The sequence below is a fragment of the Cellulomonas wangsupingiae genome (genome assembly GCF_024508275.1).
GTDB classification, from domain to species: domain Bacteria; phylum Actinomycetota; class Actinomycetes; order Actinomycetales; family Cellulomonadaceae; genus Cellulomonas; species Cellulomonas wangsupingiae.
Genome location: NZ_CP101989.1, coordinates 2,122,677 through 2,179,055, shown reverse-complemented (window position 1 = coordinate 2,179,055; position 56,379 = coordinate 2,122,677). Strand labels below are relative to the sequence as shown.

Below are 56,379 nucleotides of genomic sequence, written 5' to 3'. Positions count from 1 at the left end.
GCCAGCAGGTTCTGGACCGTCTCCTTGCCGAGGTAGTGGTCGATCCGGAAGATGTCGTCGGGGTTGAAGACCTGGGACACGATGTCGTTGAGCTCGCGCGCCGACTCCAGGTCGTGGCCGAACGGCTTCTCGATGACGACGCGACGCCAGGTGCCCTCCTTCGGCTGCGACAGGCCCGACCGGGCGAGCTGCTCGCAGACCACGGGGAAGGAGCTGGGCGGCACGGACAGGTAGAACGCGTGGTTCCCGCCGGTCCCGCGCGTGACGTCGAGCTCCTCGACCGTCTTGCTGAGGCGGTCGAACGCGTCGTCGTCGTCGAACGTGCCCTGGACGAAGCGGATCCCCTCGGAAAGCTGCCGCCAGGTCGCCTCACGGAACGGCGTGCGTGCGTACTCCTTGACCGAGTCCCGGACGACCTGCTCGAAGTCCTGGGTCTCCCAGTCGCGGCGTGCGAAGCCCGTCAGCGCGAAGCCGGGCGGCAGCAGGCCGCGGTTCGTCAGGTCGTACACGGCCGGCATGAGCTTCTTGCGCGCCAGGTCCCCGGTGACACCGAAGATGACGAGACCGCAGGGCCCCGCGATGCGCGGCAGGCGCCGGTCGCGCGCGTCGCGCAGCGGGTTGAGGTCCGGCCCGACCTTGGCGGGGCTCACCGGGCCGTCCCGGTCGCACCCGCGGCGCGGGCGAGGCCGGTCTCGACCGTCTCGAGCAGCTCGGCCCAGGACGCCTCGAACTTGCGCAGGCCCTCGACCTCGAGCGTCTCGGTCACGTCGTCGACGGAGATGCCGAGCGCCTCGATGCGGTCGAGCAGGACGGCGGACGCGTCCTGCGTCCCCGTGACGGTGTCACCCCGCACGTCCCCGTGGTCGGCGACGGCGTCCAGCGTCTTCTCGGGCATCGTGTTCACGGTGCCCGCCACCACCAGCTCGTCGACGTAGCGCGTGTCCGGGTAGGCGGGGTCCTTCACGCCGGTCGACGCCCACAGCGGGCGCTGCGGCCGCGCGCCCGCCGCGGCCAGCGCCTGCCACCGCTCACCCGTGACGACGTCCTGGTACACGCCCCAGGCGAGGCGGGCGTTCGCGATCGCGGCGGTGCCGCGCAGCGCCTTGGCCTCGTCGGAGCCGATCTCGTCGAGCCGCGGGTCGATGGCGGCGTCGACGCGCGAGACGAAGAACGACGCGACGGACGCGATCGGTGCCAGGTCCAGGCCGGCGGCACGCGCCTGCTCGAGCCCTTCGACGAACGCGTCGAGCACGGCGCGGTAGCGCTGCAGCGAGAAGATCAGCGTGACGTTGACGCTGATGCCCTGGGCCAGGGCCGCCGTGATGGCCGGCAGGCCCTCCACCGTCGCGGGGATCTTGACGAAGAGGTTCGGCCGTTCGATCTCGGACCAGATGGTCTCGGCGGACGCGATCGTGGCGGCCGTGTCGCGGGCGAGCCGCGGGTCCACCTCGATCGAGACGCGCCCGTCGACGCCGTCGGTCGCGTCGTACACGGGGCGCAGGACGTCGCAGGCGTCGCGCACGTCGTCGGTCGTGATCCGCAGGACGGCCTCCTCGACCGCCGCGCCGTCCGCCGCGAGCGTGCGCAGCTGGGCGTCGTACGCGTCGCCGTCCGCGAGGGCGGAGGCGAAGATCGTCGGGTTGGTGGTGACGCCGACGACGCCGCGACGGACCAGGTCGGCGAGGCCGCCGGACGCGATGCGCTGCCGGGACAGGTCGTCGAGCCACACTGCGACGCCGGCGTCTGCCAGCGCCTGCAGGGGGGTGGTGCTGGAGGTCATCGTCGTTCCCCTTCGTCCCACGAGTGCATCCACGTCCTGCTCGTCGGCGGGGCCGGCCGCAGCCGGCCCCGCCGACGTCTGCTGCGTCAGGCCGGCAGGTCGCCGGTGCCGGACTGCGCGGACGCGTCCGGACGGTCGGACGGGGCGTGCGCCCCGCGTGCGGCACCGATCGAGTCGTGCGCCGCGGCCACCACGGCGTCGGCCGTGATGCCGAACTCGCGGTACAGCGTCTGGTAGTCCGCCGACGCGCCGTAGTGCTCGAGCGAGACGGCACGGCCGGCGTCGCCGAGGATCTTGTGCCACGACAGCGAGATGCCGGCCTCGACCGACACCCGTGCGCGCACCGAGGACGGGAGGACCGACTCGCGGTACTCGTCGTCCTGCTCGGCGAACCACTCGAGGCACGGGGCCGACACGACGCGCGTCGCGACGCCCGACGCCTCGAGGGTCTCGCGCGCCTCGACGGCGAGCTGGACCTCCGAGCCGGTGGCGATCAGCACGACGTCGGGCGTGCCCGACGACGCCTCGAGGAGCACGTACGCACCCTTGGCGACACCGTCCGTGGTGGCGAACCCGTCCTCGCCCCGCGGGAACGTGGGCACGTTCTGGCGGGTCAGGACGAGGGCGACCGGACCGTCGGTGCGCTCGAGCGTCGCCCGCCAGGCGGCGGCCGTCTCGTTGGCGTCCGCGGGCCGCACGACGGCGAGCCCGGGGATGGCGCGCACCGCCGCGAGGTGCTCGACCGGCTGGTGCGTCGGGCCGTCCTCGCCGAGGCCGATCGAGTCGTGCGTCCAGACGTACGTCACGTTGACGCCCATGAGCGCCGCCAGGCGCACGGCGCCGCGCATGTAGTCGGAGAACGTGAAGAACGTGCCGCCGTAGGGGCGGGTCAGCCCGTGCAGGCGGATGCCCGACAGGATCGAGCCCATGGCGTGCTCGCGGATGCCGAAGTGCAGGGTGCGGCCGAACTCGTCACCGGCGAACTCGTGCGACGAGCGGTGCGCCGGCAGGAACGACGGCTCACCCTTCATCGTCGTGTTGTTCGACCCCGCGAGGTCGGCGGAGCCGCCCCACAGCTCGGGCAGCACCGGGGCGAGCGCGGAGAGCACCTCGCCCGACGCGGCGCGCGTCGCGACGGCCTTGCCGGCGGGGAACGTCGGCAGCGCGTCGGTCCAGCCCTCGGGCAGGGCGTCGGCGCGCAGGCGGTCGAGCAGGGCCTTGCGGTCCGGGTTCGCGCTCGCCCACGCGTCGAACTTCTGCTGCCAGGCGGCGCGCTCGGTCGCGGCGCGGTCGGCCAGCGACCGGGTGTGCGCGAGGACCTCGGGGGCCACCTCGAAGGACTTCTCGGGGTCGAAGCCGAGGATCTCCTTCAGCCCGCGGATCGCGTCGCCGCCCAGCTTCGAGCCGTGCGACGAGTGGTCGTCCGTCTTGCCCGGCGTCGGCCACGCGATGAGCGTGCGCAGGCCGATGAACGACGGCTTGTCGGTGACGGCCTTGGCCGCCTCGATCGCCGCGTGCAGGGCGTCGACGTCCTCGCGGTACTCGCCGCCGACGGTCCAGTCGACGTACTGCACGTGCCAGCCGTAGGACTCGTAGCGCTTGAGGACGTCCTCGGTGAAGGCGATCTGCGTGTCGCCCTCGATCGAGATGTGGTTGTCGTCCCACAGCACGACGAGGTTGCCGAGCTCCTGGGTGCCCGCCAGCGAGGAGGCCTCGCTGGTCACGCCCTCCTGCAGGTCGCCGTCGGAGGCGATGACGTAGACGTGGTGGTCGAACGGGCTCGTGCCGGGCGCCGCCTCGGGGTCCAGCAGGCCGCGCTCGCGGCGCGAGGCCATCGCGAAGCCGACGGCCGAGGCCAGGCCCTGGCCGAGCGGTCCGGTCGTGATCTCCACGCCCGCGGTGTGGCGGTACTCGGGGTGCCCCGGGGTCTTGGAGCCCCACGTGCGCAGCGCCTCGAGGTCCTCGAGCTCGAGGCCGAAGCCGGCGAGGTAGAGCTGGATGTACTGCGTGAGGCTCGAGTGCCCCGCCGACAGCACGAAGCGGTCCCGCCCGAGCCAGTGCGGGTCGGTCGGGTCGTGCCGCATCACGTTCTGGTAGAGCAGGTAGGCCGCCGGGGCGAGGCTGATCGCCGTGCCGGGATGCCCGTTGCCGACCTTCTCGACCGCGTCCGCCGCGAGCACGCGGACGGTGTCCACCGCTCGCACGTCCAGGTCGGACCAGCCGACTGTGGTGGCCAGGGGAGCCTTCGCGTTCACCGCACCTCATTCCCGTCCCGCACGCGCGGGGCGTCGTTCCGAGTCTCCGGGTGGCGACCGCCAAGAGCGGCGCGCCCGGTCTGGGCCCCGTCGCGTCGTCGGACGGGGAGGTCTGCTGGTGGCGAGCCTATAGCGCGCGTCGAGCGGGCCGCTCGCCCGTTCCATCCCCGTAGCAAACGTTTGCCAGGCCCGATCGGACCCCCGGCACCGCGGCGACCCGCCCGGATGCGACGGAACTCACGTGTGCGCACGACCCCGTCACAGTGCGGCCTCCTGCCGCCCGCGGGGCAGGGTGCGTACCATGTCAGGCGGGACCTCGGTCCCGGCCGCCCCCCCGCCGCGACGGGACGCCGGCAGCCCCCGCCCGACCTGCCGAACGGAAACCGAAGCGCGTGCGCCTCTCCACCCCCGCGTCCGTGGACGCGAGCCGACCGGACGCCCCCGCCGGTGCCCCGGTGGACGGCGGCGGGACCCCGGTCCCGACGCCCGCGCACGACGCGCACGACGACCGTGCCCACGGCTGGTCGGCGGCGCTCCGGACGGTCGCGGCCTACGTCGCCCTGACCAAGCCCCGCGTCATCGAGCTGCTCCTCATCACGACCATCCCGACGATGTTCCTCGCGGCAGGCGGCTTCCCCCCGCTCGGTCTCGTCGTGGCGACGCTCGTCGGAGGGGCCGGCGCGGCCGGTGCGGCGAACACCCTCAACCAGTACCTCGACCGCGACATCGACGAGGTGATGAACCGTACGCGCCGCCGGCCGATCGTCACGGGGCGCATCACGCCGCGGGCCGCCCTGGTGTTCGGCCTCGTGCTCGGTGCCGTCTCGCTCGCGTGGCTGTGGTTCGCCGTGAACCCCGCGTCGGCCGTGTTCACCGCGGCCGCGATCCTCATCTACGTGGTCGGCTACACGATGATCCTCAAGCGACGCACGCCGCAGAACATCGTGTGGGGCGGCGCGGCCGGCTGCATGCCGGTCGTCATCGGCTGGTCGGCCGTCACGGGCGGTGTCTCGTGGTCGGCGGTCCTGCTGTTCGGTGTGGTGTTCTTCTGGACGCCGCCGCACTACTGGCCGCTGTCGATGAAGTTCCGGCGCGACTACGCCGCGGCGGGCGTGCCCATGCTGCCGGTCGTCGCGGCCGACACGCGTGTCGCTCGGGAGATGATCGCCTACACGCTCGCGATGATCGCGTGCTCGCTGCTGCTGGTGCCCGTCGCCGGCATGACCTGGGTCTACGCGGCCGTCGCCGCGGCCCTGGGCGGGTGGTTCCTGTGGCTGTGCGTCGGGCTGCTGTGCCGGGCCCGTGACCCCCAGCACCCGCCGCTGCGCGCCATGACCGTGTTCCACGGGTCGATCACGTACCTCACGCTGCTGTCCGTCGCGATCGCGGTGGACGTCTTCCTCCCGCTGTGACGACGCGGACGTGCCCGACCGCCTGACCGCCGCGCTGGAGGGCTACCTGGCGCACCTCGCGGTCGAGCGCGGCCTGGCCGCCCACACGCTCGCGGCGTACCGCAGGGACCTGACGCGCTACGTCGAGCACCTGCGCGCGTCCGGCCGCACGGAGCCGGCGCAGATCACGGGGCGCGACGCCGAGGACTACGTGCTGGTGCTGCGCACGGGGTCGGACGGCCGCGCGGTGCTCTCGCCGTCCTCCGTGGCGCGCAGCGTCGTCGCGCTGCGCGGCTGGCACCGCTTCCTCGCCCTGGACGGGCTGGCGCCCACCGACGCCGCGGCGGACGTGCGCCCGCCGGCGCAGCCGCGACGCCTCCCCAAGGCGATCTCCGTCGACGACGTCGGCCGGCTGCTGGACGCCGCGGGCGTGGGCGACGGCCCGGTGCCGCTGCGCGACCGCGCGCTGCTCGAGCTGGTCTACTCCACCGGCGCACGGATCTCCGAGGCCGTCGGCCTCGATGTCGACGACCTCGACCTGACCCCCGGGCGCGCGGCGGTGCGGCTCCTCGGCAAGGGCGGGAAGGAACGCGTCGTGCCCGTCGGGTCGTTCGCCGCCGAGGCGGTCGACGCGTACCTCGTGCGCGGTCGTCCGGTGCTCGCCGCGGCAGGGCGGGGCAACGCCGCGATCTTCCTCAACACGCGCGGCGCGCGGCTGAGCCGGCAGTCGGCCTGGGCCGTGCTGCACGCGGCCGCCGAGCGCGCCGGCCTCGACGCCGCGCACGTGTCCCCGCACACGCTGCGGCACTCGTTCGCGACGCACCTGCTCGCCGGCGGTGCCGACATCCGCGTGGTCCAGGAGCTGCTCGGTCACGCGTCGGTGACGACGACGCAGATCTACACGATGGTGACGCCCGACACGATGCGCGAGGTGTACGCCGCGAGCCACCCGCGTGCCCGGTGATGCGGATCGCGGTGCGCCCGGTCTGTCGTACCCGGTGCACCGGCCGCGCTCCGGTAGGTTGGCCCGCGAGGTGGGCCCGGACGGGCGACGGGGAGCAGATGGTGAGCCGATGAGCCAGGAGACGACCGAGCAGCAGCTCGACGCGGTGGGACGTCCCATGCCCGATTTCCCCGTGCCCGCGCCGCTGGCGTCGCACGGGCCGGCGCGGGTCATCGCGATGTGCAACCAGAAGGGTGGCGTCGGCAAGACGACGACGACCATCAACCTCGCCGCGGCGCTGGCCGAGTACGGTCGCCGCGTCCTCATCGTCGACTTCGACCCGCAGGGCGCCGCGTCGGTCGGGCTGGGCATCAGCCCGCACGAGCTCGACCGCACGGTCTACAACCTGCTCATGGAGCGCGACGCCGACATCCACGAGGTCGTGCGCCGGACCGCGGTCCCCGGTCTGGACCTGCTGCCCGCGAACATCGACCTGTCGGCCGCGGAGGTGCAGCTCGTCGGCGAGGTGGCCCGCGAGTCGGTCCTGTCGCGCGCGCTGCGCCCCGTCCTCGACGACTACGACCTCGTGCTCGTCGACTGCCAGCCGTCGCTCGGGCTGCTGACGGTCAACGCGCTGACGGCGTCCCACGGCGTCCTCATCCCGCTGGAGTGCGAGTTCTTCGCGCTGCGCGGCGTGGCCCTGCTCATCGAGACCATCGAGAAGGTCCGCGACCGCCTCAACCCGCGTCTCGAGGTCGACGGCATCCTGGCCACGATGTACGACTCGCGGACCCTGCACGCGCGCGAGGTCGTCACCCGCGTGCGCGAGGCCTTCGGCGACACGCTGCTGCACACGGTGATCGGGCGCACCGTGAAGTTCCCGGACGCGACCGTGGCCGCCGAGCCGATCACGCAGTACGCGCCGACGCACGCGGGTGCCGAGGCCTACCGCCGGCTCGCACGCGAGCTCGTGGCGCGTGGCGACGCCGCCTGACGGCGCGCCCGGCACCCAGGACGCGTCGCGCACGCACGTCGACGGACCGGACGCCACGTCGCCGCCCGACGCCGCGCCGCCGGGCGCAGCGGGCGACGGCGGTGCGCCGGGGGAGAGCGCACCGACCGGGTCCTCCGGCTTCGAGGTCCACCTCGACGTGTTCAGCGGGCCCTTCGACCTGCTGCTCGGGCTGATCGCGAAGCACAAGCTGGACATCACGGAGATCGCGCTGGCCAAGGTCACCGACGAGTTCATCGCGCACATCCGCGCCGCCGAGCGCGCGGCCCTGCAGGGCGGCAAGGACTGGGACCTGTCCCAGGCCAGCGAGTTCCTGCTCGTCGCCGCGACCCTGCTGGACCTCAAGGCCGCGCGGCTGCTGCCGTCGGCGCAGGTCGAGGACGCCGAGGACCTCGAGCTGCTGGAGGCCCGTGACCTGCTCTTCGTCCGGCTGCTGCAGTACCGCGCGTACAAGGTCGTCGCGGGGGACCTCGGCACGCTGCTCGAGGCCGGGTCGCGCCGGTACGGCCGCCAGGTGCCGCTCGAGCCGCACCTGGCCGCGCTCCTGCCGGAGCTGGTGTGGCAGATGGGTGCCGACCAGCTCGCGGAGCTCGCGGCCCGCGCCCTGACCCCGCCGGCGCCGCCGCCCGGGGTCGACATCAGCCACCTGCACGCGCCCGTCGTCAGTGTGCGTGACCAGGCGGCGGTCCTGGTGGACCGGCTGCGGCACCACGGGGCGACGACGTTCCGCGCGCTGACGGCGGACGCCGGCGAGCCCGTCGTGGTCGTCGTGCGCTTCCTGGCGCTCCTCGAGCTGTTCCGCGAGGGGGCCGTGGCCTTCGACCAGGTCGTGCCCCTCGGGGAGCTGACCGTGCGGTGGACCGGCAGCGACGACGGCGACGTGACCGTGTCGGACGACTTCGACCGTGACGCCGACGACGGGCCGCCGCCCGTCGTCGACGTCGCCGGACCCGCGCACGAGGAGGCGGTCAGATGAACGACCAGGTCGCACCCGCGACGACCGACGGGACCACCGAGGAGGCGGGGCCCGACGAGCTCGCGTTCGACGTCGAGTCGCTGCCCGGCGGCGCGCTGTCCGCGCTGGAGGCGGTCCTCATGGTCGTCGACGAGCCCGTCCCCGCCGTCCGGCTGGCCACCGCGCTCGCCCTGCCGACCGCGCGCGTCGAGGCGCTGCTCGAGCGGCTCGCGGCCGAGTACCGGGGCGAGCACGGGGGACGGCCGCGCGGCTTCGAGCTGCGCCGCGCCGGTGAGGGGTGGCGGATCTACTCCGCGGCCGCGTACGGCGACGTCGTGGGACGCTTCGTGGTGGACGGGCAGACCCAGCGGCTCACGCAGGCCGCGCTCGAGACGCTCGCGGTCGTCGCCTACCGCCAGCCCGTCAGCCGGGGCCAGGTCTCGGCCGTGCGCGGGGTCAGCGTCGACGGCGTCATGCGCACCCTGACGACGCGCGGTCTGGTCGCCGAGGTCGCGCACGACGCGGCCACCGGTGCGGTGCTCTACGGGACCACGGGATACTTCTTGGAGCGGATGGGCCTGTCGAGCCTCGACGAGCTGCCTCCGCTGGCGCCCTACCTGCCGGACATCGAGTCGCTGGGGGGCGTGGACACGACCGACGGACGAGAGGACGGACGATGAGCGGCACGGGAGCGCGTGGCCACCGGGGTGGCGGGCGCGCAGGAGGTGCGGGTCGCACGGGCGCAGCGGGCGGTGGACGCGGTCCGCGCGGCGCCGGACGCCCGGCGCGGCGTCCTGCCCAGGCCGCGGAGCCGATCGACGTGCACGACCCGGAGGGCGTCCGGCTGCAGAAGGTGCTGGCGTCGGCCGGCCTGGGCTCGCGTCGCGCCTGCGAGGAGCTGATCGCCGCGGGCCGGGTGACCGTCGACGGGCAGCCCGTCAGCGAGCTCGGCGTGCGCGTCGACCCCCTCACCGCCGTCATCCACGTGGACGGCATGCGGGTCCAGCTGGACTCCTCGGTCGTCACCCTCGCGCTGAACAAGCCGGTCGGCGTCGTGTCGACCATGCACGACCCGGAGGGTCGGCCCTCGCTCGCGCAGTACGTCGCGAACCGCGAGGAGCGGCTCTTCCACGTGGGGCGGCTCGACGCCGACTCCGAGGGCCTGCTGCTGCTGACGAACGACGGCGAGCTGGCCAACCGGCTCGCGCACCCCTCGCACGGCGTGCCCAAGACCTACCTCGTCGAGGTGCAGGGCCGCGTCCGCGAGGCGCTCGGCAAGCAGCTCCAGGCGGGCGTGGCGCTCGAGGACGGCACCGTCACGGTCGACTCGTTCAAGATCGTGCAGGTCGCCAGCCACGCGAGCCTCGTCGAGATCGTGCTGCACGAGGGGCGCAACCGCGTGGTGCGGCGCCTGTTCGACGAGGTCGGGCACCCCGTCGACCGGCTCGTGCGCACCCGCATCGGGCCCATCCGCCTCGGTGACCTGCGGCCCGGCCGCACCCGGGTGCTGTCGAAGACGGAGGTCGGCTCGCTCATGACGGCGGTGGGCATGTGAGCATCGCGACCGTGGGGCCGGTGCGCGTGGTCGGCACCGGCCTCCTCGGCACGTCCGTCGGCCTGGCGCTGACGCAGCACGGTGTCGACGTGCAGCTCGCGGACCCCTCGCGCACGGCGCTCGCGCTCGCGCGCGACGTCGGCGCCGGGACCCCGGTCGAGGCGTCGTCGCCGGCACCCGCGCTCGTCGTGGTCGCCGCACCCCCCGACGTGACGGCCGACGTCGTCGCCGCCGCGCTCGCGGACCACCCGGACGCGGTCGTCACCGACGTCGCCAGCGTCAAGGGCTACGTCCTGGCCGAGCTGCGCGCCGCCGGTGCCGACCTCACGCGGTACGTCGGGTCGCACCCCATGGCCGGGCGGGAGCGCTCGGGCCCCTCGGCGGCCGTGCCGGGGCTCTTCCTGGGCCGGCCGTGGGTCATCACCGACTCGGGTGCGTCGCGTGCCGACGCGCTGCTCGCCGTCCGTCACCTCGCGGTCGACGTGGGCGCCGTGCCGGTGGTGATGGACGCCGACGAGCACGACGCGGCCGTCGCGGTCGTCTCGCACGTGCCGCAGCTCGCGTCCTCGCTCGTCGCGGCCCGCCTGCGGGACGCGGACGACGCGGCACTCGGCCTGGCGGGGCAGGGGCTGCGGGACGTGACGCGCCTGGCCGCGTCGGACCCGGCGTTGTGGACGTCGATCCTCGCGGCGAACGCCGCGGCCGTCCGTGAGGTGCTCGCCGCCCTGCGCGCCGACCTCGACGTCGTCCTCGGGGCGCTCGACCTCGCCGCCGCGGCGACGGGGCCCGAGGACGTCGAGCTGGGCGCGCTGGCGACGATCGCGCGCACCATCGCCGACGGCGGCGCGGGGGCGGCGCGGATCCCCGGCAAGCACGGCGGTGCGCACGAGCGCTACGCCGTGCTGACGGTGCTCGTGCCCGACCAGCCGGGCGAGCTCGCCCGGCTGCTCGGTGACGTCGACGCCGCCGGCGTCGACCTGGAGGACCTGCGGCTCGAGCACGCGGCGGGCAGGGCGGTCGGCATGGCGTCGATCCACGTCCTGCCGGCGCGCGCCGAGCACCTGGAGACCGAGCTCACGGCTCGGGGTTGGAGGCTGGTGAGTTGAGCACCGTCGTGGCGGTCGACGGACCGTCGGGCTCGGGCAAGTCGAGCGTGTCGCGCGAGGTCGCGCGCAGGCTCGGCCTGGCCTACCTCGACACGGGCGCGATGTACCGGGCGGCCACGTGGTGGTGCCTCGACCAGGGCGTGCCGCTGACCGACGGCGCTGCGGTCGCTGCCGCCGTGCGCGAGCTGCCGCTCGTCGTGGGCGTCGACCCCGCGGCCCCCACGGTCGTCGTCGACGGCCGCGACGTGGGCGCGGCGATCCGGACGACCGAGGTCTCGTCGCAGGTCAGCGCGGTGGCGACCAACCTCGACGCGCGCGCCGAGCTCGGGCGGCGGCAGCGCGCGATCATCGACGCCGAGCGCACCGGTGGCTGGTCGGGCGGTCGGGGCGTCGTGGCCGAGGGGCGCGACATCACGACCGTCGTCGCACCCGACGCGGACGTGCGCGTGCTCCTGACCGCCGACGAGGCGGCGCGCCTGGCACGCCGCGCGCGCGAGCTGCACGGCACCGACGACGCGGCGGCCATCGCCGCGACGCACGACCAGGTCGTCCGGCGGGACGCCGACGACTCCACGGTCGTGGACTTCCGGGTCGCGGCCGACGGGGTCGTGACCGTCGACTCCTCGCACCTCGACCTGCCGCAGACCGTCGACGCCGTCCTCGGCGTCGTCGCGCGCACCGTCGCCCCGCCGGCATGAGCCGCGCGGCCTCGGCGGCCGGCGAGCCGCACGTCCCGTCCGCCCGCGGTCCGGCCTGGGCGCGGTGGGTGGGGTGGTTCCTCGCGCACGTGGTGTGGGACACGCGGGTGACGGGTGCCGAGCGCGTGCCGCGCGGCGGGCCCGTGGTGCTCGCCGCGAACCACCTCACGCTGATCGACGGGCCGCTGCTCGTGGGCGTCGCCCCGCGGGGCCTGCACGTGCTGGTCAAGAGCGAGTTGTTCCACGGCGTGGTCGGCGGGTTCCTGCGCGCCGCCGGCCAGATCCCGGTCGACCGCACGATGGCGCGTCCCGCGCTGCAGGCGGCGCTCGGGGTGCTGCGGCGTGGCGGCGCCGTCGGGATCTTCCCCGAGGGCACGCGCGGGCGGGGCACGGCCGAGCAGGTGCGCGCCGGTGCGGCGTGGCTCGCGGTCAACGGCGGTGCGCTCGTCGTGCCCGTGGCGATCCTCGGGACGCGCCGCACGGGGGAGTCGCCCCACGGGCTTCCCGGGCTGCGGCGCCGGGTGGTCGTGGAGTTCGGGGAGCCGATCGACGTCGCGTGCACCGGCGTGTCACGGCGCGAGGCCATCGACCGTGCCGCGGAGTCGATCCGCGCGGCCATGGGCGACCTCGTGGCGACCGCGCAGGAGCGGACCGGGGTGCGGCTGCCCGCGGACGACCCGCGCGCGACGGTCTGACGTCCACGCCGCCCGCCGGGCGGCGTGGCGGTACCGGGGCGCGCGACAGGGGACAATGGGCGTATGGAGCAGCCCGACCCCACGATGACGCGCACCCCGCACGACGACGCGAGCGACGGCGTCGAGCCGACGGCGCCGGTGCCCGCGGACCTCGCCGACAGCGCCGACGACGAGGCCCGTGAGCGTGCGCTGCGCGCCGGGCTGCAGGAGTACGACCTGGCGGACGAGGACCTCGCCCTGATCGACGGCGAGGGCCTCGACGGCGCCGAGCGCGAGATCGAGACCACGCTGCCGGTGCTCGCGGTCGTCGGGCGTCCGAACGTCGGCAAGTCGACCCTCGTCAACCGGATCATCGGCCGTCGCGAGGCCGTCGTCGAGGACAACCCGGGCGTGACGCGCGACCGCGTCAGCTACCCCGCGGAGTGGTCCGGCCGTCGGTTCACGCTGGTGGACACCGGTGGCTGGGAGGTCGACGTCGCCGGGATCCACAAGCGCGTCGCCCAGCAGGCGGAGGTCGCGATCGACCTCGCCGACGCCGTGCTGTTCGTCGTCGACGCCACGGTCGGGTCCACCGACACCGACGAGCAGGTCGTGCGCCTGCTGCGCCGGTCCGGCAAGCCCGTCGTGCTCGTCGCCAACAAGGTCGACGGCCCCGCGGTCGAGGCCGACGCCGCGGCGCTGTGGTCCCTCGGGCTGGGGCAGCCGCACCCGATCTCCGCGCTGCACGGGCGCGGCACCGGTGACCTGCTCGACGCGGCGATGGACGCCCTGCCCCGCGTCTCGGCGCACGCCGTGCCCCTGCCGGACGGCCCGCGTCGTGTGGCGCTCGTCGGGCGGCCCAACGTCGGCAAGTCGTCGCTGCTCAACAAGGTCGTCGGCTCCGAGCGGGTCGTCGTCGACGACGTCGCGGGGACCACGCGCGACCCGGTGGACGAGCTCGTGGCCCTCGGCGGCAAGCCGTGGGTGTTCGTCGACACCGCGGGCATCCGCCGGCGGGTGCACCAGACGTCGGGCGCGGACTTCTACGCCTCGCTGCGCACCCAGGCCGCGATCGAGAAGGCCGAGGTCGCCGTCGTGCTCGTCGACGCGTCGGAGTCGATGACCGAGCAGGACATCCGCATCGTCCAGCAGGTCATCGACGCCGGGCGCGCCCTGGTCATCGCGTACAACAAGTGGGACCTCATGGACGAGGACCGCCGCCCGTACCTCGAGCGCGAGATCGACCAGCAGCTCGTGCAGGTGCAGTGGGCGCCGCGCGTCAACGTGTCCGCGCGCACCGGCTGGCACACCGACCGCCTGGTTCCCGCGCTCGAGCGGTCCCTCGCCTCGTGGGACACCCGGATCTCGACCGGACGCCTCAACGCGTTCCTCGGCGAGCTCGTCTCCGCGCACCCGCACCCGCTGCGTGGCGGCAAGCAGCCGCGCATCCTGTTCGCCACGCAGGCGTCCACGCGGCCGCCGCGCTTCGTGATCTTCGCCAGCGGCTTCCTCGAGCCGCAGTACCGCCGCTTCATCGAGCGTCGCCTGCGCGAGACCTTCGGCTTCGAGGGGACCCCGATCTCGATCTCGGTGCGCGTGCGCGAGAAGCGCAAGCGGTGACGCGCGGGTGACGCCCCGGCAGGCCGACGCAGGCGCACGCAGGACCACGCACGTGCTGCTGCGCCTCGGCCTGCCGCGCGACCCCCGCGCGCCGCGGCACCTCGGGACGTTCCTCGTGGCCACCGCTGCGACGGTGCTGGTCACGCGGGCGCTCCTGGCGGCGACGGGGTACCCGCAGCTCGGCGGTGACGGCCTGCACATCGCTCACGTGCTGTGGGGCGGTCTGCTCATGGCCGTGGCGTTCCTGCTGCTCCTGTCGTTCGCGGGCCCGACGCTGCGCCCGCTCGGTGCCCTCGTCGGCGGGATCGGGTTCGGCCTCTTCGTCGACGAGGTCGGCAAGTTCGTCACGTCGGACAACGACTACTTCTACGAGCCGACGGCCGCGATCATCTACGCGACGGTCGTCGGGCTGGGCGTCGTCGCGGACACCCTGCACGGGCGGCGTCCGCGGGACCCGCGCGAGGCACTCGCCGGTGCGGTCGACGAGGCGGTCGCCGGCGTCGTCGGCGGGTTCACCCCCGCCGCCCGCCACCGGGCCGAGGCCCGCGTGGCCGATGCGGGTGACACGCCCGGCGCGCGCGAGACGCGGGCCCTGCTGCGCAGCATCGAGGAGGACCACGCCGAGCTGCCCGACCCCGTCGACGCGCTCGCGTCGGGTGTCGTGCGCGTGCTGCACACGCTCGTGCGCGCACGGTTCGTGCCGTGGCTGGCCGTCGCGGTGCTCGTCGGGACGTCGGCGATCACCGTGACGGCAGCCGTCGCGGGCTGGTGGGAGGGCGACGGGTCGCCCGGCTGGGTCGTCGCCGGCGCCCTGGTGGCCGGTGCCGCGAGCGTCGTCCTGTGCGGGGTGGGTCTGGCCCGCGTGCGGCACGACGTCGTCGAGGGCTACCGGTGGTTCCGTCGCGCCGTCCTGGTCAGCCTGCTGGTCACGCAGTTCTTCCTGTTCCGGATCTCGCAGTGGGACGCGTCATGGGGGCTGCTCGTGGACCTGCTGGTGCTCGGGGTCGTCAGTGCCGAGCTCGAGGTGCTGCGCCGACGGCGTGAGGAGCACGGCGCCGCCGCGTGAGGCGCGCCCCCGGCCCGGAAGGTGTCGGGGCCGGGGCGTCCGGTGCGGTAGGCTCTTCGAGGCTTCTTCGGGAGCCATCGGGCTGTGGCGCAGCTTGGTAGCGCACTTGACTGGGGGTCAAGGGGTCGCAGGTTCAAATCCTGTCAGCCCGACCATGAGAAGCGGTGGTTCGCAGATGCGGGCCACCGCTCATCTCTTTGCGGAGAGCAGCCGCGAGACCGCGTTTCCTCTGTCAGAGCGTCGGGGTGCGTGGCCGCGAGGTCGCGGCTAGCGGGTCCCGCGGGGGCGCCGCCGCGGCGCGAACGGGTCGGAGGCCGCCAGCTGCGCCGGTGTCTTGTCGGACTGGGCGCGCGCCGGCCGCAGGCCCAGGGCGGTGCGGACGCGCTCGACGCCGAGGTCGCCGCCTTCGACCGCGGCCACCTGCTCCGGGTGTCGGATCAGCTCTCCCAGGGCGTGGCTCAGGTGCTCGCGGTCGCGCTTGCTCGCCGAGCCGAGCTCGTCATCGGGTCGAACGAGGGTGGCCAGCACGACGAAGTCGGGGAGGTGCCGCAGGCGAGCGCGGTCCAGGACCACGCCGTACGCGGCGGCCTTGTACACCAGGGCCCCGAGCATCGAGGGGCGCCGCACCGTCCCCTCGTGTCCGTCGACGATCACGGCGACGTCCGACGTGCGGTCCAGCGCCTGCTGCGCCCTGGGCGCGGACAGCGTCGTGCCGCCGGACGCGCCTCTGCGCGAGTCCGCTCGCCGGCCGAGGCCGGGCGGCACGAGGACGTCGATGACCGCCTCGCCCTTGCGCCAGCGGTGCTGATGGCCCTCGGGCGTGAGCCACCTCGGAACCCGAGCGCCTGGAGGTCCCCTGTCACGACGTGGAGGATCGTCGGCTCGGCGCGCACGTCGAGCGCTGCGTCGGCGTCGTCGGTCGGCCGCGCTGGGGCGCCTCCGCGCTCGGCACAGAACAGGTGGACCATCTGGCCGCCGATCAGCGTCCAGCCTGTCGGCCTGAGCGCGTGCAGGTCGAGCAGCGCATGCCACGAGGACGTCTGCGCCGCCGTCATCGGCGGCATGGTGATGGTCACCGCGGGCAGCTGCCGAGCGGGTCGGGCTGCACGGCATCGCGCAAGGGATGGCGCACCGACGCCGACGCGGCGTTGCCGCGCCCGCAGGCCCACAGGCTCAGCAGCTCCTCGGCACGCTTGCGCTCGCGGGGACCGCCGCTGTCAGCCAGGTCGGTGATCACTACCAGCAGGGGCACGGGAGCGGACAGCGGCAGCGGGCTGACACGCAGCACCACGTCGGCCCGCGCCCGCGCAGCCGGGACCAGCAGGTGGTCGGCCACCAGCCCCTGCGCGTCGTCGCGGTGCACGTAGCCCTCGGCGAACGCGGCCGCCGAGATGCCCGCACGCGGGTCCGAGACACCGGAGACCACGAACCTGTCGTCCTCGCGGACCTGCGCGGGGTCCTGGGCGGACAGGTGCAGCACCTCACCGCGTGACGCGGCCCATGAGCGCAGCCGGTCGATCGGCTCGGGGTCCGAGCACAGGCGGTCGATCCGGCGGCGCAGGCGGTACGCCTCGTCGGCGCCGATCCAGTCGACGTCGTCGACCGCTCCGTCCGACGCCAGCATCGCCCAGACGATGCGCTGGCTCATCGGCCGGCCGGCATGACGCCGCTGCTGGGGCAGGGACGCGGCGTCGATCACCCAGTGCTGTCCGATGCGCTGGGCGTCCAGGTCCCCGGCATTGATCATGGCGTAGACGCGTCGCAGAGAGACGCCCATCTGCTGGGCCGCCTCCGGAGCGGAGAGCATCGCCATGGGCTCAATGGTACGAGCGCCAGAACCTTTGTGTCTACCGTGGCGATCAGCGGCTCGTTCTGGGAGACGTTTCTCCCGGGCGAAGTGGGCGCTGACGACGCTGAACGAGCGCAGGTGATCGAGCTAGGCGAGCGCGTCGAAGCCGTGCGCAGCCGCGGCGAATCCGTTCGTCAGGCCGCGGGACACGCGAGCGCGCTGGCTCGAGGAGCTCCAGAGCGATCCGCATGGACACGACTCGGAGCCCGTCGAGCACGCCGCGACCCGTCCTGTCAGGGAGCCTCGCGTGAGCCCTCGTGCCAGTCGTACCCGAGCCGCTCCCTCATGTTCCGCCTCGCCACGATGCGTTCGCACCAGAGGAGGGCGGCACCCATGACTGCGATGCCTGCTCCGACGAGGAACCCCGCCGGAATGAAGAACCCGAACATCGACACCACGCCGGAGAGCCACAGACTCAACGCACCGACGGTCCCGAGCACGCGCTCCGTGCGCGGGTGCTGTGCCACGTCCGAAGGATCGCACGCTGAGGCGGTGGTGGGTGCTCCTCCGACGCGGCTGGTTCACCCGGGGCGAGATCATCGGGATGCCAGCACCCGGTCCCGGCCGGGCGGTCGCCATCCACGTCGCCTGCATCAAGCCGGACAAAGGGTGACTCGTCAGTAGTTTCCAACGCGCATCGGTGCAGGTCACGCCGTGTATTCCGGGTTTCCCGGCCTCTATGCTGGACATGTGACCAATCGCATCGTCCGAGCACTCGTCCTCGCCGCCGCCGCCGCCGTCGTGGTCGTCCCGGCGACCGGCGCGTCGGCGGTCTCGACCGACGTCGACTGCGTCGACTTCACGTACCAGGAGGACGCGCAGGACCACCTGGACGGGCAGATCGGCGACCCGGACCGGCTCGACTCCGACGGTGACGGGATCGCGTGCGAGACGCTCCCGTACCGTCCCGTGTCGGCCGCGCCGGCCCTGGCGTCGACGCCGGTGTACCGGTTCTGGAGCCCGAGGTTCGACAACGCGCACTTCTTCACGACGAGCGCCGCCGAGGCGAGCACGATTCGCACGACGGACCGGAACTGGATCGACGAGGGCGTCGCGTTCTCGGCGTGGCTCCCCGTCGCGGGCGACTGCCTGGGCGCCACGCCGGTTCATCGCTTCTTCTCCGACCGGTTCAAGACCCACTTCTACACGGCGAGCGCTCAGGAGCAGCAGCACATCGCCGCGACGGACCGCAACTGGACGTACGAGGGGGTGTCCTACTGCGCGACGACGACGCCCGTGACCGGATCGGTGCCCGTGTACCGGTTCTGGAGCCCGGTCTTCTCGAAGCACTTCTTCACCGTGAGCCGTAGCGAGTCGCACCAGCTGCGCACCACGGACCGCAACTGGTCGTACGAGGGCATCGCGTTCTACGTCCTGCCCTGACTCGTCCGGCCTCGGGCGGATGCGCTCGCGGTACGCGGTGACGTGGCCACGGAGCTGGCACGCGAGCACGTGGCGGTGTTCGGGGTGGGTGTGAGGACGCCGCCGGGTGAGCGCACAGATGGCTCGACGAGTCGCGCCGCCGCGCTCAGGTGAGGTACGAGTAGACGCGCTCCACCCAGTCGAAGCGCCGCCACCCGAGCGCGTGCCCGGTCACACAGACGAGGGTCGCGATCGCGATCAGAACGATCGCGATGGCGAACCCACCCCAGAATCCTGCATCTTCGGGCTGGCCGATGAGCGGTGCGACCACGTAGCCGATCCCGCCGGCGACTGCCGCCCACGCGAGGTAGGCGACGCCGAGCGACCACCTGCGTGCGGCGTAGGAGAGGAACCCGACGAACGCGGGCCACGCGTCGGAGCGCGACGACGCACCGTCGTCGGCCTCGTGCCGTCCGGCGTGGGGACGCTCGCTCACCCCGGCATGGTCGCAGGCGGACGACCGGGTCTGCACTGACGGCGGCCAGGACGTCCCGCGCCGGCCCAGGCCGCTGCGGTTCAGGGCAGCGTCGCGGCCTTGAGTGCGTCGAACTCCGTCGGCGGGGTCGCGCCGGCGTCGAGGGGTATCTGCGAGGTGCGGGTGGATGAGCGAGCGGTACGCCCGGGCGCAACCGCCAGGCCGACCTGCGCCGACGGACTCAGGCCGCCCGTCCGACCAGCACGCTCGACGCGGCGGTGCGGAGCACGTCGTGGCTCACGGAGCCCAGCAGCATGCCGCGGAACGCGCCCAGCCCTCGGCACCCGACGACGACCAGGTCGCTGCCGACCGACCGGGCGGCGAGCGCGTGCGCGGGGCTGTCCTCGACCACCTCGACGTCGACCCGCAGGCCGGGGTGCTCCTCCCGGAGCTCCTCCGCCAGCCGGGACGCCGCGTGGTGCGCCGCGCCGGCCTCGTCCGGGGGCAGCGGGACGGGTGCGTCGTGGGTGCCGTACGGGTCGCCCACGGTCGGGCGCGCGTGCACCAGGACGAGCGCGACGTCGCGGGACAGCGCGGCGCGTGCCGCGGTCCGAGCGGCGGCGAGCGAGGCCGCGGACCCGTCGACCCCGACGACCACCGGACCCGCCGGTCCGTCACCGGCGGCGCGGCGGACCACCGCGACCGGGACGGGGGCGTGCGCGGCCACGTGGCCGGCCACGCTGCTCAGCCGGGAGCCGTCGGGCCGGCCGCTGGCCCCGATCACGAGCAGCTGCGCCCCCTCGGCGGCGGCGAGCAGGGCCGGGACCGGCGCGCCCTGGACGGCACGGGTGGCGATCCGCAGCCCGGGGTGAGCCGCCGTCGCACGCGCTCGCTCGGCATCGAGGTACGCCTGCGCGCCGCGGTCCAGGCCCAGGTCGACGAGGGGCGCGTACCACCCCAGGGGCGTGATCTCGTACGGCTCCTGCCACGCGTGGACGAGCAGCACGTCCGCGTCGCGCCGCTCGGCCTCCTCCAGTCCCCACCGCAGCGTGTGCGCGCTGTGCGCCCCACCGTCGAGAGCGATGACCACCGGTCCCTCCGCCACCATGACCCCCTCCTGCTCGAGTGGCCGACCTCGTGTCCTCCTCCAGGTTCCGCCCGTTGCCGCACCGGTCGTCGTGACCTAGGACCTATGGCGACAAACCGGTTGCTCAACGCGCCGGACCATCCCACCCTCGGAGACGTGGACACCGACGCCCGCGCCACGCTGCGCGTCCTGACCCTGAACGTCCTCGCGCCCGCGAACCCCGACTGGGAGGCGCGCGCGGCGCTCCTGCTGCGGACCGTGCCCGCCCTGCGGGTCGACGTCGCGGCGTTCCAGGAGGTGCCGGTCGGCGACGGGGGAGCGTTCCTGCGTGAGCTGGTGGGCCATGACGTCCACGTCGCGGTGCACGACGCCCCGGACGGGCGCGGCGTGGGCGCGGCCCTGGTCGCGCGCTGGCCGTTGCGGGACGTCGAGCAGGTGGACCAGGTCGTCACCAAGCGTCCCGATCTCCTGCCGTGGCTGGGCTCCGTGCTCGCCGACGTGGACACGCCGCTCGGCACGGTGACGTTCGCCCACCACAAGCCGACGTGGGAGCTGGACCGCGAGGGCGAGCGGCTGCAGCAGGCGGTGCGGCTGGTCGACGCGCTGGCCCGCCGTCCCGCAGCGAGCGCGACCGTCGTCCTCGGTGACTTCGACGCGACGCCGGACGCGGCGAGCATGCGGTTCCTGCGCGGGCGCGAGCCGGTGGGCGGCCGCAGCACGTACCACCAGGACTGTTGGGAGACGGTCCACGGCGACGAGCCGGGGCACACGTTCAGCCCTGCGAACCCGCTGGTCGCGGCGGGGCAGGTCGCCACGGCGCTGCCGCGGCGCATCGACCACGTCCTGGTCGCCGGGGGCGCGTTCGGTCCGGCGCTCGACGTGGTCGACTGCCGGCGGGTCCTCGACCGACCGGTGCAGGGGGTATGGGCTAGCGACCACTGCGGTGTGCTGGCCGACCTGGCGCTCCCGGGCCACGCCCCGGGTGCCTGGGCGCCGGGTGCGACGGCGGGCGAGGGCGCCGGGTCCCGGTAGTCCGCGGGTCAGGCTCGTTCCCCGCCACCAGATCGCACTGCGGAAACGGCAAGCCCTCAGGCGCGCTCGCCGGGCACGTCGGTGAAAGACACGCCTCGACGGCGAATCGCGACCCGCTGAGCCATTTCGGCGAAGATGGGGCGTTCCATTTGCGGGTCGACGAGGCGTGCGACCCGATGAAACCCGGCTTGCCGGATCCCGTTCCCGTCGATCACAACGGCGTCCTCGACGAGGTAGGCGAGGACGCGACGCAGATGAGCCTCCCGGGTCTTCAGTCGATGCCCTTCACGCACAGGCGTGGCGCGCAGTCCTGCGCTAGCGATGAAGTCAAGAGGCCCACCCCCCTCACAGCCAGTGGGGTAGCGAAATGGTCACCGTGAAGGCCAACCATGGCGGTCGCGACGGAGACGGGCAGCGTTCTGGCCGGGGGGTTGCGGGTGCCGGAGCTCCCCAGGTCCCGGCAGCGCGCGAGGCCGGCGCCACCCGAGCGATGAGTTCACCCACCGACACCGGTCAGACCTGGTGACCGTCGACGGACGCCGGCCTCCCACCCCGGCACGGACAGCCCCGCGGAGAGATCATGACGACCTTGAACGACGCACCCACCACCTCACGCCCTGGTCGCCCGCCCGTGGTCGACCAGGCGACCTGGCAGGCCGCGCGCGACGAGCTCCTCGTCCGCGAGAAGGCGCACACCCGAGCCGGCGACGCGCTCGCGGCCGACCGCCGACGGCTGCCGATGGTCGAGCTCGACCCGGACCTCGAGCTCGTCGGGCCCGAGGGGCCCGTCCCGTTCCGCGACCTGTTCCAGGGACGCGACGAGCTCGTCGTCTACAAGCACATGTGGCACGACGGCGCGCCGCCCCAGGGGCAGTGCGAGGGCTGCACCGTCACGGCGTGGCAGCAGAAGGACGCCGTCTACCTCAACGCCCGCGGGGTGTCGTTCGCGATCCTGACGACCGGCCCGTGGGACGAGGTCGCCCGGTACGTCGACTTCATGGGCTACACCCAGCCCTGGTACTCCGTGCGCGGCCTCGACGAGCCCGTCGGCGGCGAGATGGGCCACCTCACGTGCTTCCTGCGCGACGGGGACCAGGTCTACCTGACGTACGACACGACGGGTCGCGGCACCGAGGTCGCCGGTCCGTCGTTCGCCCTGCTCGACCTCACGCCCTACGGCCGCGGGGAGGCGTGGCAGGAGAACCCGGACGGCTGGCCCGAGGGCAACGGGCCCTGCTGGTACTGGAGGTCCGACGCCGACGGGAACGCGGGGTGGGGGCCCACGAGCCGGCCCGTGCCGCAGTGGACCCGTCCCGGCGCGACCGCGGTGGACACGCTCGGGCGGCACGGGCACCACCACTGACGTCCGACGGCGGCACGCGGGGGCGCCCCAAGATGCCGAACCCGACGAAGGGGAACAAGGTGGAGGCCCCACCGGACCACAGGAAGAGGCTCGCCATGTACCTGCACGTCCAGCGCCTGATCAACGAGATCGTCCCCGACGAGCCGGACCCGGCCGCCGCCAACGCGCTCCAGGAGGGGCTCGGCGGGCAGTTCGGCGAGATGCGGACGATGATGCAGTACCTGTTCCAGAGCATCAACTTCCGGGGCCCGTCCGGCAAGCCCTACCGCGACCTGCTGCAGGGCATCGGGACGGAGGAGATCAGCCACGTCGAGCTGATCGGGACGACCATCGCCCGGCTCCTGGACGGTTCGCCCCGGTACCAGGGCAAGAAGACCGACCCGCTCGACAAGCCCGGCGCCGACGGGGCCACGCCCCTGGGGATCGCGCTGGACGAGAGCAACATCCACCACTACCTCGTCGCGGCCCAGGGCGCGCTGCCGGTGGACGCGGCCGGCAACCCGTGGAGCGGGTCGTACGTCTACAACTCGGGCAACCTCGTGCTCGACCTGCTCTACAACCTCATGCTCGAGTCGACCGGCCGGCTGCAGAAGTGCCGGATCTACGAGATGACGGACAACAAGACCGCCAGGTCGACGATCTCGTACCTCATCGTCCGGGACCAGGCGCACGAGAACGCCTACGCCCGCGCGTTGGAGACCCTCGGCGTCGACTGGGGCAAGCTCCTGCCCATCCCCAAGACGAACGCGGAGAAGTTCCCCGAGGTCAAGAAGCTCCTGGACCTCGGGCTGCAGAGCAAGCAGTACTCCTTCGACCTCACCGCGGCGTCGGAGGCGGGCAGGATCTTCCAGGGCATGTCGCCGTCGAACGACGGCACCCAGCTCGACGCCAGCGAGCAGGCGCCGGCCGGTGTGCCGCTGACCATCGCCGAGGAGCGCTTCGAGGAGTTCGCGCCCGGCCTGGACCCCGAGCTCCTCGCGCTGATCCAGGCGACGGCCGACATCGAGATGGCCGAGGTCCAGCCGATCTACGGGCCGCTGCCCGCCTAGGGCACCCGGCACGCGGCACCCCCGGGTCGTCGGGTCCCGAGGACCCGGGGGAGCCGGCGACGGGCCCGAGACCGCCTGGCACGTCAGGTGCGGGCGCGTCGTCGCGGTGCTCGGCGGTGCGGCGTGGGGGAGTGGGTGCATGGCTGCGAGCGCGAGACCGTACGCGGACCGGGCCGCGGCGGGGCAGGACCTCGCGGGGCACCTGGCGCACCTCGCGGGCGAGCGCGTCGTCGTGCTCGCGCTGCCCCGCGGCGGGGTCCCGGTCGCCGCGCCCGTCGCGCAGGCGCTCGGTGCGCCGCTCGACGTCGTCGTCGTCCGCAAGCTCGGCCTGCCCGGCCACCCCGAGGTGGCGATGGGTGCGATCGCCGGTATCGGTGACGACGTCGAGCTCGTCCACGAGCACCGGATCGAGGCGCGCGGGCACGTCGGCGCCGAGGAGTTCCGCGCCGTGCACCGTGCCGAGCTCGTCGAGCTGCGGCGTCGGGAGATCGCCTACCGCGGCGGTCGTCGCCCGCCGGGTGTGACCGGGCGGGTGGTCGTCCTCGTCGACGACGGCATCGCCACGGGGGCGACCGTCCGTGCCGCTGTCGCCGCGGTCCGCCGCCACGGCCCGGCGCGCATCGTGGTCGCCGTCCCCGTCGGGCCCGCGCAGGCCGTGGCAGCAGTCGCCCGGACGGCCGACGACGTGGTCTGCGTGCGCCGGCCGCGGCGCTTCCGGGCCGTGGGGCACGAGTACGTGGACTTCGCGGCCCCTTCGGACGACCAGGTGCGCGCGCTGCTCGCCGGCGCCGGGCCGGCGCGTCCCCGGCACGACGGGTGACGGAACCGGAGGCCCGGCGCCGGTACGGGCGCTCGCGGGCGCCCGGCTACGCGTCCGGGGCCGTGCTGGGCGGTCCCGGGGCGGTCGCCACGTCCGCCTCGTCCGCGTCCGGCACGGTGCGCGTGGTCGCCGGCCCGCTGTGGTGGCGCGGCGGTGCGCCGAGGCGGAACGACATGTGCCCGCCCAGGTAGCCGCTGGCCGACACCACGCCTGTCGCGAGCAGGGACGCCACCACGCCGGCCGAGTGCGCTCCGCGGCGCCGCAGGGCCCAGGACCCCGCGTACAGGCCGAGCGCCACGGAGTTGAGGGCGGCGTGCGCGGTCCCGACGCGCTGCGTGCGGCGGCCGGACACGGCCCAGTCGGCCAGCCCGGTGAGGGAGGTCGGCAGGGCGGCCAGGACGCCGAGCCCGAGCAGCCGCTCGGCATGGGGCCGGGCCGAGTCGCCGCCCACGAGGTCCAGCGTGGTGGCGGACATCCACAGACCCAGCGGCAGGTCGGTCATCAGCGGGTGGAGCGCGTGCCCGAGGTCACGGCCGTGCAGCCGTGCGGCGAGCTCGGGTCGACGCTCCAGCGCGGCCGCGACGCGGGGCTGCCAGCGCTCGATGACGGCGTCGAACGCGTCCGAGCTCTCGAGGGAGCGCGCGGCTCGCAGCGCGGGGGAGGTGCGGTCGTCGGCGTGGCTCATCGGGGGGCCTCCGGGTGGGTGACGGGTCTGCTCCGGTGGTCGTCGAGCATCGCACGGGACGCCGCTGGCCGCCCGGGCAGCGGCGCCCCGGTGCGGTCAGGGTCCGGACCGGTCGGAACGGGCGATCCGCCCCAGGTGGCCCCATCGGGAGATAACGGAACCTGGCGCCGAGTGCCCCGACAGACAACGACGACAAACCCGCCCCGACGACGGGGGCGGCCCGACCGGCGGGGGACTCCTGTCCCACCTGGGCCGCGGCGGGGAATGGGAGTGTCGGGACGCTGGACGCCCGCACCCCCGTGGCGTCCGTCACACGGAGGTCAGCGGTGGCAGTCCCGATCAGCACGCGTCCCGAGCCCGATCGCGTCCCCGCCGTCGCGCGGCCCGCCACGAGCCCGCCGCCACGGCCGGCGACCTGGGTGCTCAAGGCGGTGATGGCCGTGACGGGGACGGTCTTCGCGCTCTTCGTCGTGGTGCACCTGGTCGGCAACCTCAAGGTGTTCCTCGGCCCCGCGGACTTCGACGGCTACGCGCACTGGCTGCACGAGGACCTGCTCGCACCGCTCGTGCCGCACGGCTGGTTCATCTGGATCTTCCGTGTGACGCTGCTCGTGTGCCTGGTGGCGCACGTCTGGGCCGCGGTGGTGCTGCGGCACCGGGCCCGCGTCGCACGCGGGCCCCACCGCCGGCAGGGGCTGCGCAGCTTCCGCAGCTTCCAGGCCCGCAGCATGCTCGTCACCGGCACGGCCCTGCTGTTCTTCGTGGTCTTCCACGTCCTCGACCTGACGACCGGCACGCAGCCCGCGGCCACCGCCGAGTTCGCGCGCGGCGAGGCGTACGCCAACCTCGTGCACTCCTTCCAGCGGCCCGTCGTCGCCGCGTTCTACCTGCTCGCGATCGGCACGCTGTTCCTGCATCTCGCCCACGGGCTGTGGAGCGTGGTCAACGACCTCGGCGCCACCGGTCGGCGGCTGCGGGCCACGGGGGCGGCGGTCGCCGGGATCGCGGGCCTGCTGGTGCTCGTGGGCAACATGCTCATCCCGGTCGCCGTGCTGACGGGACTGGTGGCATGAGCCCGCACGACCCGACGATCCACGAGGACGGCACCATGACCCCGACCGCACCGGCCACCGCCGCCCTTGCGCTGCAGCCCGACGACGTCCGCACGGTCGGCGCCCCGCTCGACGGCCACGTCCCCGACGTGCCGGCCGAGCGGGCCTGGGACGACCGGCGCCTGCACTACGACCTGGTCGCGCCGGCGAACCGCCGCAAGTTCACGGTGATCGTCGTCGGGACCGGCCTGGCAGGTTCGGGTGCCGCCGCGGCGCTGGGGGAGCTCGGCTACCAGGTGGAGTGCTTCACGATCCACGACGCCCCGCGGCGCGCGCACTCGGTCGCCGCCCAGGGCGGCATCAACGCCGCGCGGGCCCGCAAGGTCGACAACGACTCCGTCCACCGTTTCGTCAAGGACACCGTCAAGGGCGGCGACTTCCGGGGCCGGGAGGCGGACGCGTACCGCCTCGGCCAGGAGTCCGTGCGGGTCATCGACCACATGAACGCCATCGGTGCACCGTTCGCTCGCGAGTACGGCGGCGAGCTGGCGACCCGCTCCTTCGGCGGTGTGCAGGTGTCGCGGACGTACTACACGCGCGGTCAGACCGGTCAGCAGCTGCAGGTCGCGGGTGCCAACGCGCTCCTGCGTCAGGTGGCCCGGGGGACGGTCACGCTCCACACCCGCCAGGAGATGCTCGACCTGATCGTCGCCGACGGGCGCGCCCAGGGCATCGTCGTCCGGGACCTCGTCACGGGGGAGGTGCGTGCCGTCACCGCGCACGCGGTCGTCCTGGCGACCGGCGGCTACGGCAACATCTACTGCAAGTCGACGCTCGCGAAGAACTCGAACGCGACGGCGGCATGGCGGGCGCACCGACGCGGCGCGCACTTCGCGAACCCGTCGTTCATCCAGTTCCACCCCACGGCGCTGCCCCTCATGAGCGAGTGGCAGTCCAAGACGATCCTCATGTCCGAGTCGCTGCGCAACGACGGCCGCATCTGGGTGCCGCTGCGGGCGGACGACGACCGCGCACCGGCCGACATCCCTGAGGACGAGCGCGACTACTACCTGGAGCGTCGCTACCCGACGTTCGGCAACCTCACGCCCCGCGACGTCGCCTCGCGCGCGGCCCGTGAGCGCATCGACGCCGGCTTCGGCGTCGGGCCGCTGAAGAACGCGGTGTACCTCGACTTCGCGGACGCCGTCGCCCGGCTCGGCCGCGAGACGGTCGTGTCGCGCTACTCGAACCTCTTCCACATGTACGAGCAGGCCACGGGCGACGACCCGCTGACGACCCCGATGCGGATCGCGCCCGGTGCGCACTTCGCGATGGGCGGCCTGTGGTCGGACTACGACCTCATGACCTCGGTGCCCGGGCTGTTCGTCGGGGGAGAGGTCGGGTGGGGCTACCACGGCGCCAACCGCCTGGGAGCCAACTCGTTGCTCTCCGCGTGCGTCGACGGCTGGTTCACGCTGCCGTACGCCGTGCCGAGCTTCCTCGCACCGCTGCTCGGCACCCGGGTGCTCGCGCACGACGACGAGGCGGTGGTCGACGCCCTGGAGGCGGTGCGCGCCCGCACGCAGCGGCTGCTGAAGAACGACGGCACCCAGGGGCCGGACCGGTTCCACCGGCGGCTCGGGGAGATCCTCTACCGCTGCGCGGGCGTGACCCGCACGCCGGAGGGTCTCGCGCAGGGGATCAGCGAGATCCGTGCGCTGCGCGAGGAGTTCTGGCGCGACGTCCGGGTGCTGGGCGAGGGGGCCGCGCTCAACCAGGAGCTGGAGCGCGCCGGGCGTGTCGCCGACTACCTGGAGATGGCCGAGCTGCTGTGCGTCGACGGGCTCGACCGTGACGAGAGCTGCGGCGCGCACTTCCGCGCCGACCACCAGACGCCCGACGGCGAGGCCCTGCGCGACGACGCGGCGTGGTGCCGCGTCTCCGCGTGGGAGTCACCGCCGCCCGGTGCCGACGACGCACGGTTCGTGCGGCACGACGAACCACTCACCTTCCAGGCGGTACCGCTGCAGACGAGGAACTACGCATGAGGCTCACCCTGGACGTGTGGCGGCAGCCCGACGCGTCGTCGCCCGGCGCGTTCGAGACGTACGTCGTCACGGACGCGACGGCGGAGATGACGCTGCTGGAGCTGCTCGACCGGCTCAACGACCAGCTCGTCGCCGAGGGCCGCGAGCCGGTCGCGTTCGAGTCCGACTGCCGCGAGGGCATCTGCGGGTGCTGCGGCGTGAACGTCGACGGCCGGCCCCACGGGCCGCAGGCGAACACCCCGTCGTGCGAGCAGCACGTCCGGTCGTTCGCGGACGGGGACCGCATCGTGCTGGAGCCGCTGCGCTCGGCGGCGTTCCCGGTCCTCAAGGACCTGGTGGTGGACCGCTCGGCGCTCGACCGCGTCATCCAGGCCGGCGGGCACGTGGCGGTCGACGCCGGGACGGCACCGGACGCGGACACCACGCGCGTCGACCACGAGACCGCGGAGATGGCGCTGGACTTCGCGGCGTGCATCGGGTGCGGCGCCTGCGTCGCCGCGTGCCCCAACGGCTCCGCGTCCCTGTTCACGGGCGCCAAGCTCACGCACCTGGCGGCGCTCCCGCAGACGCGCCAGGAGCGCGGGCGGCGGGCGGTGGCGATGGTCGACCAGATGGAGCACGACTTCGGGCCGTGCTCCACGTACGGCGAGTGCGCGGTGGTGTGCCCTGCGGGCATCCCGTTGACCGCGATCGCCGCGGTCGGCAAGGAGCGCATGCGGGCGTTCCTGCGGGGCCGCGCGAGCTGACGCCCACCCGGCGACGCCCCGGGCTCCCGCGGTCGGTGCGTTAGCGTCGCGGCGTGACCACGCGTGACGACGGCACGACACCCCTGGCCGCCGGACGGCCCGGACCGACGGGCGCGTCCGTCGACGTCGACGGACTGCGCCGACGGACCCTCGCGGTCCTCGCGGCGGCGCAGGTGCTCGGGGGACTGGCCGCGGGGTCGGTCGTGTCGGTCGGGTCGCTGCTGGCCGTGGAGCTGTCCGGCGCCCGGGCCTGGGCCGGGTCCGTGACGACCGCCTCGACGCTCGGCGCCGCCCTGGGGTCCCTGGCGCTCGCACGCCTCGCCGTCGCGCACGGCCGCCGGCGCGCGCTGTCCACGGGTCTGGCGCTCGCCACGGCGGGCGCCGCCGGCATCGTGCTCGCCGCCGTGCTCGCGTTCTTCCCCCTCCTGCTCGTCGCCGGCGCCCTGCTGGGCGTCGGGGCATCGGTCGCGCTGCAGTCCCGCTTCGCCGCCACGGACCTGTCGACGCCGGCCACGCGCTCGCGCGACCTGTCGGTGGTCGTCTGGGCGAGCACCGTCGGCGCCGTCGTCGGGCCCAACCTCGTGAAGCTCGACGAGCCGGTGGCGCGGCTCACCGGCCTGCCGGCACTGACCGGCGTCTTCGTGTTCGTGGCCGCCGGTCTGCTCGGCGCGCTCGTGGTGGTCCAGGTGGGGCTGCGGCCGGACCCGCTGGACGTCGCGGGCCGCCTGAGCGGTGCCCCGGGGACGCGGCAGCACGTGCCGCTGCGCCGCGCGGTGGCGACGCTGCGGCGGCACCCTCGTGCAGCCGCGGCCGTGGTCGGCGTGCTGACCGCGCACGGTGTGATGGTCGCCGTGATGTCGGTGACCTCCGTGCACCTGGAGGACCACGGAGGGTCCCTCTCCGCGGTCGGCGTGACGATCAGCCTCCACCTGGGGGCGATGTTCGCCTTCGCCCCGCTCATGGGCCTGCTGGCCGACGCCGTCGGCCCGCGCCCGACGCTCGTCACGGGGCTCGTCGTCCTCGTGCTCGGTGCCGCCGTCTGCGGCGCGGCGGGCGGCGACCACGTCGTCGTGACGGTCGGGCTCGGCCTGGTCGGGCTCGGCTGGTCGGCCGCGACGGTCGCGGGCTCGAGCATCGTCAGCGGTGACGTGCCGCCGCCGGACCGGGTGGCGGTGCAAGGGCTGTCGGACGCGATGATGTCGCTCGCCGGGGCCGGCGGCGGGCTGCTCGCCGGTGTGGGGCTGCAGCTGGCGGGGTACTCCGGCATCGCGGCGACGTCGGCGGTCGTGGGTCTGCTCGGCGCGGCGGCCGTCGTCGTGGTCTCCCGGCGCGGTGGCCGCGAGGCCCCGACGGGCTGAAGACGACGCACGACCGCGGGCGTGAGGACGCCGTGCGCGGTGCAGCGCGCACCGCGCGCGGCACCGCGCGCGCGGCCGCTGCCGGCACGGCGAAAATGGCGCATGACCTCTCCCACGATCACCCTGAACAACGGCGTCGAGATCCCGCAGGTCGGCTTCGGGACCTTCCAGGTGAAGCCCGAGCAGACCCAGCAGACCGTCGAGGACGCGCTGGCGGCGGGGTACCGCCACATCGACACCGCGGCCGGCTACTACAACGAGGCGGGCGTCGGTGCCGCCGTCCGCGCGTGCGGCCTGCCCCGCGACGAGGTGTTCGTCACCACCAAGCTGCGCAACGGCGACCAGGGGTACGAGCAGGCGCTGCGGGCGTTCGAGGACAGCCGCGCGGCGCTCGGTCTCGACGTCGTCGACCTCTACCTCATCCACTGGCCCGTGCCCAGCAAGGACCTCTACGTCGAGACGTGGCGGGCGTTCGAGAAGCTGCTCGCCGACGGCGCGGTCCGGGCGATCGGCGTCTCGAACTTCCTGCCCGACCACCTCGAGCGCCTCGTGCGCGAGACGGACGTGGTCCCCGCCGTGAACCAGGTCGAGGTGCACCCGACCTTCCAGCAGCGCCCCACGCAGGACGCGTCGGCGCAGCACGGCATCGCGGTCGAGGCGTACTCGCCGCTGGGGCAGGGCAAGGACCTGGAGTCCGACGCCGTGACGTCGGTGGCCGAGCGGCTCGGCGTGACGACCGGTCAGGTCGTCCTGCGCTGGCACGTGCAGGCCGGGCGCGTCGTCATCCCCAAGTCCGTCACACCCGAGCGCATCCGCTCGAACCTCGACCTCTTCTCGTTCGAGCTGACCGACGACGACGTCGCCGCGATCGACGCCCTGGAGACGCACACCCGGATCGGGGCCGACCCGGCGACGGCCGCCTTCTCGCAGATGCGGTGACGCGGACGCTCACGCACCGTGCTCGGTGACCATGACCTCGTGCGTCACCAGCACGGTGCACAGCGCCGTGCGGACGACCTCGTTGCTCACCGAGCCCAGGAGCATGCCGGGGAACGCCCCGAGCCCGCGGGACCCGACGACCACGAGCTGGGCGTCGCCCGACGCGGTCACGAGCGCGTGGGCGGGGTCGTCGTCCACGACGACGACCTCCACGTCGACGCCCGGGTGCCGCTCCCGCAGCAGCGCGGCGAGCTCGTCGGCCGCCTGACGGGCGGGACCCGCGTCCGGCGGCTCGGGGGCGGCGAGCCCCGGGCCGTACGGCTCGGCCACGGTGGGACGGACGTGCACCACGGTCAGCTGTGCGCCCCGGGCACGCGCCGCGGCCGCGGCCAGGTGCGCCGCGCCGAGGGACGTCGCCGAGCCGTCGACGCCGACGACCACGCGCGGCGCACCGTCCGTGCCGTCGGGTGCGACCGGAGGCCGGACGACCGCGACGGGGCACTGCGCGTGCGCGGCCACGTGCGCGGCGACCCGCGAGACGCGGCCGCGTCCCCGGCCGCCGGCGCCGACGACGAGCAGCGAGGCGTCCTGCGACTCCGCCCGCAGCTCCGCGGCCGGCACGCCCTGCAGGATGGCCGTCGAGACCCGCAGATCGGGCCGGCGGCCCTGCTCGCGGTCCGCGACCCCGTCGAGGTACCCCTTGGCGGCGACCGCACCCGTCGCGTCGGGCACGGCGACGGCCCAGGCCCACATGGCGGCCTCGCGGGGGAGGTCCACCACGCCCACGAGGCGCACGGGCCGGTCCATGCGCACGGCCTCGGTGATGCCCCACGCGAGGGTGTCCTCGGTGTGCGGCGAGTGCGCCAGCGCGATCACCACAGGTCCGTCGGTCCGCATGTCGCCCCCTCGTGGTGGCGCTCCGCGTCGAGCACCACTTCCCACGCTGCGCCGTCCCGACCGGCCGGTCAAGTGCTGGCGCGGGCGCGCGCGCACCGGCACCTCACACCACGCGGCTGCGCGACGTCTGCACACTGTGGGGATGACCGGACCGTTCGAGGACGTCGTGCGCGAGCACGGCGGCACGGTGCTGCGGGTGTGCCGCGCCGTGCTCGGTGCACCCGACGCCGACGACGCCTGGTCCGAGACGTTCCTCTCGGCGCTGCGGGCCTGGCCCACGCTGCCCGCGGACGTGAACGTCGAGGCGTGGCTCGTGACCGTCGCACGCCGCAAGGTGGTCGACGAGCTGCGCCGGCGCGGTCGGCACGCCCTGCCCGTCGACGACCCCGGCACGGTCCACGGGGCTCCCCTCGTGGGCGCGGCGCCGGGTCCGGGGGAGCGTGACCTCGACCTCTGGCGGGCCGTGGGCGCCCTGCCCGACAAGCAGCGCCGGGCCGTCGTCCTGCACCACCTGGGCGGCCTGCCCTACCCCGAGGTCGCCGCGCTGCTCGGCGGCACGCACGCAGCGGCCAGGCGCGCGGGCGCGGACGGCGTCGCGGCGCTGCGGCTGACGTACGGCCGGACGCACCACGAGGAGGGGACGTCATGACGACCACGCACCGGACAGACGGAGCAGCGGCCGAGCACCTGGGCACCCTGCACGACCGCCTGGTCGCACGCGCCCAGGCCGACGGGCTGCTGGACGTCACCTACCGCGTCGTCGACTCGCCCGTCGGGCGCCTGCTGGTGGCCGCGGGGGAGTCCGGCGTGCTGCGCGTCGCGTTCGAGGTCCAGGGCCACGCCGACGCGCTGGCGGACCTCGCGGCGCGCGTGAGCCCGCGCGTCCTGGAGGGCGGCTCCCGGCTGGACCCGGTGCTGCGCGAGCTCGACGAGTACTTCACGGGCGCGCGTCGCGCGTTCGACGTGCCCGTCGACCTGCGCCTGACCAAGGGCTTCCGTCGTGCGGTCGTCGCGGCGCTGCCGCAGGTCGGCTACGGCGCGACGGCGTCGTACGCGCAGGTCGCGGCGGCGACGGGCCGGCCCACGGCGGTGCGGGCCGTCGGCACGGCGTGCGCCCTCAACCCCGTGCCGGTCCTCGTCCCCTGCCACCGCGTCGTGCGCTCGGACGGGACCCCGGGCCGCTACGCGGGCGGCGAGCACGCCAAGTGCCTGCTGCTCGACCTCGAGCGCACCACCCGACCCCTCGCCACGGGCGCGCGCCAGGCGTAGTTTCTCGTGGCATGTGCAGGAACATCACGACGCTGCGCGGCTTGGAGCCGCACGCCACCGACGACGAGATCGAGGCCGCCGCGCGCCAGTACGTGCGCAAGGTCACCGGGGTCCAGCAGCTGTCCGAGGCGACGCGTGAGCCGTTCGAGCGTGCGGTGGCGCAGATCGCCCACATCACGGCGCACCTGCTGGACGACCTGCCGGAGCGCCGTCGCCCCCCGGCGACGGTCCCGCCCCTGCGCCGTCCCGAGGTGCAGGAACGGATCGCGGCCCGCAGCGCAGGCTGACCTCAGGCCTGCGCGCCCGCCTCCGCAGGGCGAGCCACCAGGCGCGGGATGCCCTCGGGCGCGACGGCGGAGAGCGCGAGGTAGCGCGCCTCGGCGCGGTGCAGCCGGATGTGCTCGTCGAGGGACCAGCCGGGGCCGTTGGTCAGCGTCATGCCGCAGGCGCAGCCGATGGTGACGGCTCCGTCCGGGTCGACGACGACCTGGCCGACGGTGGTGTGGTCCGTGAACGCCCGCACCTTGGCGTGCCGCATGGGCGCGCTGACGGGCAGGGGCAGGTCCTCCGCGGTGGTCGGGTCGGGCGTCGTGTCGTCGTCGTGCACGAGGTCAGTGTCCGCCCGTGAGCGTCCCGTCGTCCACGAGCTGGTGGAGCTCCATCGCGGCGTCCCACTCGGCGCCCCCGAGGCTCGGCATCATCTGGTGCAGGCGCGGGCGCCAGGTCTCCGCGTGCTCCGGGAAGCAGCGGTCGAGCAGGTCGAGCATGGTGGCGACCGCGGTGGACGCACCCGGGGACGCCCCCAGCAGGCCCGCGATCGACCCGTCGGCGGAGGCGACGAGCTCGGTGCCGAACTCCAGGACGCCGCCACCCTTGCCACGCTTGATGACCTGGACGCGCTGACCGGCGGTGACGAGCTCCCAGTCGCGGGGGTGGGCCGAGGGCATGTACGCGCGCAGCGAGCGCAGGCGTGCCGTGTCCGACGCCGTCACCTCGCGCACCAGGTAGGTCAGCAGGTCGACGTTCCGCAGGCCCACGGCCAGCATCGGGACCAGGTTGCCGGGCCGCACCGACCGCAGCAGGTCGGTCCACGACCCGCGCTTGAGGAACTTCATCGACCAGCCGGCGTACGGACCGAACATCAGCGCGCGGCCACCGTCGACGACGCGCGCGTCGAGGTGCGGCACGGACATCGGCGGCGCACCGATCGCGGCCTTGCCGTACACCTTCGCGCGGTGCTGCTCGACGATCTCAGGACGCGTGGTCCGCAGGAACTGGCCGCTGATGGGGAAGCCGGCGTACCCGCGGATCTCCTTGATGCGCGCGCGCTGCAGCAGGTGCAGCGCACCGCCGCCGGCGCCGACGAACACGAAGCGCGCCGTCACGGTGCGCGGGGGGCCGCCGTTCCAGCGCCTGTCGGCCACGGTGACGCGCCACCGGCCGTCGCGCAGCCGCTTGAGGCGCGTGACCTCGCTGCTCGTGTGCAGGCGCGCGCCGCGGGTGGTGGCGTCCGTCAGCATCGCGCGGGTGAGCGAGCCGAAGTCCACGTCGGTGCCCCAGGTGGCGCGCGTGGCGGCGACCGGCTCGTCGTCCGTGCGCTGCGCCATGAGCAGGGGCGCCCACCGCTCGATGACCGCGGGGTCGGTCGTGAACTCCATCTCGGCGAAGAGCGGGTGCGCGCGCAGGGCCTCCCAGCGGCGGCGCAGGAACTCGACGTCGGCCGCACCCCGCACGAACGTCATGTGCGGTGTCGTGGAGACGGCGTCCGCCGCACCGGGCAGACGGCCGGCGGCTGCCAGGTGGTGCCACAGCTCGCGCGAGAGCTCGTACTGCTCGTTGATCCTCACGGCCTTGCTGACGTCGACGGTGCCGTCGGGCCGCTGCGGGGTGTAGTTGAGCTCGCACAGCGCCGCGTGCCCGGTGCCCGCGTTGTTCCACGGGTTCGAGCTCTCGAGGGCGACGGCGTCCAGGCGCTCGTGGATCTCGATGCGCCAGTCCGGCTCGAGGGACCCGAGCAGCGACGCGAGCGTCGCGCTCATGATGCCCCCGCCCACCAGGAGGACGTCGACGTCGGCCGCGGTGTCGTGCGTTCGGGGTGCCACGCGGCGATGCTAGGTCGGGCTCCGGGGCGGTCCCAGCCCAAGTCATGTGATGTTTGTCTCCTGGGACTTTCGTCACATGCGCGCCCGTGACCTGGTCCGATGCACGGTGCGTCGGCAGTGGCTCCCGTCCGGGCCGTCCTGCGCGGGGCCGGTCGCGTGTGTCCACGGCGGCGGGCGACACGCCCTCGCCGCGCGGGCGACACGCGGGTGAGGGGCGTCGAGCGGGTGCGGACGGAGCCCGTCCCGGGGTAGAACCGGTGCATGAGCCCCCACCGTTCGCGCGACCTGACGTCCGACCCCGCGGCGCACCGCCTCGCCGACCAGCCGCTGACCGACGCGGAGCTCGGGACGGCGGACGCCCGCGCGGGCGGTGACGCCGCGCGGGCGCCCCGCTCGCTGCGGGCGTCCGAGCTCGAGCCCGACGACGAGGCCATCGCGTCGAGCGACGAGTGGGACGACCCCGAGCGTCTCTGACACCGAGGCCTCAGGCCGTGAGGCCGGCCGCGCGCGCCTGGCGCAGGAGCTCCTCGCCGTCCGCTCCCAGCAGCACCTCGACGCCCGGGACGTCGTCCGCCCGGTCCTGCTGCTCCTCCTGCTCCGGCGTGGCCGTGGGCAGACCGTGCGAGAGCACGTGCTCGCCCGCGGTCAGCTGGCGGATGAGCACGGCCTCCACGCGGTCGCGGTGCCGCGCGACCGCGCCGGCGTAGATCTGCGGGTCGTGCTGGCCGTCGTCGCCGACGAGGATCCACCGCACCTGGGGCATCTCGGCGAACAGCCGACGCAGCTGCGCCACCTTGTGCCGCTGCCCGCTGCGGAACAGCCCGGTGTTGGTCGGTCCCCAGTCCGTCAGCAGCAGCGGCCCGGCGGGGTAGTCGTGCTGCCGCAGGAACCGCCCGATCGCCGGTGCCGCGTTCCACGCGCCCGTCGACAGGTACACGACGGGGGAGTCGGGCCGCGAGGCCTGCAGCTCGCGGTACAGGCGGGACATGCCCGGCACCGCCTCGCGGGCGCTCTCGTGCCGGACGAAGACGTTCCACGCCGCCACCAGGGGACGCGGCAGGCGCGTGACCATGACCGTGTCGTCGATGTCGCTGACGATGCCGACCGTCGGCTCGGGCCCGACCACGACGATCCGCGCCGTGGTGCGGGCGTCGTCCAGCGACGTCAGCTCGACGTCGTGCCATCCCGGGGGGAGGTCTGCCTCGACCATCGCGTCGACGTAGCCGCCACGATCCGCCGTCAGGCGGTGCGTGGTACCGGCGATCGTCACCTCGACGGTGGCACCCGCGACGGGTGCGGTGAAGAACGACCGCCACCCGCGCACCGGCGGCGCGAGGCGCTCACCCGTCTGGGCTCCGGCGCCCGCGTCGGGCAGGTCACGCTGACGGACGTTCGGGGAGGCCAGCAGCGTGCGCGCCAGGACACGCACGCGACCACCCGACCCGTACCCGGCGTAGCCGATGACCCGCACGGTCCAGCCGCGGCGACGAAGGACGCGCGCCACCGCGGCGTCGAACCGGTCCTCGAGGCGTGCGGCGACGTGCAGCTGCTGCACCGGGCTGCCGTCGGGGTTCTCGATGCGCGGCGACACCCGTCCCGCGCGCAGCCCGTCCTCGTCCGACGCGGACGCGCCGGAGGGCAGGGGGTGCGCGTCGGACGCCGCCGGGCCCTGGGGCGCGGTCACGGGGCCTTGCGCTCGGCGGAGGCGGCGGCCTTCGCCGCGGCCTTCTCCGTGGCGGCACCGGCGGTCGACAGCGCGCCGCCGGACGACTCGAGGTGCGCGCGGACGAACCAGTGGAAGAGCTCGAGCTCCGCCAGGTGTCCGACCAGCAGGTCGTTCGTGACGGTGTCGAGCTCCTCCGTCTCCGCGGCCGCCTTGCGGTGGTCGGTGATGACGCCGACGTAGACCTCGTCCAGCGCCCCGAGGTGCTCCGTGGTCGTGGCGCGCCCGATCGCGTAGTCGTCCCAGGTGCGGGCCGCGACGAGCGCACCCGGCGTGCCGACCGGTGCCGCACCGAGCGTCGCGATGCGCTCGGCGGTGGCGTCGACCATCAGCCGCACCGCGTCGACCTGGGGGTCGAGCATCTCGTGCACGGCGATGAAGTGCGGGCCGACGACGTTCCAGTGGATGTGCTTGAGGGTGAGCGCCAGGTCGTTCAGCGCGTTGAGCCGCTCCTGCAGGATCGCCGCCACCTTCGCGCCGTCCTCCGGGGTGAGCGACGGGACGGTGTACTTCGGCAGATCGCGTGCCATGACCACTCCTTCGCGTGCGTGCCGGGCCCGTCCGGCCCGGGTGGTCCTCCACGCTGCCAGCAGCCGCCGGGGGCCGCCATCCGAGGCGGGCCCGGCCGGTGGGATCGGCGTGCACCACGGGTCAGGAGTCGAAAGGGTCGCCGTCGCGTGCCAGACGGTCCGCCGCCTCGTCGGCCGTCAGCTGCCGCAGACCCGGCCCGATCTCGTCCCAGTGCCGCGGTGCGGCGACGGTCGGACGGTCGCGCCCTCGCAGCGACCAGGGCGTGATCGTCGTCTTCGCGGCGTGGTTCTGCGACCAGTCGACCAGGACCTTGCCGCCCCGCAGGTCCTTGCGCTGCTGGGCGACGACGAGGCGCGGGTGCTCGGCCGCGAGCGCGTGCGCGAGCACGCGCGCGTCCTCGCGGACGGTCGCGGCCGACCGTGGCCGCGGCAGCGGCGCGTACAGCTGCAGGCCCTTCGAGCCGGACGTCACGGGCACGGTGTGCGTCAGGCCGTCGTCGCGCAGGCGCTCGGCCACCAGGTGCGCGACGCGCGCGCACTCGTCCAGGCCCGCGCCGGGGCCGGGGTCGAGGTCCACGACGAGCCGGTCCGCGCCGCGCACGCCACCGCGCGGCCCCACCGTCCACTGCGGCGTGTGCAGCTCGAGTGCCCCCGAGTTCGCCGCCCACATCAGGCCGGCGAGGTCGTCGATGAACGGCAGGTCCAGGACCGTGCCCTCGTCGTCGGAGCCCGGCGACGCGGGCAGCTGCTGGTGCCGCAGCCAGGCCGGAGCACCGCGCGGCGTGTTCTTCTCGAAGAACTTCTCGCCGCCCACGCCCTCGGGCCAGCGGATCCGGGTGACGGGACGGTCGCGCAGCTGGCGCAGGACGGCCGGCTCCACGCGGACGAGGTAGTCCATGACCTCCGCCTTGGTCGTGCCCGTCGCGGGGTACAGGACCTTGTCCAGGTGGGTCAGGCGCACGGGGCGTCCACCGACGTCCACGGTCTGGCGCTCGGGGCTCATCCGGTCCTCTCCTCGTCGTGCGTCACGGCTGCTCCCACGGGTCGGCCGTCGTGTCGGTGCGCACACCGCGGACCACGGGCTGACGCAGCCGCCCGCTCGGCGTCCGCACCAGGTACAGCGTGTCGACCAGGACGACGGGGTCCACCCAGACCGTGCCACGCGCGTCCACGGCGGGCACGTCGTCGACGAACGGGCTGGCCGAGCGCCCGTGCTCCTCGAGGAGGTCGCGCATCGTGCGGGCGGCGGGGCCGCCGAGGCCCGAGCCCGCCCGTCCCAGGTAGCGCAGCCCGCCCGACGCGTCGGGCGCCCCCAGCAGCAGCGCCCCCAGGCGTCCGGTGCCGGTCGACTCCGGGCGCCACCCCCCGACGACCGCGGTGCGGCTGCGGCGGTGGGCCGACTTCACCCAGTCGGCCGAGCGCCGACCCGCCCGGTAGGGGGACTCCCGGCGCTTGGCGACGACCCCCTCCAGCCCGTGGGCCGCGGTCACCTGCCACAGGTCGTCGCCGTCGTCGTACAGCGGCGAGACCTGCACGTGCTCCGGCAGCACGAGCGTGTCGAGGGCGGCGCGGCGCTCCGCGAAGGGGCGACCCGTCAGGTCCTCGCCGTCGAGGCGCAGCACGTCGAACACCAGGTAGGTCACCGGACGGGCCGCGGCCAGCGCGCCGGCGCGGCGCGGGTCCCGGACGTGCATCCGCTCCGCGAGCGCCGCGAACGACGGCTTCCCGGCGTCCAGCAGGACCACCTCGCCGTCCAGGAGCACGTCCCCGAGGGCGGCCAGGCCGTCGAGCTCGGGGTACGCGGGTGTGACGTCCCGCTCGTTGCGGCTCGTCAGTCGCACGCGCCCGCCGTGCACGTCGGCCAGGACCCGGACGCCGTCCCACTTGACCTCGTACACCCATCCGGTCCCGCGCGGCAGCCGACCCGGTGCGGGCGCAGGGGTGGCGAGCATGGGCTCCACGGGTCCATCCTGCCCTGGACGGTGCAGCGGACCGCGCGGGCGGGCCCGGGGGGGGCGCGCGCCGCCACGACGAGGGAGGACGTGCCGTGCGGGCGATCTGGAAGGGCGCGGTGGCTTTCGGCCTGGTGAACGTGCCGGTGCGGCTCTACGCGGCGACGGGGGAGCACGAGGTGCGGCTGCACCAGGTGCACCGCGAGGACGGCGGGCGCATCCGCTACCGCAAGGTGTGCAGCGTCGACGGCGAGACCGTCGAGTGGTCGGACATCGCCAAGGGGTACGAGACGCAGGACGGCGAGCTCGTCGTGCTGACGGACGAGGACTTCGAGCAGCTGCCGCTGGCGACCGAGCGCGAGATCGAGGTCCTCGAGTTCGTCCCGGCCGACCAGGTCGACCCGATCATGCTGCAGAAGACGTACTACCTGGAGCCCGACAAGACCGCGGCCAAGCCGTACGCGCTGCTGCGCGGCGCCCTGGAGGAGACGGACCGCGTGGCCGTGGTGAAGGTCGCCATCCGCCAGCGCGAGTCGATGGCCGTGCTGCGCGTCCGGGACAAGGTCATCGTCCTGCAGACGCTGCTGTGGCCCGACGAGGTGCGCGAGGCCGACTTCCCCGTCCTCGACGACGACGTGACCGTGCGGCCGCAGGAGCTGACGATGGCGTCCTCGCTCGTCGAGTCCCTCGCCGGCGACTTCGACCCGTCCCAGTACGAGGACGCGTACGTCGCCGCCCTGGAGCAGCTCATCGAGGCGAAGGTGTCCGCCGGTGACACCCGGGCGCCCGCGGCGCCGCCCGCCGAGGAGGAGCCCGAGAGCGGCGGCGGCGAGGTCGTCGACCTGCTCGCGGCCCTGCAGCGGTCCGTCGAGAAGGCGCGGGCGGCACGCGGGGAGGACGAGGAGGAGGCGCCCGCGCCGGCGAAGCGGGCGACGAAGGCGAAGAAGCCCGCGGCGAAGAAGGCCGCGGACGACAAGCCGCCGGCCAGGAAGAAGCCGTCCGCCGGTGACGACGAGGCCGCCGAGGAGGCCACGAGCACGCGCCGCCGGGCCCGCACCAAGGCGTCGTGAGCGCGGAGGAGGACCAGGACCGCGCGGTCGCGACCCTGCGGCGCATCGCCTTCCTCCTCGAGCGTGCCCAGGCCACGAGCTACCGCAGCGAGGCCTACCGGGCGGCCGCGCGGACCGTCGAGCGCGAGGACGGCCGACGGCTGCGCACGCTGGCCGCCGCGGGCGCGCTGAGCGACCTGCCGGCCGTCGGGGCCAGGACCGCCGAGGTGGTGAGCCGCGCGCTCGCCGGCCGGCCGGTGCCCACCCTGGACGAGCTGGAGGACGAGGCGGCGGCGCAGGACGCGACGCTGTCACCGGCGGCGGCCGCGCTGCACGCCGCGCTGCGCGGCGACCTGCACAGCCACACCGACGCGAGCGACGGCGCGGCGCCGGTGCAGGAGATGGTGCTCGCCGAGCTCGAGCTGGGCCGGGACTACCTGGCGGTGACCGACCACTCGCCCCGCCTGACGGTGGCCCACGGGCTGTCCGCCGCGCGCCTGCGGGCCCAGCTCGACCAGCTGGCCGCGCTGGGGCCGGCGGTCGCCCCGTTCCGGGTCCTGTGCGGCATCGAGGTGGACATCCTGGAGGACGGCACCCTCGACCAGGACCCGGACCTGCTCGACCGGCTCGACGTCGTCGTGGCGTCGGTGCACTCCCAGCTGCGGATGGACCGGGCCGCGATGACGCGACGGATGGTCGCGGCCGTCCGGGACCCCGACACCGACGTCCTCGGCCACTGCACGGGCCGTCGGGTGCTCGGCAAGCAGCGGCCCGCGAGCGAGTTCGACGCGCGCGCCGTGTTCGACGCGTGCGCCGAGCACGGCGTGGCCGTCGAGATCAACTGCCGCCCGGACCGCCTGGACCCCCCGCACGACCTGCTCCAGGTCGCCGTCGACGCCGGGTGCGACTTCTCCATCGACTCGGACGCGCACGCGCCCGGGCAGCTCGACTGGCTGCGCACCGGGTGCGAGCGCGCGGCCGCCCACGGCATCGGGGCCGACCGGGTGCTCAACACGCGCCCTGCGTCGCAGGTAGCACGCCGTGGGAAGGGGTGAGAGGCGACACGGGGCGCGCCGACGCGCGGCCCAGCGGGTGGCGCGGTTAGTGTCGGTGGCCGTGCGCACGTCCGCCGTGCCGCACCGCCCCGGCTGTCCCCGGCCGGGGAGCGAACCGAGTACTGAGGAGCACACGCCGTGAGCGTCAACCGCACCGAGCTCGTCCAGGCCGTCGCCGCCAAGGCCGGGCTCACCAACGCCGACACCGACAAGGCCCTCAAGGCCCTGCAGGAGGTCGTCGTCGAGGAGCTCGCCGCCGGTGGCAGCGTGTCGATCCCCGGCTTCCTGGCCGTGGCGCGTGCCGACCGTGCCGCGCGGACCGGCGTCAACCCCCAGACGGGCGAGAAGCTGGAGATCCCCGCCGGCCACCGCGTGAAGATCACGGCGGGCAGCGCCCTCAAGCGCGCCGTCCAGGGCTGAGAACGTCCGACGGCCCCCCGTCGCGCCCGAGTGGCGCGGCGGGGGGCCGTCGTCGTCCCCGGGCCCTGCGCGTCAGGTCACGGCGCCCGGACCGTCGGGGTCCGCGCGTCGCGCGATCAGATGGGGGAGCACCACCCACGCCAGGACGATCACGGCCAGCAGCGCACCGCTCGCCACCCGCCCGGCCGTGCGGGACAGGACGACGTCGAACAGCAGCATCGTCGAGCCCGTCAGGACCAGTGCGAGCGCGGCCAGGCCGGCGCGGGCGAACCAGTGGCCGGCGTCGACCAGCTGGGGCTTCATGCGGCGTCGGAACAGCAGCCGGTGCAGGCTGACCGGCGCGACGATGAGCACCGTCGCCAGCGCGGCCATCAGCACCAGCACCAGGTAGACGTCGCGCTGGTACTCGTCGAGGTCCTCGAAGCGCGACTGGAACGGCAGCGTCAGCAGGAAGCCCGTGAGGATCTGCGCACCGGTCTGCGTGACCCGCAGCTCCTGCAGCAGCTCCTCCCAGTTGCGGTCCATCCGCTCGATGAACGTCTCGTCCCTGCCGTCGTCGGAGCTGTCGGCGGGCGGTCGTGCGGGCCGGGCGTCACCGCCGGTGCGGTCCATCGGGGGAGTCCTCCTGTCGGTCGGCTGCACGGATCATGCCCCCCGGCGCAGGTGCGTGCACGACGGGACGCCCGCAGGGTGCGCCCGGTCGGCGAGACTGGGGGCGTGACCGACCCGCAGCCCACCGCCGTCCGCCACTTCGCCTCCGACAACTACGCCGGCGTGCACCCCGAGGTGCTGGCCGCCGTCGCCGCGGCCAACGTGGGGCACGTGCCCGCGTACGGGGACGACCCGTGGACCGAACGCCTGCAGGAGGTCGTGCGCGACCAGCTCGGCGACGGTGCGACGGCGTACCCCGTCATCAACGGCACGGGTGCCAACGTGGTCGCCCTGCAGGCGATGCTCCCGCGCTGGGGAGCGGTGGTCTGCACCGACGTGGCGCACGTCAACACCGACGAGAACGGGGCCCCCGAGCGCGTCGGCGGGCTGAAGCTGCTGACCGTCCCGGCCCCCGACGGCCGGCTGACGCCCGAGCTCGTGGCGCGGCAGGCCCGGGGCTTCGGCGACGTCCACCGGGCCCAGCCCGGTGTCGTGTCCCTCACCCAGGCCACCGAGCTGGGGACCGTCTACACGCCGGACGCCGTGCGCGAGCTCTGCGACCAGGCGCACGCGCTCGGGATGCGCGTGCACATGGACGGGTCGCGGCTGGCCAACGCCGCCGCCCACCTGGACCTGCCGCTGCGTGCGCTGACGACCGACTGCGGGGTCGACGTGCTGTCGCTCGGCGGGACGAAGAACGGCCTGCTCCTCGGCGAGGCCGTGGTCGTCCTCGACCCCGCGGCCGTCGACGGGGTGGAGTACCTGCGCAAGGCCGACATGCAGCTCGCCTCGAAGATGCGGTTCGTCTCGGCGCAGCTCGTCGCGCTGTACGAGGGCGACCTGTGGCTGCGGTCGGCCCGGCGCGCGAACGCGATGGCAGCACGCCTGCGTGCCGGGCTGGACGCCCTCGGCCTGGACATCACCCTGCCGACCGAGGCGAACGGGGTGTTCGTCCGGCTGCCCCCGCAGGTGGCGGCCGAGCTGCGCCGGCGCTGGCGGTTCTACGACTGGGACGTCTCCGACGGCACCGTGCGCCTCATGTGCGCGTTCGACACCACCGAGCAGGACGTCGACGACCTGCTCGAGGCGCTGCGCACCGCCGGCGCCTGACCCCCGGCCGCCGCACCCACGGGGTGCGGCGGCCGGCCGGTCGGTCAGGCGGTCGCGCAGGACGTGCCACCGAGCGCGAAGCCCGTCGGCGTGCCCGGTGTCCCGCCGTGCGTCGCGTTGAACCCGATCTCCGCCGTGCCGCCCGCGGCCAGCGCGCCGTTCCACGCGGCGTTGGTCACCGTGACGGTCGTCCCGGACTGCGTCCACGTGCCGCCCCAGCCCTGCGTCACCTGGACTCCCGCGGGGAGCGTGAACGTCAGCTTCCAGCCGGTGAGCGCGCGGCCGGTGTTCGTCACGCGCACCGACCCCGACAGTCCCGAGCTCCACGTGCTCGCGGAGTACGCCACCGTGCAGGCGCCGGCCGGGGCGGTCGGGCTCGACGTGGGTGTCGGGGACGTCGTGGGCGAGACGCTCGGCGACGCGGTGGGGGAGGCCGCCGGCGTCGGGCTCGTCGTCGGTGTGGGGCTCGCGGACGGGGTCGGGCCGGGGCCCGCGCCGCGGGCCTGCGACAGGGAGATCCCCGTCGAGCTGCCCGCACCGCCGAGGGGGACGTCGTGGTCGAGGCCGACGAACTTGCCGTCCTGCTGCCACAGCGCCGGCTTCAGCAGCGCGTACTTCTCCTCGTCCCAGGTGGCCCAGTCGTAGCCGAGCAGGCCGCCCGTGTCCCCGGAGTTCGGGTTGAGGACCCAGAAGGTGTGGCTCAGGCGCCGGTCGACGATGAGGTCGCGCAGCGCGAGCATCCACTTCTCGTTCTTGCCGCCGTCCATGAACCCGCCCCACTCACCGATGAGCAGCGGGGCGATGTTCTCCTTGTGCAGGTACAGCCAGTTCGGGTCCCACACGTCGCGCTCGAGGCTCGCGCGGTCGAAGTCGCCCGTGAACCACGGCTGCTCGTAGACGAGCGGTCCGTAGTCGTGGGGGGAGTACACGAGCTGGTCCTGGTGCGCGCCCAGGTCGACGGGGAAGTCCCGCACGCCGCGCAGGTTGCCGCCCCACCAGGTGCCGTAGTAGTCCGTCAGCCCCTTCGAGGACCACGACACCCCGGGCTTGGGGTAGATCTCGATGCCCTCGACGAAGACGAGCCAGTCCGGGTTGATCGCGAGGATCTTGCGCGACGCCGTCTCGGCGAAGTGCTTGAAGTTGTCCTTGTCGGTCGAGCCGTCCCACTTGGCGCGCTCGGTGTCGCCCTGGGTGCCGTGCGGCTCGTTCTTGATGTCTGCACCGATGATCGTGTCGTCGGCCTTCCAGCGGGTCGCGGCCCACTCCCAGCCCTCGTAGACCTTCTCGGTGGTGATGTCGCCCTTCCACCACGTGGGGTAGACGTGGCCGGAGTTGTCGGCCTCGGCGCTGTGCACGTCGAGGAAGACCTTGATGCCGTACTCCTCGCACATGTCGAGCCACTTCTCGAACACCTGCAGGCTGTTGAGCCCGGCGAGCTCCGGGTTGGCGAACTCGTTGACGTTCGGCTTGGTGAACGTCCCGGCCTTCCACTCCAGCAGCAGCTGGGCGGAGATCGGCACGCGGACGACGTTGAGCCCACGTGCGGCGATGTCCTGGGTCAGGGTCCGCATGTTCGCCGACCACAGGCCGTGGAAGACGCGCTCGGTGGCGTTGAAGCCGAACCAGTTGACGCCCGTCAGCCAGACCTCCTTGCCGGATGCGTCGACGATCTGGTTGCCCTCGACGTGCAGCCAGTCGGAGGTCGGTGCGGCCTGCGCCGGTGCGGCGGACAGCACGAGGGGGAGGGTCAGGGCGCCGGCGGCGAGTGCGCTGCCGAGCAGGGTGCGCGCACGGCGCACACGTGAGCTGGACACGGTTCTCCTGAGGAGGACGTCGGGGTGGGGCAGGGTGCGGTGGGTCCCGCCGCAGCGAAGGGGCCCTCCCGGAGTCGTCCGGGAGGGCCCCTCCGTCACGTCAGGCGCGGGGCGCCCGGTTCGTTCAGCCCACGGTGCACGTGGCGCCGTTGAGCGTGAAGGACGTCGGCGCGGTGTTGGTGCCCGAGTGCGCACCGTTGAAGCCGATGTCCACCGAGCCGCCCGCGGCCAGCGAGCCGTTCCAGGCCGCGTTCGCGGCCGTCACGGTGCTGCCCGACTGCGACCAGGTCGCGCTCCAGCCCTGCTGGACCGTCTGGCCGTTCGCGAACGCGAACTTCAGCGACCAGCTGCTGAGCGCCGAGCTGCCGGTGTTGGTGACCTTCACCGAGGCGGTGAAGCCGGAGTTCCAGCTGTTCGCCGTGTACTTCACGGAGCAGGAGGCGCCGGGGTTCACCGTCGGGGTGGGGCTGACCGTCGGGGTCGGGCTGACGGTCGGCGTGGGGCTGACCGTCGGGGACGGGCTGACGGTCGGGGTCGGGCTGACGGTCGGGGTCGGGCTCACCGTCGGCGTCGGGGACGGGTTCGGGCCCGAGCCGATGACCGGGTACGCGTTCTTGACGAGCGTCACGAACTGGGCCTCGAACCACTGGCCGGCCAGCGGAGCGTCCGGCGTGGCGCCGGTCAGCTGGTTGGACAGCTTGGACGACACGTAGGTCGGGTCGCACATGCGGTCGAAGCTCTTGCCCTGATCGTTCGGGATCTCCTTGGACGCGCCGTCGGACTCGCCCGGCGGCTTGATCCAGACGTAGGCGTCGAGGTGCGACGCGGCAGGTGCGCCGGCCGGGGTCGCCTGGGGGAGCTCGCCGATGCCGGCTCCGAGCGGGTTGCACCAGGCGCCGCGGTGCACGCGACGGTCGATGCGCGACTCGTCGACGTAGGTGTCCAGGTTGGTGCTCGTGGAGACCGCCGTCGGACGGTTGGGGCCGCCCCAGCCGTTGCGGGACGTGTCGATCAGCATGCCGGTCGAGGCCGGGAAGCCCTCGGCGACGAGCAGGCTGTGCAGGTGCGCCGTCCAGGCCAGCTCACCGAAGTCCGGGTTCCACTCGTAGAACTTCGCGGAGCGGACCTGGCCGCTGCCGACCTGCTTGTTCGGGTCGGTGAGGAACGGCTCGGCCAGCGGCGTGCTGTTGGCCGTGTTGGTGACGAACCCGTCGATGGACGCGAACCCGAGCCGGGTGGTCTTGGCGACGTCGGCGAACAGCTTGGCGGCGGGGGCGGCGTTGCTGTCCCAGCCGAGCCAGCCGGAGTGGGCGGCGTCGATGTAGGTGTAGACGTTCGACATCGTCTTCAGCTCGTCGAGCGCGTACTTGACGCCCTCGCGGTAGTACGGCGCCGACTGCTGGCAGGCGGCCTCCGAGCTGTTGGTGATGAGGTTCGGCAGCGAGTCGGGCTCGATCGTCGCCGCGATCCGGATGTCCCCGTACTTGGGGTCGGAGAGCATGTCGACGATGGGGTCGATGTACTCGGTCTTGTAGCGGGCGAGGCCGGCGTCGGTCGCGGGGAGCTCGCCGTTGGACGCGAGGGCGTAGCAGTCGCGCCCGGGCAGGTTGTAGATGACGAGGTTGAAGACCAGCGGCGTGCTGCCGGTCTTCTGCTTGAGCGCCTCGTCCAGGTGGAACTTCAGGCCGTTGCCGTCGGCGTTGCCGGCGATCGCGCTGATGCGGTCCATCCACACCGCCGTCGGCTGCTGCGCGACGGTGCGCATCTGCGCGGCGAGGGCGGGGTCGCCGGCACGTGTGGCAGCGCTCTCAACCGTCGCTGCCCAGGTGGGGTTCACGTACTGCTTGGCGCCGGCGTAGGGGTTGTCGACGTGGGCCTCGGCCGCGGTCGCGGTCGTGCTGGTCAGCGTCAGCGGCACTGCGACGAGCGCCGTTGCCGTCGCGGCGGTCGCGACGGCGCGCCAGCGCCGTCCGGCCGTTCGATTGCCGTGTGTGGACACGGGGGTCCTCCGGGGGTCCGTCGGGTCGTACCCGGCCCTCGGCGGCGACGGGTACGAGTCGCCGCGGACATGTCCTCGACGACTGCTGCGGAATCCATCACGCGCGGGCGTCCGCCGAACGGTCGCAAATCGTTTAGGCAAGCCGCCGTTACCGAATCGTGACCTCACAGATCGCTACCGCGCGGCGTGAATGCGCAGGTCAGAGCGTAGTGAACGCACACAACGCACGCCTGTCGCATCAGCGCGACCGTGGCCCCGTGCTGCCCCGCACCGCCAGGCCACCCACCTCGATGTGGCGCACCGGCAAGGGCTGCGAGTCCAGCACCGCCAGGACCGCCTCGCCCACCGCCGTGCCCAGGTCGGTCTGGACGGAGGGGAGCGCCGTGATGGACGGCGTCGCCAGCCGGCACAGCGGCGAGTCGGACATCGCGACGATCGAGACGTCCCACGGCACGGCCAGGCCGGTACGGCGGGCGACGTCGAGGGCCGCGACCGCCATGTGGTCGGTGTCGAACACCACGGCCGACGGCGGGCGGTCTCCCGTCAGCAGCCGTCGGCAGGCGGCGGCGGCCTCCTCCGGCGAGCCGCCCGTCGGCTCGTGCACGAGCGTCGCCCCGCCGGCGTCCAGCGCGCGCTCGAGGCCCGCCGTCCGCGAGCGCGTGCGGTGCAGCGACGCCGGCCCGGTCACCGTGCCCACGTGGCGGTGGCCGAGCTCCATGAGGTAGCGCCCCACGCGTTCCGCCGCGAGCTCGTCCTCCACCCGGACGTTCGCGACCTCCCCGCCGACGTCCCCCGCCCCGACCACGACGGCCGGGATCCGCAGGCGCCGCAGCGCGTCGAGGCGCGGGTCCTCGGTCCGGACGTCCGTCACGACCATGACGTCGAACCGTCGCTCGGCCCACCACTCGCCGTACAGCGCGACCGCCGCCGGCAGGTCGTCGACGACCTGCAGCACGAGCGCCAGGCCGCGCGTGGCGAGCACGTCCTGCAGTGCGACGACGAACTCCAGGACGTGCGCGCCGTACCCGACGGCACCCGTCAGGGCCCGGTCGACCACGAGGCCGACGGCGCGTGGGCCGCTGCGCATCGAGCGCGCCGCGGCGCTCGGGCGCCAGCCGAACTCGTCGGCGACGCGCAGGACGCGTTCTCGCGTCGCCGCCGAGACGCCGGGGCGCCCGTTCAGCGCGTAGGACACGACGGCGATGGACACCCCCGCGGCCTTGGCGACGTCGGTGATCGTCGGTCGGCGGGCGCCAGGGCCGCCGAGAACGGGCTGTGCCCCAGTCGTCGGAGAGACAGCTTCTTTGCCGGTGTCATGTGCAGGAGTGACCACGATCACCTAGTGTTGCGCCCGATGTGGGTGAAAAGCATCAGCTCGACTCCGACGGTGTGGGCGAGGTGTGGAAGATGGTGACTGTCCGACGCGGGGTACCCGCCACGGTGCGTCGGACGATCGGCGTCCTGTCCCCGGTCGTCGGGGGCTTCTACTTCGGGGCCCTCATCGCCGGTGTGGCCCGCGCCGCACGGGGCGTCGGACACCGCGTGGTGGCCGTCCAGACCTACCCGGCCGGCCTCGACCGGGAGCGGTACCCCGAGGAGTCCGTGCTCGACACCCCCGTCGCCCTGGGTGCCGTCGACGGGCTCGTCGTGATCGGCAAGGCACTCAGCCCCGAGCGTCTGGCCGCCGTGCGCGAGTGGGGGGTGCCGGTCGTCCTCATCAGCGAGGACCCCGCCCACCCGGACGACCCGGTCGTCGTGCCCGACAACGTCGGAGGGGTGCGGGCCGCGGTCGAGCACCTGATCTGGCACGGGCACTCCGCGATCGGCTTCCTCGGGAACCTCGGGCAGCGCGACATGCGCGAACGCTTCGCCGCCTACCGCACGACGCTCGCCGAGCACGGCATCGATTCGGACGACTCGTGGTGGTACGAGGCCTCCGACAACCAGGAGCAGGGTGGCGTCGACGCCGCAGCGCGCCTGCTGCAGGCGGGCACGCCGACGACCGCCGTCATCGCGGCGACCGACCGCAACGCCGTGGGCTTCCAGCGTGCCCTGCGGTCGCACGGTCTCGTGCTGCCCCGCGACCAGGCGGTCGTGGCCTTCGACCACGCCGACTCCGGGGCCCGCGTCAGCCCGCGCCTGTCGACGGTCGACGCGCACTTCGGGCGGGTCGGGGAGCAGGCCGTCGGCCTGCTCCTGGCCCGGATGCGGGGGGACGACGTGGCCCCCGGCGAGCACCGCGTGCCGTCGTCGCTGGTCGTGCGCGAGTCGTGCGGGTGCACGGAGGTGACGTCGCCGCGCGCCGGGGACGACGACCCGGCCGGTTCGGACCTGCTGCGGCGCCTGGCGGAGTCCGCCTTCGCCGGCCCCGCGGGCTCCGCCGGCTCACGGCGCGCCGGGCCGGACGCACGCGAGGCCTGGTCGCGAGCGGTGGAGGAGCCCGTCGAGCTCGCCGTCGAGCGCGGCATCTCACCCGCCCCGGCAGCGCTCGGACGGCTCTCCGACCTCACGGCGGCGCTCCAGCCGCACCCCGAGGCGCTCGAGCAGATGGTCACCGTCCTGCGCGCCGTCGAGCAGCGCCGCGTCGCCGGGCTGGGGGAGGCGCGCGCCGGGCACGCGGCCGCGGTGGGCCGCGCCGTCACGGACGTCATGCTCGCGGTCACCAAGGGCTGCACCCGCGCGATGCTCGCGCGCAGCGGACAGCTCGAACGCACCATCGTCGACCAGTACGAGGTCGACATGGACCTGCTCCGGGGCGACGGCGCGAGCCCGCGGGCTCTCAGCTGGCTCCCGCGGGGGGTGCGTGGCCACGCGTGCCTGGGTCTCTGGGTCGGCAGCGACCGGGGCCCGGGCGACCGCGAGATGGAGATCGTCGGCGTGCACGACACCAGCGGGACGTTGTCCCGGCTCGTCGGCGTCCGCACCACCGCGAGCCAGTTCCCGCCCGCGGCCCTGACCCGCGCGGGCACGGTGGGGTCGAACGAGCTGACGTTCGTCGTGCCGGTGACCTTCGGTGGCAGCGACTGGGGCCTGCTCGCGATCGACGGGACGGTCGAGACGCGCGCCACGCAGCCGCGGGACCGGTTCAACCACTGGGCGGCGCTGCTCGCGGTGGCGCTGGACCAGGAGCGCCTGCTGGGCTCGCTGCGGGAGCAGCGCAAGGCGCTGGAGCAGGCCGCGGCGCGTGAGCGCGCCCTGGCGGACACGGTCCGGGAGAGCGAGGAGCGGTACGCGCTCGCGTCGATGGCCGCCCACGACGGCACGTGGGACTGGGACGTCTCGGCCGGCGCCGTGTACTACTCGCCCCGCTGGAAGCAGACGCTCGGCTACGCCGAGGACGTCATCGGTGACCAGCCGTCGGAGTGGCTGGAGCGCGTGCACCCGGCCGACCGTGACGAGCTGTCCGCGGCCATCGCCGCCCAGCTCGCGGGGTGCGGCACACCGCTCGAGCTCGAGCACCGCGTGCGGACGCAGTCGGGCGACTACCGCTGGATGATGTGCCGGGCGGTGACGGTGCTCGACGACGCCGGCTGCCCCGCGCGCCTCGTGGGCACGCTCGTCGACGTCACGGAGCGCAAGGAGGCGGAGATCGCCCTGCAGCGTGACGCGTTGCACGACCCGGAGACGGGCCTGGTCAACCGGCTGCTCTTCCTCGACCGGTTGGGTGCGGCGCTGCTGCGGTGCCGGCGGTCGTCCGCGTACGACTGCGCCATCGCGCTCGTGCGCGTGATCGACCCGGGAGCCGTGGCCCGTGACGACGCGGACCACGCACCGGACGTCCACCGCGAGGTCGTGCGCCAGCTCCGTCGCCCCCTGCGCGAGGGGGACACCACGGCGCGCACGGGCGAGGACGACTTCGCCATCCTCGTCGACGACGTCGGCGCCGGCGGGATGCCGGACCGGCTCACCGAGCTCCTGGAGCGGCTGCGACGCGAGATCGGGCCCCGGATCGCGATCGGGGTCCTCGGGTCGGTGCGCGGGATGCGCGACGTCAACGAGGTGCTGCGGGAGGCGGACATCGTGCTGCTCCGCGGTCAGACCCGCGTCGACCCGCGGAACACGGTGGTCCGCTGACGGCTGCACGACGAAGGGCGCCACCGTGAGGTGACGCCCTTCGTCGTGGCCGCGATCAGTGCGCGCGGTGCACGCGCTCGCCCCGCGAGGGGCCGCGCGACGCCTGCGGGCCGGTGTCGAGGCGGATGCGCAGCGGACGCCCGGCGACGCGGGTGCGACCCAGCCGGTCCACGACCTCCGCCGTGAGGCCCTCGGGGATGTCGACGAGCGCGAAGCTGCCGTAGATGTCGATCTTGCCGACGTCCTTGCCGGTCAGGCCGCCCTCACCGGTCAGCGCGCCCACGAGCGCACCCGGCTGCAGGCCGTCGCGCTCACCGACGGAGACGCGGTAGCGCGGGCGTCCGCTGGGTCCGGTCGTCCCGGGCCGACGGCGGTTGCCGGCGACCGGTCCGCCACGCGTCTCGTCGGCGCGGGTGTCCCGCGCGCGGCGCACGGCGTCGTCGAGGTCCTCGACGTCGGCACCCGGGCCCTCGTCGCCCACCGCGAGCGCGGCGACCGCCGTGAGCAGGTCCAGCGGGTCGAGCTCGGGGTGTGCGGCGAGGTGCTCGCGCACGGCCTCGCGGACCACGTCCAGCCGGCCCGCCGCCATGCGCTGCTCGGTGCGGTTCAGCAGGGCGGTCGCGCGGTGCGCGCTCACCTGCGCCGGGGTGGGGATCGTGATCTCGATGAGTGCGGTCCGCGTGGTGCGCTCGATCTGGCGCAGGCGCGGGCGCTCGCTGGGCGTCACGAACGTCAGGGCCTCGCCCGAGCGCCCGGCGCGGCCGGTGCGGCCGATGCGGTGCACGTAGGCCTCGGGCTCGCGCGGCAGGTCGAGGTTCACGACGAGGCCGATGCGCTCGACGTCGAGCCCGCGGGCGGCGACGTCGGTCGCGACGAGCACGTCGAGGGCACCCGAGCGCAGCCGCTCGACGATGCGCTCACGGTCGGACTGGGCGACGTCGCCGGAGATGTGCGTGGCGGCGATGCCGCGCTGCACGAGCGCGTTGCCGATCTCCTCGGCCGCCTCGCGGGTGCGGACGAACACGATGGCCGCGTCCGCGTCGCTGACGGCGAGGACCCGGGCGAGCGCGCCGGCCTTGTGGCGGTAGGGCACGACCGCGAAGGTCTGCCGCACGGAGTCGACCGTCGACGACTGGCGCGTCACCGAGACGGACACCGGGTTCACGAGGTGCTGGTCGGCGACCCGGCGGATCTGCGTGGGCATCGTCGCGGAGAACAGTGCGACCTGGCGGCCCGACGGCGTCCCGGACAGGACGCGGTCGACGTCCTCAGCGAAGCCCATCCGCAGCATCTCGTCGGCCTCGTCGAGGACGACGAACCGGACGTCCTCGAGGCGCAGCGTGCGTCGCTCGATGTGGTCGATGACGCGACCGGGGGTCCCGACGACGACCTGCGCACCGCGCGCCAGGGCGCGCTGCTGCGGCAGGTAGGGCGAGCCGCCGTACACGGGGACGACCTGCAGCCCGGGCATGTCGACGGCGAAGGACGAGATGGCGTCCGCGACCTGCATCGCGAGCTCGCGCGTCGGGGTCAGGACGATGACCTGCACGGCGGCGACGTCGGGGTCGACGGACTGCAGCAGCGGCAGGCCGAACGCGGCGGTCTTGCCGGTGCCGGTCTGGGCGACGCCCACGACGTCGCGGCCCGCGAGGAGGGCGGGGATGGTCTGCGTCTGCACCGGTGTCGGCGCCGCGAAGCCCAGGCGCTCGACGGCGCTGAGGATCCGGGAGGACAGGCCGAGGTCGGCGAACGTGGCCGGGGCGTCGGTCGTCGTGGGCAGGGCAGCAGACAGGGGGGTGCTCATGGATCACCGTTCGGTGGCAGTGGGGGAGAGCCGGGCGTCGTCAGGACGTCCCGGACGTCGCTCACCCCGAACCAGACCACGCACCGCTGTCAGCGGCGCACGCATGTGCACGAAGAGGGTGGTGGTGGCCGGCGGACCGGCTGCCCACCCCACGAGAGGGGATACGACACGACTCCAGATGTCTCCGACACCCTACCCGGTCCGACCGCGGCGCCGCCGTCGGAACCGGGTGACGCTGCGCACACGGTGCCGCGACGCGGTCATCCCAGGCCGCGGGCGCGACCCTCGATGGCGGGGCAGGTGTCCTGCACCACCACGAGGCCAGCCGCACGGGCACGCGCGACGGCGTCGTCGGCGTGCACGCCGAGCTGCAGCCACACGGCGCGGGCTCCCACCGCGACCGCCTCGTCGACCACGGCGGCGGCCCGCGAGCTGTTGACGAACACGTCGACGACGTCGGGGGGCGCGGGCAGGTCGGACAGGCGCCGGTACCCCGGTGCACCGTGGACGGTCTCGCCGCTGGGGTGGACGGGCACGACCGTGTGGCCGAGCTGCTGCAGGTAGGCGGCCACCGTGTACGCCGCGCGTGCACGGTTCGTGGACAGGCCGACCACCGCCCAGGTGCCGGGCTCGCGGAGCAGACGGTCGATCGTGGCGGCGTCGTCCATGCCCCGAGCCTGCCAGCACCGCTGCGGCCGCGCCCGGGAGCGCGCCTGCGGGTGACGCGCGGCGGTGTCCCGGGCGTGGCAGACGGGGCCCGCCACGGGGCGACATAGGATCGCGGCAGGACGACGGCTGACGGGGGAGAGCGTGACCAAGGAGGCACCGGTCAGTACACGTGTGCTCACGGTGCCCAACATGATCAGCCTCGTCCGGCTGCTCCTGGTCCCCGTGTTCGCGTGGCTGGTCGTCGAGGGGCATGACGCGTGGGCGCTCGCCGTGCTCCTGGTCTCGGGCGCCAGCGACTGGCTCGACGGCGTCCTCGCACGGCGCATGCAGCAGGTCACGCGCCTGGGCCAGATGCTCGACCCGGCGGCGGACCGGCTCTTCATCCTCGTCACCCTGCTCGGGCTGGCGTGGCGTGACGTCATCCCGGTGTGGCTCGTGGTCGTGCTCGTCGCCCGTGACGTCGTGCTCGCGATCATGCTCCTGCTGCTCGCCCGCGCGGGCTACCCGCCGCTGCGCGTGCACCTGGCCGGCAAGGCCGGCACGTTCGCGATCATGTACGCGTTCCCGCTGCTCCTGCTGTCCGAGTGGCCTGCGCCGGTCGGTCCGGCCGCCGGCGTGCTGGGCTGGGCGTGCGCGCTGTGGGGAGTCGCCCTGTACTGGTTCGCCGGTGCGCTGTACCTCACGCAGGCCGCCTCCGTGCTGCATCGCGACGCGCGGGCCGCGAGGACGCTGTGATCCGCCGGCACGCGGAGCCGGGGCCGTCGCGGGCGGCCGACGAGTCGATGACGCTCATCAACGAGGTCTACCGCCGCCCCCTCGACCCGGGGTACCAGGAGGCCGCCGACCGGCGGGCCGCCGGCGCCGCCCCGCGTCGCACGGTGGTCGGCGTGATCGCGCTGCTGGCTCTGGCGATCGCCCTCGGCAACTTCGCGACGGTGTCCGCCGTCGCCCTGCGCAGGCCCGCGCCGGCGGTGCTGCAGGCCCGGGAGCTGCTCGAGTCCGAGATCCGCGAGCGCACCACCCACGCCGACGAGGTGCGGCGGTCGAACGCCGCGCTCGCCGCCGAGATCGCCGAGCTGCAGAACGAGGCCGCGTCGACCGACGACCCGGAGCTGTTCGCCCAGCTGCAGCGCGACGCCGTCGCGGCGGGCGTGGTGGCCGTCGTGGGTCCGGGCCTGCGGGTCGTGCTCACCGACGGCGAGCCGAAGGAGGGCGACACCCAGGACGACGGGAGCTCGCTCGTCCTCGACCACGACCTGCAGACGCTCGTCAACGGGCTCTGGGCGGCAGGCGCGGAGGCCGTGGCCGTCAACGGTGAGCGCATCACGTCGACGACCGCCATCCGCAGCGCCGGTGCCGCGGTCCTCGTCGACAGCACGGCGTTGAGCAGCCCGTACACGGTGGAGGCGATCGGCGACGCGCCGACCATGCAGACCCGCCTGGCCCGGCTCCCGGCGGGGCAGTCGCTCGCCCAGCTGGCGCAGTACGGGATCGACGTGCAGATTTCGGCCCAGCGGCGGCTCGAGCTGCCCGGCCGCGGCCAGATCGCGCTGCGGTCGGCGCAGGTGCTCGACGCCGACGGGACGCCGAGCACGACCGCGGGGACGACCGGGATCGCGTCAGGCGCGCCCGGGGCACCGGCACCGGAGGCCGGGGCCCTTGGGACGGGGTCGTCCGATGTGGCAGGGTCGGGGCGTCACGACGGAGAGGAGACCCGGTGATCGCGGTGATCGGGCTGGTGCTCGGGGTGCTCGCCGGGCTCCTCATCGAGCCGACGGTCCCCGCCAACCTGCAGCCCTACCTGCCGATCGCGGTGGTCGCGGCGCTCGACGCCCTGTTCGGGGGCCTGCGCGCCTACCTCGACGGGATCTTCGACGAGCGCGTCTTCCTCACCTCGTTCTTGTCGAACGTGGTCGTCGCGGCGCTCATCGTCTTCCTGGGCGACCAGCTCGGTGTCGGGTCGCAGATGACCACCGCCGTGATCGTCGTGCTCGGGATCCGGATCTTCTCCAACGCCGCCTCGATCCGTCGGCACCTGTTCAAGGCATGACGAGCGCGGACCCGCCCCGTCCGGGGCCCGACGACCCGCCGGTGCCGAGCTCCCTGCCCGACGACGGGCCCGTCATCGACCCGCGCGACCCGTTGGGCCTGGGTGACCTGCCCGTGAGCGACGCGCAGGACGCCGGGGACGCTCCGGACGTGCCCGTGACGGACACCGCCGCGCACGACGTCACGGACCCCGGCGTGGATCCCGAGGGGCCGCGCGACGAGCACCCGGGCGGACCGGACGTCGTCGACGAGGCCGGTGCCGCGCCGTCGCCCGCGCCGGCCGAGGACCCGC

At 74.3% G+C, this 56,379-nt stretch carries 57 protein-coding genes and 1 tRNA gene (2 of these 58 running past the window's edge); 35 read left to right on the top strand and 23 right to left on the bottom strand.

Annotated features, from left to right (window positions below; all coding sequences use genetic code 11):
- The 3 genes from zwf to tkt form a co-directional block, all read right to left on the bottom strand.
- On the bottom strand, window positions 1-650 hold the start of the coding sequence (zwf, locus tag NP075_RS10130) for a glucose-6-phosphate dehydrogenase (RefSeq protein ID WP_227563069.1). Its footprint begins 892 nt before the window's first position; the window shows 650 of its 1,542 coding nt (coding positions 1-650); its start codon is at window positions 648-650; its stop codon lies beyond the left edge, outside the window.
- Entirely contained in the window at window positions 647-1,780 is a 1,134-nt protein-coding gene (gene tal, locus NP075_RS10125) for a transaldolase (RefSeq protein ID WP_227563068.1), read from the bottom strand. The genes zwf and tal overlap by 4 nt, the downstream gene beginning before the upstream one ends.
- Before the next feature lie 86 nt (window positions 1,781-1,866).
- Window positions 1,867-4,035: a transketolase gene (tkt, locus tag NP075_RS10120; RefSeq protein ID WP_227563067.1), complete on the bottom strand. Its 2,169-nt coding sequence runs from the start codon at window positions 4,033-4,035 to the stop codon at window positions 1,867-1,869.
- A gap of 416 nt (window positions 4,036-4,451) precedes the next feature.
- Here tkt and NP075_RS10115 point away from each other — a divergent pair, with 416 nt between their 5' ends.
- The 12 genes from NP075_RS10115 (at window position 4,452) to NP075_RS10060 (ending at window position 15,210) form a co-directional block, all read left to right on the top strand.
- Window positions 4,452-5,447: a heme o synthase gene (locus tag NP075_RS10115; RefSeq protein WP_227563066.1), complete on the top strand. Its 996-nt coding sequence runs from the start codon at window positions 4,452-4,454 to the stop codon at window positions 5,445-5,447.
- Window positions 5,448-5,457: 10 nt separating this feature from the next.
- Complete coding sequence (locus NP075_RS10110; RefSeq protein ID WP_227563065.1) at window positions 5,458-6,390, top strand: site-specific tyrosine recombinase XerD; 933 nt, start codon at window positions 5,458-5,460, stop codon at window positions 6,388-6,390.
- A 109-nt stretch (window positions 6,391-6,499) separates the two neighbouring features.
- Entirely contained in the window at window positions 6,500-7,363 is an 864-nt protein-coding gene (locus tag NP075_RS10105) for a ParA family protein (RefSeq protein ID WP_227563064.1), read from the top strand.
- Entirely contained in the window at window positions 7,347-8,357 is a 1,011-nt protein-coding gene (locus NP075_RS10100) for a segregation and condensation protein A (protein WP_372456673.1), read from the top strand. The genes NP075_RS10105 and NP075_RS10100 overlap by 17 nt, the downstream gene beginning before the upstream one ends.
- Window positions 8,354-9,016: an SMC-Scp complex subunit ScpB gene (gene scpB / locus NP075_RS10095; RefSeq protein WP_227563063.1), complete on the top strand. Its 663-nt coding sequence runs from the start codon at window positions 8,354-8,356 to the stop codon at window positions 9,014-9,016. The genes NP075_RS10100 and scpB overlap by 4 nt, the downstream gene beginning before the upstream one ends.
- The gene (locus tag NP075_RS10090) at window positions 9,013-9,891 is read left to right on the top strand and encodes a pseudouridine synthase (protein WP_227563062.1); all 879 of its coding nucleotides are present in this window, start codon (window positions 9,013-9,015) and stop codon (window positions 9,889-9,891) included. The genes scpB and NP075_RS10090 overlap by 4 nt, the downstream gene beginning before the upstream one ends.
- Window positions 9,888-10,997 carry a prephenate dehydrogenase gene (locus tag NP075_RS10085; protein WP_227563061.1) on the top strand — a complete coding sequence of 370 codons (1,110 nt, stop codon included), beginning with the start codon at window positions 9,888-9,890 and terminating at the stop codon, window positions 10,995-10,997. Before NP075_RS10090 ends, NP075_RS10085 begins: the two co-directional genes overlap by 4 nt.
- Window positions 10,994-11,695, top strand: coding sequence for a (d)CMP kinase (gene cmk / locus NP075_RS10080; protein WP_227563060.1), 702 nt, complete (start codon window positions 10,994-10,996; stop codon window positions 11,693-11,695). The genes NP075_RS10085 and cmk overlap by 4 nt, the downstream gene beginning before the upstream one ends.
- Window positions 11,692-12,390 carry a lysophospholipid acyltransferase family protein gene (locus NP075_RS10075; protein ID WP_227563059.1) on the top strand — a complete coding sequence of 233 codons (699 nt, stop codon included), beginning with the start codon at window positions 11,692-11,694 and terminating at the stop codon, window positions 12,388-12,390. Before cmk ends, NP075_RS10075 begins: the two co-directional genes overlap by 4 nt.
- Before the next feature lie 63 nt (window positions 12,391-12,453).
- Window positions 12,454-13,989, top strand: coding sequence for a ribosome biogenesis GTPase Der (der, locus tag NP075_RS10070; RefSeq protein ID WP_227563058.1), 1,536 nt, complete (start codon window positions 12,454-12,456; stop codon window positions 13,987-13,989).
- 7 nt (window positions 13,990-13,996) lie between these two features.
- Complete coding sequence (locus tag NP075_RS10065) at window positions 13,997-15,055, top strand: hypothetical protein (protein WP_227563057.1); 1,059 nt, start codon at window positions 13,997-13,999, stop codon at window positions 15,053-15,055.
- 78 nt (window positions 15,056-15,133) lie between these two features.
- Window positions 15,134-15,210 (top strand) — tRNA-Pro (locus NP075_RS10060).
- A 112-nt stretch (window positions 15,211-15,322) separates the two neighbouring features.
- Here the strand turns inward: NP075_RS10060 and NP075_RS10055 are convergent.
- The 3 genes from NP075_RS10055 to NP075_RS10045 form a co-directional block, all read right to left on the bottom strand.
- Window positions 15,323-15,709 (bottom strand): hypothetical protein, encoded by a 387-nt coding sequence (locus NP075_RS10055; RefSeq protein ID WP_227563056.1) that lies wholly within the window; start codon window positions 15,707-15,709, stop codon window positions 15,323-15,325.
- A 418-nt stretch (window positions 15,710-16,127) separates the two neighbouring features.
- Complete coding sequence (locus NP075_RS10050) at window positions 16,128-16,868, bottom strand: helix-turn-helix domain-containing protein (RefSeq protein ID WP_227563055.1); 741 nt, start codon at window positions 16,866-16,868, stop codon at window positions 16,128-16,130.
- Between the two features lie 269 nt (window positions 16,869-17,137).
- Window positions 17,138-17,371, bottom strand: coding sequence for a hypothetical protein (locus NP075_RS10045; protein WP_227563054.1), 234 nt, complete (start codon window positions 17,369-17,371; stop codon window positions 17,138-17,140).
- 223 nt (window positions 17,372-17,594) lie between these two features.
- On the opposite strand from NP075_RS10045, the gene NP075_RS10040 reads away from it, so the two are divergent.
- A complete protein-coding gene (locus NP075_RS10040; protein ID WP_227563053.1) occupies window positions 17,595-18,287 on the top strand; it encodes a hypothetical protein in 693 nt (230 codons plus the stop codon).
- Between the two features lie 145 nt (window positions 18,288-18,432).
- Here NP075_RS10040 and NP075_RS10035 read toward each other — a convergent pair whose 3' ends face one another.
- Both NP075_RS10035 and NP075_RS10030 read right to left on the bottom strand, forming a co-directional pair.
- On the bottom strand, window positions 18,433-18,762 hold the full coding sequence (locus NP075_RS10035) for a hypothetical protein (RefSeq protein ID WP_227563052.1): 330 nt from the start codon (window positions 18,760-18,762) through the stop codon (window positions 18,433-18,435).
- A gap of 220 nt (window positions 18,763-18,982) precedes the next feature.
- The gene (locus NP075_RS10030; protein WP_227563051.1) at window positions 18,983-19,849 is read right to left on the bottom strand and encodes a universal stress protein; all 867 of its coding nucleotides are present in this window, start codon (window positions 19,847-19,849) and stop codon (window positions 18,983-18,985) included.
- 135 nt (window positions 19,850-19,984) lie between these two features.
- On the opposite strand from NP075_RS10030, the gene NP075_RS10025 reads away from it, so the two are divergent.
- Window positions 19,985-20,860 carry an endonuclease/exonuclease/phosphatase family protein gene (locus NP075_RS10025; RefSeq protein WP_227563050.1) on the top strand — a complete coding sequence of 292 codons (876 nt, stop codon included), beginning with the start codon at window positions 19,985-19,987 and terminating at the stop codon, window positions 20,858-20,860.
- A 56-nt stretch (window positions 20,861-20,916) separates the two neighbouring features.
- Here the strand turns inward: NP075_RS10025 and NP075_RS10020 are convergent, their stop codons facing one another.
- Window positions 20,917-21,075, bottom strand: coding sequence for a hypothetical protein (locus tag NP075_RS10020; protein ID WP_227563049.1), 159 nt, complete (start codon window positions 21,073-21,075; stop codon window positions 20,917-20,919).
- Window positions 21,076-21,440: 365 nt separating this feature from the next.
- On the opposite strand from NP075_RS10020, the gene NP075_RS10015 reads away from it, so the two are divergent.
- The 3 genes from NP075_RS10015 to NP075_RS10005 all read left to right on the top strand — a co-directional run bounded on the left by NP075_RS10015 (window position 21,441) and on the right by NP075_RS10005 (window position 24,092).
- Window positions 21,441-22,223, top strand: a complete 783-nt coding sequence (locus tag NP075_RS10015) for a DUF899 family protein (RefSeq protein ID WP_227563048.1) — start codon at window positions 21,441-21,443, stop codon at window positions 22,221-22,223.
- A gap of 95 nt (window positions 22,224-22,318) precedes the next feature.
- The gene (locus tag NP075_RS10010) at window positions 22,319-23,272 is read left to right on the top strand and encodes a manganese catalase family protein (protein WP_227563047.1); all 954 of its coding nucleotides are present in this window, start codon (window positions 22,319-22,321) and stop codon (window positions 23,270-23,272) included.
- A 139-nt stretch (window positions 23,273-23,411) separates the two neighbouring features.
- Window positions 23,412-24,092 carry a phosphoribosyltransferase gene (locus NP075_RS10005; protein ID WP_227563046.1) on the top strand — a complete coding sequence of 227 codons (681 nt, stop codon included), beginning with the start codon at window positions 23,412-23,414 and terminating at the stop codon, window positions 24,090-24,092.
- Between the two features lie 46 nt (window positions 24,093-24,138).
- Here NP075_RS10005 and NP075_RS10000 read toward each other — a convergent pair whose 3' ends face one another.
- A complete protein-coding gene (locus tag NP075_RS10000) occupies window positions 24,139-24,777 on the bottom strand; it encodes a DUF2231 domain-containing protein (protein WP_227563045.1) in 639 nt (212 codons plus the stop codon).
- Window positions 24,778-25,103: 326 nt separating this feature from the next.
- Here NP075_RS10000 and NP075_RS09995 point away from each other — a divergent pair, with 326 nt between their 5' ends.
- The 5 genes from NP075_RS09995 (at window position 25,104) to NP075_RS09975 (ending at window position 30,920) form a co-directional block, all read left to right on the top strand.
- Entirely contained in the window at window positions 25,104-25,850 is a 747-nt protein-coding gene (locus tag NP075_RS09995; protein ID WP_227563044.1) for a succinate dehydrogenase cytochrome b subunit, read from the top strand.
- A gap of 35 nt (window positions 25,851-25,885) precedes the next feature.
- Window positions 25,886-27,877 carry a fumarate reductase/succinate dehydrogenase flavoprotein subunit gene (locus tag NP075_RS09990; RefSeq protein WP_227563225.1) on the top strand — a complete coding sequence of 664 codons (1,992 nt, stop codon included), beginning with the start codon at window positions 25,886-25,888 and terminating at the stop codon, window positions 27,875-27,877.
- On the top strand, window positions 27,874-28,623 hold the full coding sequence (locus tag NP075_RS09985) for a succinate dehydrogenase/fumarate reductase iron-sulfur subunit (protein WP_227563043.1): 750 nt from the start codon (window positions 27,874-27,876) through the stop codon (window positions 28,621-28,623). Before NP075_RS09990 ends, NP075_RS09985 begins: the two co-directional genes overlap by 4 nt.
- A 53-nt stretch (window positions 28,624-28,676) precedes the next feature.
- Window positions 28,677-29,981, top strand: a complete 1,305-nt coding sequence (locus NP075_RS09980) for an MFS transporter (protein ID WP_227563042.1) — start codon at window positions 28,677-28,679, stop codon at window positions 29,979-29,981.
- 102 nt (window positions 29,982-30,083) lie between these two features.
- Complete coding sequence (locus tag NP075_RS09975; RefSeq protein ID WP_227563041.1) at window positions 30,084-30,920, top strand: aldo/keto reductase; 837 nt, start codon at window positions 30,084-30,086, stop codon at window positions 30,918-30,920.
- A 9-nt stretch (window positions 30,921-30,929) separates the two neighbouring features.
- On the opposite strand, the gene NP075_RS09970 is transcribed toward NP075_RS09975, so the two are convergent.
- Window positions 30,930-31,817, bottom strand: coding sequence for a universal stress protein (locus NP075_RS09970; RefSeq protein ID WP_227563040.1), 888 nt, complete (start codon window positions 31,815-31,817; stop codon window positions 30,930-30,932).
- Between the two features lie 142 nt (window positions 31,818-31,959).
- Between NP075_RS09970 and NP075_RS09965 the strand changes: the two genes are divergently transcribed.
- Genes NP075_RS09965 through NP075_RS09955 form a run of 3 tightly spaced genes read left to right on the top strand, consistent with a single transcriptional unit; the run spans window position 31,960 to window position 33,373 of the window.
- Window positions 31,960-32,466, top strand: coding sequence for an RNA polymerase sigma factor (locus NP075_RS09965; protein WP_227563039.1), 507 nt, complete (start codon window positions 31,960-31,962; stop codon window positions 32,464-32,466).
- Window positions 32,463-33,086, top strand: a complete 624-nt coding sequence (locus NP075_RS09960) for a methylated-DNA--[protein]-cysteine S-methyltransferase (protein WP_227563038.1) — start codon at window positions 32,463-32,465, stop codon at window positions 33,084-33,086. Before NP075_RS09965 ends, NP075_RS09960 begins: the two co-directional genes overlap by 4 nt.
- Before the next feature lie 11 nt (window positions 33,087-33,097).
- Window positions 33,098-33,373, top strand: a complete 276-nt coding sequence (locus NP075_RS09955; protein ID WP_227563037.1) for a DUF2277 domain-containing protein — start codon at window positions 33,098-33,100, stop codon at window positions 33,371-33,373.
- A 2-nt stretch (window positions 33,374-33,375) separates the two neighbouring features.
- Here the strand turns inward: NP075_RS09955 and NP075_RS09950 are convergent, their stop codons facing one another.
- On the bottom strand, window positions 33,376-33,693 hold the full coding sequence (locus tag NP075_RS09950; RefSeq protein WP_227563036.1) for a hypothetical protein: 318 nt from the start codon (window positions 33,691-33,693) through the stop codon (window positions 33,376-33,378).
- A 4-nt stretch (window positions 33,694-33,697) separates the two neighbouring features.
- Window positions 33,698-35,188 (bottom strand): malate dehydrogenase (quinone), encoded by a 1,491-nt coding sequence (gene mqo, locus NP075_RS09945; protein ID WP_227563035.1) that lies wholly within the window; start codon window positions 35,186-35,188, stop codon window positions 33,698-33,700.
- Window positions 35,189-35,449: 261 nt separating this feature from the next.
- On the opposite strand from mqo, the gene NP075_RS09940 reads away from it, so the two are divergent.
- Window positions 35,450-35,662, top strand: a complete 213-nt coding sequence (locus NP075_RS09940; RefSeq protein WP_227563034.1) for a hypothetical protein — start codon at window positions 35,450-35,452, stop codon at window positions 35,660-35,662.
- Between the two features lie 10 nt (window positions 35,663-35,672).
- On the opposite strand, the gene NP075_RS09935 is transcribed toward NP075_RS09940, so the two are convergent.
- The 4 genes from NP075_RS09935 to ligD (NP075_RS09920) all read right to left on the bottom strand — a co-directional run bounded on the left by NP075_RS09935 (window position 35,673) and on the right by ligD (NP075_RS09920) (window position 39,393).
- Entirely contained in the window at window positions 35,673-36,872 is a 1,200-nt protein-coding gene (locus NP075_RS09935; RefSeq protein ID WP_227563033.1) for an App1 family protein phosphatidate phosphatase, read from the bottom strand.
- Entirely contained in the window at window positions 36,869-37,441 is a 573-nt protein-coding gene (locus NP075_RS09930; protein ID WP_227563032.1) for a Dps family protein, read from the bottom strand. Before NP075_RS09930 ends, NP075_RS09935 begins: the two co-directional genes overlap by 4 nt.
- A 121-nt stretch (window positions 37,442-37,562) precedes the next feature.
- The gene (ligD, locus tag NP075_RS09925) at window positions 37,563-38,444 is read right to left on the bottom strand and encodes a non-homologous end-joining DNA ligase (protein WP_227563031.1); all 882 of its coding nucleotides are present in this window, start codon (window positions 38,442-38,444) and stop codon (window positions 37,563-37,565) included.
- A 22-nt stretch (window positions 38,445-38,466) separates the two neighbouring features.
- Window positions 38,467-39,393: a non-homologous end-joining DNA ligase gene (gene ligD, locus NP075_RS09920; protein WP_255628747.1), complete on the bottom strand. Its 927-nt coding sequence runs from the start codon at window positions 39,391-39,393 to the stop codon at window positions 38,467-38,469.
- Between the two features lie 95 nt (window positions 39,394-39,488).
- Between ligD (NP075_RS09920) and ku the strand changes: the two genes are divergently transcribed.
- From ku to NP075_RS09905, 3 genes are all read left to right on the top strand, one after another.
- A complete protein-coding gene (gene ku, locus NP075_RS09915) occupies window positions 39,489-40,463 on the top strand; it encodes a non-homologous end joining protein Ku (RefSeq protein ID WP_227563029.1) in 975 nt (324 codons plus the stop codon).
- A complete protein-coding gene (locus NP075_RS09910; protein WP_227563028.1) occupies window positions 40,460-41,497 on the top strand; it encodes a PHP domain-containing protein in 1,038 nt (345 codons plus the stop codon). The genes ku and NP075_RS09910 overlap by 4 nt, the downstream gene beginning before the upstream one ends.
- A gap of 138 nt (window positions 41,498-41,635) precedes the next feature.
- Complete coding sequence (locus NP075_RS09905; protein ID WP_227563027.1) at window positions 41,636-41,917, top strand: HU family DNA-binding protein; 282 nt, start codon at window positions 41,636-41,638, stop codon at window positions 41,915-41,917.
- A 72-nt stretch (window positions 41,918-41,989) separates the two neighbouring features.
- On the opposite strand, the gene NP075_RS09900 is transcribed toward NP075_RS09905, so the two are convergent.
- Window positions 41,990-42,529, bottom strand: a complete 540-nt coding sequence (locus NP075_RS09900; RefSeq protein ID WP_227563026.1) for a DUF6328 family protein — start codon at window positions 42,527-42,529, stop codon at window positions 41,990-41,992.
- A gap of 105 nt (window positions 42,530-42,634) precedes the next feature.
- On the opposite strand from NP075_RS09900, the gene NP075_RS09895 reads away from it, so the two are divergent.
- Window positions 42,635-43,678 carry a threonine aldolase family protein gene (locus NP075_RS09895; RefSeq protein WP_227563025.1) on the top strand — a complete coding sequence of 348 codons (1,044 nt, stop codon included), beginning with the start codon at window positions 42,635-42,637 and terminating at the stop codon, window positions 43,676-43,678.
- A gap of 44 nt (window positions 43,679-43,722) precedes the next feature.
- Here NP075_RS09895 and NP075_RS09890 read toward each other — a convergent pair whose 3' ends face one another.
- From NP075_RS09890 to NP075_RS09880, 3 genes are all read right to left on the bottom strand, one after another.
- A complete protein-coding gene (locus NP075_RS09890) occupies window positions 43,723-45,492 on the bottom strand; it encodes a cellulase family glycosylhydrolase (protein WP_227563024.1) in 1,770 nt (589 codons plus the stop codon).
- A 124-nt stretch (window positions 45,493-45,616) separates the two neighbouring features.
- Window positions 45,617-47,491, bottom strand: a complete 1,875-nt coding sequence (locus NP075_RS09885; protein ID WP_227563023.1) for a glycoside hydrolase family 6 protein — start codon at window positions 47,489-47,491, stop codon at window positions 45,617-45,619.
- 238 nt (window positions 47,492-47,729) lie between these two features.
- On the bottom strand, window positions 47,730-48,824 hold the full coding sequence (locus NP075_RS09880) for a LacI family DNA-binding transcriptional regulator (RefSeq protein WP_227563022.1): 1,095 nt from the start codon (window positions 48,822-48,824) through the stop codon (window positions 47,730-47,732).
- A 74-nt stretch (window positions 48,825-48,898) separates the two neighbouring features.
- Here NP075_RS09880 and NP075_RS09875 point away from each other — a divergent pair, with 74 nt between their 5' ends.
- Window positions 48,899-51,565, top strand: a complete 2,667-nt coding sequence (locus tag NP075_RS09875) for a substrate-binding domain-containing protein (protein WP_227563021.1) — start codon at window positions 48,899-48,901, stop codon at window positions 51,563-51,565.
- A 55-nt stretch (window positions 51,566-51,620) separates the two neighbouring features.
- Here the strand turns inward: NP075_RS09875 and NP075_RS09870 are convergent, their stop codons facing one another.
- Both NP075_RS09870 and NP075_RS09865 read right to left on the bottom strand, forming a co-directional pair.
- Window positions 51,621-53,369 carry a DEAD/DEAH box helicase gene (locus tag NP075_RS09870; RefSeq protein WP_227563020.1) on the bottom strand — a complete coding sequence of 583 codons (1,749 nt, stop codon included), beginning with the start codon at window positions 53,367-53,369 and terminating at the stop codon, window positions 51,621-51,623.
- Window positions 53,370-53,629: 260 nt separating this feature from the next.
- Entirely contained in the window at window positions 53,630-54,037 is a 408-nt protein-coding gene (locus NP075_RS09865) for a CoA-binding protein (RefSeq protein WP_227563019.1), read from the bottom strand.
- A 142-nt stretch (window positions 54,038-54,179) separates the two neighbouring features.
- On the opposite strand from NP075_RS09865, the gene clsA reads away from it, so the two are divergent.
- The 4 genes in view from clsA to NP075_RS09845 are tightly spaced (at most 41 nt apart) and all read left to right on the top strand, a layout consistent with a single transcriptional unit that may run on beyond the window.
- Complete coding sequence (clsA, locus tag NP075_RS09860; protein ID WP_348519248.1) at window positions 54,180-54,773, top strand: cardiolipin synthase ClsA; 594 nt, start codon at window positions 54,180-54,182, stop codon at window positions 54,771-54,773.
- Entirely contained in the window at window positions 54,770-55,759 is a 990-nt protein-coding gene (locus tag NP075_RS09855; protein ID WP_227563017.1) for a DUF881 domain-containing protein, read from the top strand. The genes clsA and NP075_RS09855 overlap by 4 nt, the downstream gene beginning before the upstream one ends.
- Entirely contained in the window at window positions 55,756-56,088 is a 333-nt protein-coding gene (locus tag NP075_RS09850; protein WP_191779508.1) for a small basic family protein, read from the top strand. The genes NP075_RS09855 and NP075_RS09850 overlap by 4 nt, the downstream gene beginning before the upstream one ends.
- 41 nt (window positions 56,089-56,129) lie before the next feature.
- A protein-coding gene (locus NP075_RS09845) for a DUF881 domain-containing protein (RefSeq protein WP_227563016.1) crosses the window boundary here: on the top strand, window positions 56,130-56,379 show its 5' portion. It continues 827 nt past the right edge of the window; only the first 250 of its 1,077 coding nucleotides appear in the window; the start codon lies at window positions 56,130-56,132; the stop codon falls past the right edge of the window.

Coding starts and splice junctions, on each gene's coding strand:
- NP075_RS09985 (WP_227563043.1), top strand. CDS start 27,874: ATGAGGCTCACCCTGGACGTGTGGCGGCAGCCCGACGCGTCGTCGCCC.
- NP075_RS09875 (WP_227563021.1), top strand. CDS start 48,899: ATGGTGACTGTCCGACGCGGGGTACCCGCCACGGTGCGTCGGACGATC.
- NP075_RS09970 (WP_227563040.1), bottom strand. CDS start 31,817: ATGCGGACCGACGGACCTGTGGTGATCGCGCTGGCGCACTCGCCGCAC.
- NP075_RS09900 (WP_227563026.1), bottom strand. CDS start 42,529: ATGGACCGCACCGGCGGTGACGCCCGGCCCGCACGACCGCCCGCCGAC.
- NP075_RS10050 (WP_227563055.1), bottom strand. CDS start 16,868: ATGGCGATGCTCTCCGCTCCGGAGGCGGCCCAGCAGATGGGCGTCTCT.
- NP075_RS09940 (WP_227563034.1), top strand. CDS start 35,450: ATGAGCCCCCACCGTTCGCGCGACCTGACGTCCGACCCCGCGGCGCAC.
- NP075_RS09865 (WP_227563019.1), bottom strand. CDS start 54,037: ATGGACGACGCCGCCACGATCGACCGTCTGCTCCGCGAGCCCGGCACC.
- NP075_RS10105 (WP_227563064.1), top strand. CDS start 6,500: ATGAGCCAGGAGACGACCGAGCAGCAGCTCGACGCGGTGGGACGTCCC.
- NP075_RS09930 (WP_227563032.1), bottom strand. CDS start 37,441: ATGGCACGCGATCTGCCGAAGTACACCGTCCCGTCGCTCACCCCGGAG.
- ligD (WP_255628747.1), bottom strand. CDS start 39,393: ATGCTCGCCACCCCTGCGCCCGCACCGGGTCGGCTGCCGCGCGGGACC.
- NP075_RS10010 (WP_227563047.1), top strand. CDS start 22,319: ATGTACCTGCACGTCCAGCGCCTGATCAACGAGATCGTCCCCGACGAG.
- NP075_RS09975 (WP_227563041.1), top strand. CDS start 30,084: ATGACCTCTCCCACGATCACCCTGAACAACGGCGTCGAGATCCCGCAG.
- NP075_RS10015 (WP_227563048.1), top strand. CDS start 21,441: ATGACGACCTTGAACGACGCACCCACCACCTCACGCCCTGGTCGCCCG.
- NP075_RS09965 (WP_227563039.1), top strand. CDS start 31,960: ATGACCGGACCGTTCGAGGACGTCGTGCGCGAGCACGGCGGCACGGTG.
- NP075_RS09990 (WP_227563225.1), top strand. CDS start 25,886: ATGACCCCGACCGCACCGGCCACCGCCGCCCTTGCGCTGCAGCCCGAC.
- NP075_RS10005 (WP_227563046.1), top strand. CDS start 23,412: ATGGCTGCGAGCGCGAGACCGTACGCGGACCGGGCCGCGGCGGGGCAG.
- scpB (WP_227563063.1), top strand. CDS start 8,354: ATGAACGACCAGGTCGCACCCGCGACGACCGACGGGACCACCGAGGAG.
- NP075_RS09955 (WP_227563037.1), top strand. CDS start 33,098: ATGTGCAGGAACATCACGACGCTGCGCGGCTTGGAGCCGCACGCCACC.
- NP075_RS10075 (WP_227563059.1), top strand. CDS start 11,692: ATGAGCCGCGCGGCCTCGGCGGCCGGCGAGCCGCACGTCCCGTCCGCC.
- ligD (WP_227563031.1), bottom strand. CDS start 38,444: ATGAGCCCCGAGCGCCAGACCGTGGACGTCGGTGGACGCCCCGTGCGC.
- tal (WP_227563068.1), bottom strand. CDS start 1,780: ATGACCTCCAGCACCACCCCCCTGCAGGCGCTGGCAGACGCCGGCGTC.
- der (WP_227563058.1), top strand. CDS start 12,454: ATGGAGCAGCCCGACCCCACGATGACGCGCACCCCGCACGACGACGCG.
- NP075_RS09960 (WP_227563038.1), top strand. CDS start 32,463: ATGACGACCACGCACCGGACAGACGGAGCAGCGGCCGAGCACCTGGGC.
- NP075_RS10090 (WP_227563062.1), top strand. CDS start 9,013: ATGAGCGGCACGGGAGCGCGTGGCCACCGGGGTGGCGGGCGCGCAGGA.
- NP075_RS09870 (WP_227563020.1), bottom strand. CDS start 53,369: ATGAGCACCCCCCTGTCTGCTGCCCTGCCCACGACGACCGACGCCCCG.
- NP075_RS10030 (WP_227563051.1), bottom strand. CDS start 19,849: ATGGTGGCGGAGGGACCGGTGGTCATCGCTCTCGACGGTGGGGCGCAC.
- NP075_RS10000 (WP_227563045.1), bottom strand. CDS start 24,777: ATGAGCCACGCCGACGACCGCACCTCCCCCGCGCTGCGAGCCGCGCGC.